This window comes from Aquimarina algicola (genome assembly GCF_006443095.1).
Classification (GTDB): domain Bacteria; phylum Bacteroidota; class Bacteroidia; order Flavobacteriales; family Flavobacteriaceae; genus Aquimarina; species Aquimarina algicola.
The window spans coordinates 1-57,671 of the sequence record NZ_VFWZ01000001.1; the positions used below are offsets into that span (position 1 = coordinate 1).

Annotated in this window: 46 protein-coding genes and 1 rRNA gene (1 of these 47 running past the window's edge); 25 read left to right on the forward strand and 22 right to left on the reverse strand. The window is 32.2% G+C overall.

The window, feature by feature from the left end; genetic code table 11:
* Positions 1-78: ribosomal RNA gene (rrf, locus tag FHK87_RS26620) — 5S ribosomal RNA — on the forward strand; the annotation flags it as partial.
* Between the two features lie 75 nt (positions 79-153).
* The gene (gene trhA / locus FHK87_RS00005; RefSeq protein WP_140588293.1) at positions 154-783 is read left to right on the forward strand and encodes a PAQR family membrane homeostasis protein TrhA; all 630 of its coding nucleotides are present in this window, start codon (positions 154-156) and stop codon (positions 781-783) included.
* A 40-nt stretch (positions 784-823) separates the two neighbouring features.
* Here trhA and FHK87_RS00010 read toward each other — a convergent pair whose 3' ends face one another.
* The 4 genes from FHK87_RS00010 to FHK87_RS00025 form a co-directional block, all read right to left on the reverse strand.
* Positions 824-1,624, reverse strand: a complete 801-nt coding sequence (locus FHK87_RS00010; protein ID WP_140588295.1) for a hypothetical protein — start codon at positions 1,622-1,624, stop codon at positions 824-826.
* Between the two features lie 119 nt (positions 1,625-1,743).
* A complete protein-coding gene (locus FHK87_RS00015) occupies positions 1,744-2,172 on the reverse strand; it encodes a DUF4268 domain-containing protein (protein ID WP_140588297.1) in 429 nt (142 codons plus the stop codon).
* Positions 2,172-2,849, reverse strand: coding sequence for a ZIP family metal transporter (locus tag FHK87_RS00020; protein WP_226293935.1), 678 nt, complete (start codon positions 2,847-2,849; stop codon positions 2,172-2,174). Before FHK87_RS00020 ends, FHK87_RS00015 begins: the two co-directional genes overlap by 1 nt.
* On the reverse strand, positions 2,849-3,580 hold the full coding sequence (locus FHK87_RS00025; protein ID WP_140588301.1) for an SAM-dependent methyltransferase: 732 nt from the start codon (positions 3,578-3,580) through the stop codon (positions 2,849-2,851). The genes FHK87_RS00020 and FHK87_RS00025 overlap by 1 nt, the downstream gene beginning before the upstream one ends.
* A 130-nt stretch (positions 3,581-3,710) precedes the next feature.
* On the opposite strand from FHK87_RS00025, the gene FHK87_RS00030 reads away from it, so the two are divergent.
* From FHK87_RS00030 to FHK87_RS00050, 6 genes are all read left to right on the forward strand, one after another.
* Positions 3,711-4,853: a THUMP domain-containing class I SAM-dependent RNA methyltransferase gene (locus tag FHK87_RS00030; protein ID WP_140588303.1), complete on the forward strand. Its 1,143-nt coding sequence runs from the start codon at positions 3,711-3,713 to the stop codon at positions 4,851-4,853.
* Positions 4,854-5,160: 307 nt separating this feature from the next.
* Positions 5,161-8,439, forward strand: a complete 3,279-nt coding sequence (locus FHK87_RS00035; protein WP_140588305.1) for a WD40/YVTN/BNR-like repeat-containing protein — start codon at positions 5,161-5,163, stop codon at positions 8,437-8,439.
* A 137-nt stretch (positions 8,440-8,576) separates the two neighbouring features.
* A complete protein-coding gene (locus FHK87_RS00040) occupies positions 8,577-9,044 on the forward strand; it encodes a hypothetical protein (RefSeq protein ID WP_140588307.1) in 468 nt (155 codons plus the stop codon).
* Positions 9,045-9,068: 24 nt separating this feature from the next.
* Positions 9,069-9,209: a hypothetical protein gene (locus tag FHK87_RS25975; protein WP_226293938.1), complete on the forward strand. Its 141-nt coding sequence runs from the start codon at positions 9,069-9,071 to the stop codon at positions 9,207-9,209.
* A gap of 40 nt (positions 9,210-9,249) precedes the next feature.
* Positions 9,250-10,107: a dienelactone hydrolase family protein gene (locus tag FHK87_RS00045; protein WP_140588309.1), complete on the forward strand. Its 858-nt coding sequence runs from the start codon at positions 9,250-9,252 to the stop codon at positions 10,105-10,107.
* A gap of 176 nt (positions 10,108-10,283) precedes the next feature.
* On the forward strand, positions 10,284-10,811 hold the full coding sequence (locus FHK87_RS00050; protein ID WP_140588311.1) for a barstar family protein: 528 nt from the start codon (positions 10,284-10,286) through the stop codon (positions 10,809-10,811).
* Between the two features lie 119 nt (positions 10,812-10,930).
* On the opposite strand, the gene FHK87_RS00055 is transcribed toward FHK87_RS00050, so the two are convergent.
* The 3 genes from FHK87_RS00055 to prfB all read right to left on the reverse strand — a co-directional run bounded on the left by FHK87_RS00055 (position 10,931) and on the right by prfB (position 15,060).
* Positions 10,931-13,402 (reverse strand): outer membrane beta-barrel family protein, encoded by a 2,472-nt coding sequence (locus tag FHK87_RS00055; protein WP_140588313.1) that lies wholly within the window; start codon positions 13,400-13,402, stop codon positions 10,931-10,933.
* Between the two features lie 178 nt (positions 13,403-13,580).
* Positions 13,581-13,922, reverse strand: coding sequence for an arsenate reductase (glutaredoxin) (gene arsC, locus FHK87_RS00060; protein ID WP_140588315.1), 342 nt, complete (start codon positions 13,920-13,922; stop codon positions 13,581-13,583).
* Between the two features lie 39 nt (positions 13,923-13,961).
* Positions 13,962-15,060 (reverse strand): peptide chain release factor 2 gene (prfB, locus tag FHK87_RS00065; RefSeq protein WP_140588317.1). Its coding sequence is split into 2 segments (ribosomal slippage): positions 13,962-14,996 and positions 14,998-15,060, totalling 1,098 coding nucleotides; the frame shifts between segments, so codons are not numbered across the junction.
* A gap of 100 nt (positions 15,061-15,160) precedes the next feature.
* On the opposite strand from prfB, the gene FHK87_RS00070 reads away from it, so the two are divergent.
* Both FHK87_RS00070 and FHK87_RS00075 read left to right on the forward strand, forming a co-directional pair.
* On the forward strand, positions 15,161-17,569 hold the full coding sequence (locus tag FHK87_RS00070; protein WP_140588319.1) for a zinc-dependent metalloprotease: 2,409 nt from the start codon (positions 15,161-15,163) through the stop codon (positions 17,567-17,569).
* Positions 17,570-17,762: 193 nt separating this feature from the next.
* Positions 17,763-18,803 (forward strand): threonine aldolase family protein, encoded by a 1,041-nt coding sequence (locus FHK87_RS00075; protein ID WP_140588321.1) that lies wholly within the window; start codon positions 17,763-17,765, stop codon positions 18,801-18,803.
* 31 nt (positions 18,804-18,834) lie between these two features.
* Here FHK87_RS00075 and FHK87_RS00080 read toward each other — a convergent pair whose 3' ends face one another.
* On the reverse strand, positions 18,835-19,155 hold the full coding sequence (locus FHK87_RS00080; RefSeq protein WP_140588322.1) for a YegP family protein: 321 nt from the start codon (positions 19,153-19,155) through the stop codon (positions 18,835-18,837).
* 264 nt (positions 19,156-19,419) lie between these two features.
* Here FHK87_RS00080 and FHK87_RS00085 point away from each other — a divergent pair, with 264 nt between their 5' ends.
* Positions 19,420-20,523, forward strand: coding sequence for an OmpA family protein (locus tag FHK87_RS00085; protein ID WP_140588324.1), 1,104 nt, complete (start codon positions 19,420-19,422; stop codon positions 20,521-20,523).
* Between the two features lie 58 nt (positions 20,524-20,581).
* Here FHK87_RS00085 and FHK87_RS00090 read toward each other — a convergent pair whose 3' ends face one another.
* Both FHK87_RS00090 and FHK87_RS00095 read right to left on the reverse strand, forming a co-directional pair.
* On the reverse strand, positions 20,582-20,944 hold the full coding sequence (locus FHK87_RS00090) for a thioredoxin family protein (protein WP_262711236.1): 363 nt from the start codon (positions 20,942-20,944) through the stop codon (positions 20,582-20,584).
* Between the two features lie 116 nt (positions 20,945-21,060).
* The gene (locus FHK87_RS00095; protein ID WP_140588328.1) at positions 21,061-21,387 is read right to left on the reverse strand and encodes a YbaB/EbfC family nucleoid-associated protein; all 327 of its coding nucleotides are present in this window, start codon (positions 21,385-21,387) and stop codon (positions 21,061-21,063) included.
* Between the two features lie 71 nt (positions 21,388-21,458).
* Here FHK87_RS00095 and FHK87_RS00100 point away from each other — a divergent pair, with 71 nt between their 5' ends.
* The 3 genes from FHK87_RS00100 to FHK87_RS00110 all read left to right on the forward strand — a co-directional run bounded on the left by FHK87_RS00100 (position 21,459) and on the right by FHK87_RS00110 (position 26,202).
* Positions 21,459-23,594, forward strand: coding sequence for a S9 family peptidase (locus tag FHK87_RS00100; protein WP_140588330.1), 2,136 nt, complete (start codon positions 21,459-21,461; stop codon positions 23,592-23,594).
* 85 nt (positions 23,595-23,679) lie between these two features.
* A complete protein-coding gene (locus tag FHK87_RS00105) occupies positions 23,680-24,720 on the forward strand; it encodes a PLP-dependent cysteine synthase family protein (RefSeq protein ID WP_140588332.1) in 1,041 nt (346 codons plus the stop codon).
* A gap of 222 nt (positions 24,721-24,942) precedes the next feature.
* On the forward strand, positions 24,943-26,202 hold the full coding sequence (locus FHK87_RS00110; protein ID WP_140588334.1) for an aminotransferase class I/II-fold pyridoxal phosphate-dependent enzyme: 1,260 nt from the start codon (positions 24,943-24,945) through the stop codon (positions 26,200-26,202).
* 378 nt (positions 26,203-26,580) lie between these two features.
* Here the strand turns inward: FHK87_RS00110 and FHK87_RS00115 are convergent, their stop codons facing one another.
* From FHK87_RS00115 to FHK87_RS00125, 3 genes are all read right to left on the reverse strand, one after another.
* Positions 26,581-26,778 carry a hypothetical protein gene (locus FHK87_RS00115; RefSeq protein WP_140588336.1) on the reverse strand — a complete coding sequence of 66 codons (198 nt, stop codon included), beginning with the start codon at positions 26,776-26,778 and terminating at the stop codon, positions 26,581-26,583.
* A gap of 594 nt (positions 26,779-27,372) precedes the next feature.
* The gene (locus FHK87_RS00120; protein WP_140588338.1) at positions 27,373-28,506 is read right to left on the reverse strand and encodes a GNAT family N-acetyltransferase; all 1,134 of its coding nucleotides are present in this window, start codon (positions 28,504-28,506) and stop codon (positions 27,373-27,375) included.
* 138 nt (positions 28,507-28,644) lie between these two features.
* A complete protein-coding gene (locus FHK87_RS00125; RefSeq protein ID WP_226293941.1) occupies positions 28,645-30,345 on the reverse strand; it encodes a transporter in 1,701 nt (566 codons plus the stop codon).
* Between the two features lie 61 nt (positions 30,346-30,406).
* On the opposite strand from FHK87_RS00125, the gene FHK87_RS00130 reads away from it, so the two are divergent.
* From FHK87_RS00130 to FHK87_RS00140, 3 genes are read left to right on the forward strand one after another with little or no spacing between them, the layout of a single operon-like run.
* Positions 30,407-30,679, forward strand: a complete 273-nt coding sequence (locus tag FHK87_RS00130) for a DUF4834 family protein (protein WP_140588342.1) — start codon at positions 30,407-30,409, stop codon at positions 30,677-30,679.
* A gap of 33 nt (positions 30,680-30,712) precedes the next feature.
* Entirely contained in the window at positions 30,713-33,151 is a 2,439-nt protein-coding gene (locus FHK87_RS00135; protein WP_140588344.1) for a YfhO family protein, read from the forward strand.
* Between the two features lie 8 nt (positions 33,152-33,159).
* Positions 33,160-34,446, forward strand: a complete 1,287-nt coding sequence (locus FHK87_RS00140) for a glycosyltransferase family protein (protein ID WP_140588346.1) — start codon at positions 33,160-33,162, stop codon at positions 34,444-34,446.
* 24 nt (positions 34,447-34,470) lie between these two features.
* Here the strand turns inward: FHK87_RS00140 and FHK87_RS00145 are convergent, their stop codons facing one another.
* Complete coding sequence (locus FHK87_RS00145; RefSeq protein ID WP_140588349.1) at positions 34,471-36,624, reverse strand: tetratricopeptide repeat protein; 2,154 nt, start codon at positions 36,622-36,624, stop codon at positions 34,471-34,473.
* 323 nt (positions 36,625-36,947) lie between these two features.
* Between FHK87_RS00145 and FHK87_RS00150 the strand changes: the two genes are divergently transcribed.
* Both FHK87_RS00150 and FHK87_RS00155 read left to right on the forward strand, forming a co-directional pair.
* Complete coding sequence (locus tag FHK87_RS00150; RefSeq protein ID WP_140588351.1) at positions 36,948-38,375, forward strand: BspA family leucine-rich repeat surface protein; 1,428 nt, start codon at positions 36,948-36,950, stop codon at positions 38,373-38,375.
* 124 nt (positions 38,376-38,499) lie between these two features.
* Entirely contained in the window at positions 38,500-39,975 is a 1,476-nt protein-coding gene (locus FHK87_RS00155; protein ID WP_140588354.1) for an oligosaccharide flippase family protein, read from the forward strand.
* A 152-nt stretch (positions 39,976-40,127) separates the two neighbouring features.
* Here FHK87_RS00155 and FHK87_RS00160 read toward each other — a convergent pair whose 3' ends face one another.
* The 4 genes from FHK87_RS00160 to uvrA all read right to left on the reverse strand — a co-directional run bounded on the left by FHK87_RS00160 (position 40,128) and on the right by uvrA (position 46,140).
* The gene (locus FHK87_RS00160; protein WP_140588356.1) at positions 40,128-41,456 is read right to left on the reverse strand and encodes a hypothetical protein; all 1,329 of its coding nucleotides are present in this window, start codon (positions 41,454-41,456) and stop codon (positions 40,128-40,130) included.
* Positions 41,457-41,840: 384 nt separating this feature from the next.
* Entirely contained in the window at positions 41,841-42,458 is a 618-nt protein-coding gene (locus FHK87_RS00165) for a hypothetical protein (protein ID WP_140588358.1), read from the reverse strand.
* A 110-nt stretch (positions 42,459-42,568) separates the two neighbouring features.
* Positions 42,569-43,213 (reverse strand): peroxiredoxin-like family protein, encoded by a 645-nt coding sequence (locus tag FHK87_RS00170; RefSeq protein ID WP_140588359.1) that lies wholly within the window; start codon positions 43,211-43,213, stop codon positions 42,569-42,571.
* 146 nt (positions 43,214-43,359) lie between these two features.
* Complete coding sequence (uvrA, locus tag FHK87_RS00175; protein WP_140588361.1) at positions 43,360-46,140, reverse strand: excinuclease ABC subunit UvrA; 2,781 nt, start codon at positions 46,138-46,140, stop codon at positions 43,360-43,362.
* Between the two features lie 240 nt (positions 46,141-46,380).
* Here uvrA and FHK87_RS00180 point away from each other — a divergent pair, with 240 nt between their 5' ends.
* The gene (locus tag FHK87_RS00180) at positions 46,381-46,965 is read left to right on the forward strand and encodes an RNA polymerase sigma factor (protein WP_140588364.1); all 585 of its coding nucleotides are present in this window, start codon (positions 46,381-46,383) and stop codon (positions 46,963-46,965) included.
* 307 nt (positions 46,966-47,272) lie between these two features.
* Here the strand turns inward: FHK87_RS00180 and FHK87_RS00185 are convergent, their stop codons facing one another.
* Positions 47,273-48,016, reverse strand: a complete 744-nt coding sequence (locus FHK87_RS00185; protein WP_140588366.1) for a LytR/AlgR family response regulator transcription factor — start codon at positions 48,014-48,016, stop codon at positions 47,273-47,275.
* A 120-nt stretch (positions 48,017-48,136) separates the two neighbouring features.
* Positions 48,137-48,805, reverse strand: coding sequence for an endonuclease III domain-containing protein (locus tag FHK87_RS00190; RefSeq protein WP_140588368.1), 669 nt, complete (start codon positions 48,803-48,805; stop codon positions 48,137-48,139).
* A gap of 159 nt (positions 48,806-48,964) precedes the next feature.
* On the opposite strand from FHK87_RS00190, the gene bcp reads away from it, so the two are divergent.
* Together bcp and FHK87_RS25980 are read left to right on the forward strand one after the other, a co-directional pair.
* Entirely contained in the window at positions 48,965-49,414 is a 450-nt protein-coding gene (gene bcp, locus FHK87_RS00195) for a thioredoxin-dependent thiol peroxidase (protein ID WP_140588370.1), read from the forward strand.
* A 185-nt stretch (positions 49,415-49,599) separates the two neighbouring features.
* On the forward strand, positions 49,600-49,755 hold the full coding sequence (locus FHK87_RS25980) for a hypothetical protein (protein ID WP_226293943.1): 156 nt from the start codon (positions 49,600-49,602) through the stop codon (positions 49,753-49,755).
* A gap of 75 nt (positions 49,756-49,830) precedes the next feature.
* Here FHK87_RS25980 and FHK87_RS00200 read toward each other — a convergent pair whose 3' ends face one another.
* On the reverse strand, positions 49,831-51,288 hold the full coding sequence (locus FHK87_RS00200; protein WP_140588373.1) for a TonB-dependent receptor: 1,458 nt from the start codon (positions 51,286-51,288) through the stop codon (positions 49,831-49,833).
* Between the two features lie 170 nt (positions 51,289-51,458).
* Between FHK87_RS00200 and FHK87_RS00205 the strand changes: the two genes are divergently transcribed.
* Both FHK87_RS00205 and FHK87_RS00210 read left to right on the forward strand, forming a co-directional pair.
* Positions 51,459-52,220 carry an MBL fold metallo-hydrolase gene (locus FHK87_RS00205; RefSeq protein ID WP_140588375.1) on the forward strand — a complete coding sequence of 254 codons (762 nt, stop codon included), beginning with the start codon at positions 51,459-51,461 and terminating at the stop codon, positions 52,218-52,220.
* Between the two features lie 3 nt (positions 52,221-52,223).
* Positions 52,224-52,721: a hypothetical protein gene (locus FHK87_RS00210; RefSeq protein WP_140588378.1), complete on the forward strand. Its 498-nt coding sequence runs from the start codon at positions 52,224-52,226 to the stop codon at positions 52,719-52,721.
* A 129-nt stretch (positions 52,722-52,850) separates the two neighbouring features.
* On the opposite strand, the gene FHK87_RS00215 is transcribed toward FHK87_RS00210, so the two are convergent.
* A complete protein-coding gene (locus FHK87_RS00215; protein ID WP_140588381.1) occupies positions 52,851-55,727 on the reverse strand; it encodes an esterase-like activity of phytase family protein in 2,877 nt (958 codons plus the stop codon).
* Positions 55,728-56,747: 1,020 nt separating this feature from the next.
* Here FHK87_RS00215 and FHK87_RS00220 point away from each other — a divergent pair.
* Positions 56,748-57,671, forward strand: the start of a protein-coding gene (locus tag FHK87_RS00220) for a hypothetical protein (protein WP_140588383.1). 3,945 nt of this gene lie beyond the right edge of the window; 924 of the gene's 4,869 nt are visible here — the first part of the coding sequence; its start codon is at positions 56,748-56,750; its stop codon lies off the right edge, out of view.

Sequence of the window (57,671 nt, forward strand, 5' to 3'; positions counted from 1 at the left end):
TTACCATTCCGAACAGAGTAGTTAAGCCCGTTAGCGCCAATGGTACTACAATCGTGGGAGAGTAGGTCGCCGCCTTCTTCAAAACCCTTCATTACTTAAAATGAAGGGTTTTTTTTAGTTTTATGTGTATAAATCAATAAATATCTATATTTAATGGATGTAGAATCTTCAGCAGTAGAAGAAAAATGGAATTGGATTACGCATGTCATAGGAGTAGTGCTATCCATAATTGGTGGGTGGATTTTGATAATTGAAAATACTCAAAAAACTCAATACAGTTCAGTAGCTATACTGATATATTCTGTATCTCTATTTATATTGTATCTAGCATCTACATTATATCACTATTATGATAATCTCGAAGTAAAAAAGAAATTAAGAATTTTTGATCATGTTAGTATTTATATCTTAATTGCTGGAACATATACTCCAGTGAGTTTGATCTCACTTCTAAGTAGCAAAGGTTGTTTGTTATTTATAATAGTTTGGTCTATAACCTTTGCTGGTACTATTTTAAAATTATTTTTTACAGGAAAATTTGAGACCGTTTCATTAATACTTTATCTTGTTATGGGATGGTTGATTATGATTGATATTGATTCTCTTATAAATGTAGTTGGTAATGATGGTATTTTATACCTGATATTAGGGGGAGCCGCTTATACATCTGGTATTATCTTTTATGTTTTTAAAAAATTGAAGTTTAATCATGTAATCTGGCATGTCTTTGTACTGGCAGGTAGTTTTTTTCATTACATTTTTATACTAAAATATGTGATATGACCAGATCAAATGATTAAACTTATTATAATTTTAATTGATGTTAGCCTCTACAGCCTCTGATGACACCAAATACATAATCATCAGCAGCTTCATCAAATTCATCTCCGCAGTTCCTGTCACTACTTCCTCCACTGGCATTATTAACATTACTACACTGGTCGTGATCCATACAATCCTTAGTCCATGCACTAGGTATCCACCATCTTCCGCAGTCTGAACCACATCTTCCCATACACCCGTAATTATTTCTAGGTTTACTACCAACTTTTACGTTATCTCTATGATTACCTCTAGAATCATCATATTCTGCTGTAACATAAGTATTTTTTCTAATGCATGTAATTCCTTCGTTTCTACTTTTTATACCCGTAGTGGTTTGAGGAGATGCAATTTTTCTTTTAGAATAGATATAGTTTATAGGTGATTTTCCCCAATATTCCATCATACTTAATAAAGTATATTCTGTCATAGAAATATCTCCCTCTTTTTCAGTTAATAAATAATCAGAAATGATTTTTCCGGTGTTCAGTATAGCTTCTTTTTGCTTTTCAGATAAATTATTATCGTAGCCATTTATAATCATTTCTTCTTTTTCGTAATCAATTAAGGCTTCAATAAGCATATTATCAATAGATAAACTAATTTTGAACTTGAGTTCTTCATATGCTTTTGAAGTGTAAGATATATTAGTGTTATCAATTGAGAGTTTACCAGAGAAATTATTTTCATTTTGAGTCTCTAGCCCGATATTACCTTCTTGAGTATCGGTATTTTCTTTGGTACATTTAGCACACACAACTATAGATAGTAGGATTGCTATAAATTTAACGTTGAATTTCATAAGATAGAGTTTGTGTTAGACACTGCTAATTTATAAAAAACAATATTAATTGCTAATTAATTAAATAAATAACACTTTTAATAGGAATTAGTTAATTTTTGATGTGATATTTTAAGAATTTAATTCTTTATAAAATCTTCATATTCTTTGAAAAAGATTTCAAGCTTATTCATGCTTTCATTTAAAAACTCCATAGCATCATCCCAGGTTTTTTTATTATGGATATTCAAACCTAATATTTCTGTATAAACTCTTGAAATGATTTTACCATTTTCTAATTCATAGTTGTCATCAAAAATGATTTCGGGAATATATTCTGAAGTTAGAATCGTTTTTAGACTCAAAAATTTATCATAATAATATGCTTTGATAATCTCATCTTGAGGCTCTATATCAATTGAAACTTGTGTTTTCTTGGTAGTAAATGTAAACTTCAAGGTGACATCCTTTATTTTAGTATTATAAAGTAACCATTTTCTTGGATACGCTTTTCCAAAAGATGTCCAAAACTCTTGTCTTATTTTTTTTGATTCTTCTTTGCTAAACATTAAATCAAATATGCTATAATCGTTGCACTCAAAACAACTAATAATTTTGTAATGTTGAATTTATGACCTTCATTACTTTCAAATAGAATAGTAGTTGATACATGTAAAAATATACCTATTACAAGTGCATTTATATTGCTGTAATATTTTTGGAGAGCTTCAAAATGCTCACTGATAAATGTGCCAAGAGGCGTCATTAATGCAAAACCTAAAAGAATAATAGCAATGGTAGATTTTTTAATTTTTGTATTGAGTAGAAATGTAGTTAAAATAATTGCAATAGGGATTTTATGAATAATTATTCCTATCAATATCCCTTCTGTATTATGAATAGGAAAACCTTCTAATATTGCGTGTATGCATAAACTAATGAAAAGTAATTTAGGAATTTGAGTTGTATCTTTACTAAAGTGAATATGCCCATGTTCTGCCCCCTTAGAAAAATATTCAAGTATTTTTTGTAAAAGTATCCCAATCATAATCCATACACCGGTTTGTTTTGCCGCATCGTGATCTTCAAACACTTCTGGTAATAAATCAAAGACTGTGATAGCCAAAAGAAATGCACCACTAAATGCTAAAAGTAGATTGAGGTTTTTAGCATTAGAAGGTTTAAAAATAAATACGATTAATGTTCCTACAAAAATCGATGCTATAGATAAAGTATAATCAAGCACTATCTAAAAATTAATATCAATCTTTCTGAAGTTTTTTTGTCAAATTTTTGAAGATTGTAGTTTCCAAATACATCAAGCAAATTTACGTCAGCTTTTTCAAAGTACCTCATAAAATCATCTAAAGAAATGGCTTTTACCTTTTCTGTGAAGAAAAAACTTTCTTCATGATCTTTAAATCTTATTTCTTTATAGATATATCCATCTTTTACAAACCTATTTATTGTAAAAACGATACCTTCAACTTCTTTTGTTTCATTTGGGACAAGATGTTCTATTACATAGTCAACATTCATAAAATCAATAACTCCTAATCCACGAGTATTAAGATCGGCTTTAATTGCTTTGATGGTATTAAGATTATCTTCTTCATTATCAAAATACCCAAAACTAGTAAACAAGTTAAAAACCGCAGAAAACTTTTCCTCATACGGTTTGCACATGTCATGTACTCTAAATTTTAGTGTGTCATTTTCAAATTGAGAAGCGTGTTTAATACTATTTTTAGATAAATCGACTCCTGTTACATCATATCCTAGAGAATTAAGATAAATACTATGTCTACCTTTACCACATGCTAAATCTAAAATTTTGTCTTCGGATTCTAGGTTAAGATATTGGGTAAGATTGTCCATAAATTGTTTAGCCTCATCATAATCACGATCTTTATATAGAGTGTGATAATATGAAGTATCAAACCAAGATGTGTACCACATTGCATAATCTTTTAGCATAGGGCGCAAAATTAGTGTATTTTTGCGGTTTAATTAGTAAAAGTGTATTTAAGTTTTATATCGCAATATTGCATAAAACAATAATCACTTTTCAAAGAATATTTTTACGGTAGTGAACACTTCATTTAAAATGATAGCTAAAACTTTTTTTGGCTTTGAGGAGATTTTAGAAAAAGAGCTGAAGGCTTTAGGAGCACAAAAAGTTCAAAAAGGTAATCGTATGGTTAGCTTTTACGGAGACAAAGGATTTATGTATAAAGCAAATCTATGCCTTAGGACTGCGCTTAAAATTTTAAAACCGATATCTTCTAAAAAGGTTAAAAATGAAAAAGATTTCTACAATTTTATACAAAGTATTCGATGGAATAATTATTTAGATACCGAAGATACTTTTGCTATTTATGCTACCGTTAATTCTACTATTTTTAAGCATTCACAATTTATTTCTTTAAAAGCAAAAGATGCTATAGTAGATAAATTTAGAAAAGAAACAGGAAGAAGACCTAATGTTGATACCGAGTATCCTGATCTTACAATCAATATACATATTCAGCAGGATATTTGTACAGTTTCATTAGATAGTTCAGGAGGATCATTACATCATAGAGGATATAGAAGTGCTACCAATATTGCCCCGATTAATGAAGTCTTAGCTGCCGGTTTACTTTTACTTTCTGGTTGGGATGGGCAAAGTAACTTTATAGACCCTATGTGTGGTAGTGGTACAATTTTGGTTGAAGCAGCTATGATTGCCTGTAATATTCCTGCTAATCTGAATAGAAAAGAATTCGCTTTTGAAAAATGGTTAGACTGGGATATGGATTTATTTGAAAAAATAGAAGAAGCCTGCCTTAATAAATCAAGAGATTTTCAATATTCTATTTTAGGAATGGATAAAGCACCCTCTGCAATTAGAAAAGCCAAAAAGAATATCGAGAATGCAAATTTGGGCGATTTTATAAAAATCAAAGAAGGAAATTTTTTCGATACTCAAAAAGAGACAGAAGGACCTTTACATATGGTATTTAATCCTCCTTATGGAGAAAGATTACAACAGATTGATATAGAGGAGTTTTATACCTCTATAGGAGATACTTTGAAACAAAACTATCCCGGAACAAATGCATGGTTTATTACATCAAACCTCGAAGGGCTTAAATTTGTTGGACTTAGACCTTCTAGAAAAATAAAAGTTTTTAATGGTAAGCTAGAATCAAGATTAGTAAAATATGAAATGTATGCTGGTAGTAAAAAAGCCAAATACCAGAAATAATAGGCTCTCGATTACATAATTCGTTTCGATGTTTTACTTTTTAATCAATAATTTAGATTGAAATATTCTCAGACTTGCTTCAACATTCAAAAGTATTTGTCTCTTATACTCCATAGGTATATTTTAAAATGGTTGACTGTAAAAACAGTGAAAACATTCATTATCTAATAGCAAGAATATTACTAAAAATGACAAGTTGAATATTTTCAGTACTTTAAAAACAGTTTTATGTTTTTGTTAAGATATTATTATTGAATTTACAATAATTTTCAAGATGTAATTCAGCTAATAATCACGCAAAAATCATATGAAAACAAAACAAACACGAATCTTTTTACTGATACTATTCAATTTGGTATTAATTTCAGTATCAGCGCAACGATCTAAGTCTAAAACAAAACAAGTTGCATCTTCGATAGTATCAGATTCTACTTTTACTGGATTAAAACTACGCAATATAGGTCCCGCATTCATGTCAGGAAGAATTGCTGATATTGTTATCCATCCGCAAAATGAAAATATCAGATATGTCGGAGTTGGTTCTGGTGGCGTTTGGAAAACAGTGAATGCAGGAACCACATGGACCCCTATCTTTGATGATCAAACTTCATATTCAATTGGTTGTATTGCCATGGATCCCGGTAATCACAATACAATTTGGGTAGGAACAGGAGAAAATGTAGGAGGGCGCCATGTAGGATATGGTGATGGTATATATAAAAGTACAGATGGTGGTGCTAATTGGACCAACATGGGGCTTAAAACATCAGAACATATTTCTAAAATCATTATTCATCCCGAAAACTCTAATGTAATATGGGTGGCAGTACAAGGCCCACTTTGGAAAAAAGGAGGAGAACGAGGATTGTATAAATCTATTGATGGAGGAAAAACATGGAAGAAAACTTTGGGCGATGCAGAGTGGATAGGCGTAACAGATATTGTTATTGACCCAAGAAATCCAGATCAATTATATGCTGCAACATGGCAGAGACATCGTACTGTAGCTGCTTATATAGGAGGTGGTCCGGGATCAGGAATACATAGAAGTGTTGATGGTGGAGAAACATGGGAAGAACTAAAGAATGGGCTACCTACATCATGGATGGGTAAAATAGGTTTGGCAATATCTCCACAAAAACCAGACATTCTTTATGCCGCTATAGAATTAGATAGAAGAACAGGTGCTGTATATCGTTCTTCAGATCGTGGTACAACTTGGGAAAAAAGATCAGATGCAGTTTCAGGAGCCACAGGGCCACATTATTATCAAGAACTGTATGCGTCTCCCCATCATTTTGAAAGATTATATTTGGTAGATGTACGGATGCAAATATCCGAAGATGGAGGAAAAACTTTTACAAGAATGAAAGAGGAGCACAAACACTCAGATAATCATGCTATTGCTTTCAAAAAAAGTGACCCTAACTATCTTCTTGTAGGTACAGATGGAGGGTTGTATGAGACATTTGATTTAACTAAAAACTGGAGATTTATAGATAACCTTCCTATTACACAATATTATAAGCTTGCAGTAGATGATGCAGCACCTTTTTATAATATTTATGGAGGGACTCAGGATAATAGTACTCAGGGAGGTCCTTCGAGAACCGATAATGTACATGGAATACAAAATTCTGACTGGCGTGTCGTTTTAAATTGGGATGGACATCAGCCAGCAACAGAACCGGGTAATCCTGATATTATGTATGCAGAACGTCAAGAAGGTAATTTATCAAGAGTAGATTTGAGTACAGGAGAAGTAATTGATATCCAGCCGCAACCAGGAGCTGACGAGAATTTTGAGCGATTTAATTGGGATGCACCAATTTTGGTAAGTGCTCATGATCCAAAACGAATTTATTTTGCTTCGCAAAGATTATGGCGATCTGATAATAGAGGAGATCAATGGACTGCTATTTCTGGAGATTTAACCAAAAATCAAGAGCGTATTACATTGCCAATCATGGGTAAAAAGCAGTCTTGGGATGCACCTTGGGATTTCTTAGCAATGTCTAATTATAATACGATCACATCTATTGCAGAATCACCAAAACAAGAAAATATCCTATATGTAGGCACCGATGATGGAGCAATACAAGTCACAGAAAATGGTGGAGATAATTGGAAAAAAATTGAAGCAGGATCATTACCAGGAGTACCTTCTACAGCTTTTGTAAACGATATTAAAGCAGATCTTTTTGATGCCAATACAGTATATGTAGCTCTAGATAATCATAAATATGGAGACTTTAATCCATATTTGTTTAAGAGTACAGATAAAGGACAAACATGGACTTCTATCGTAGGAAACCTTCCCCAAAGAACACTAATTTGGAGAATTGTTCAAGATCATGTACAATCTAATCTACTTTTTGCAGCTACAGAATTTGGAATCTATTTTACGATAAATGGAGGAAAAAAATGGGTAAAATTACAAGGAGGAGCTCCTACAATTTCGTTTAGAGATATTGCAATTCAACGTAGAGAAAATGACTTAGTAGGCGCATCTTTTGGAAGAGGGTTCTTTGTTTTTGATGATTATACTCCCTTACGTAATATTTCTGAAGCAAAGTTACAAGAAGAAGCAATTTTATTTCCTACTAGAGATGCTTGGTGGTATATCCCCAGATCTCATTTGAGTTTTGATGATCAAAAAGGAAGTCAGGGCGCTTCACATTATGTAGCCCCTAATCCTGACTTTGGAGCAGTATTTACTTATTATCTTAAAGACGGTTTAAAAACAGCAAAAGAGACTAGACAAAAAAGAGAAAAAGCTAACAAAGCAAAGGATATTGCTTTTTCCGGTTGGGAAAGTGTAGATGCCGAGCATACTGCGACTACTCCCAAAATTATAATTACAATTACTGATAGTAATGGTAAAGCAATCCGTAGGATTAAAGGAGATGTTAAAAAAGGTTTCCATCGCATAGCATGGGATTTGCGATACCCTTCGCCTTATCCGATTACATTACAAAAGCAAAATGATAGTGATTATACACCAAAAGGCTTTATGGCTCCACCGGGAACTTATACCGCTACATTATCAAAAGTAGTAGAAGGTAAAGTAACTGTATTATCCGAGCCGATAACCTTTGTTGTAAAACAAATGCGCAAAGGAGCTTTGCCAGGAGTATCTGTAGAGGAAAGTACAGCATTTTTGAGAACATATGAAAATGCAATTCGAGATGTATCTGCGATTGATCTAAATATCAAAAAAGGGATTAAAACAATAGCAGCAATGAAAAGAGCATTGCAAAATGCAAATAGTGTTCCGGGAGATCTGGATACTCGTTTACATGCGCTTTCCAAAAAGATGCAGGGTATTAATAAAGAATTTAATGGAAGCCCATCTAAACAACAAGTAGGAGAAAAGAATAAACCTACATTACAATATCGTATGTTTGCTATTCAAAAAGGGGTAGAGCGTTCCACTTATGGTCCGACGGATACACACCGCAAAACGATGCAGATTATTACTGCGAGTATTGATACTTTTAAGACTAAAATCAATAACATTCAAAATGAAATAAAAGGGTTAACAAAAGAACTCAATGCAGTAGGAGCACCATTTATAGAAGAATAGTTTTTATGATATAAACTGAAATACCTCGGGGCAAACCTACAAAACATCAATCAAAAAATAACTTTGATTTGAAGCAAGCCCAAGAGCACTTAAATTTTGGTTATTGAGTAAATTCATTCTGACAATATGATATCATTGTGAAAAAAACTATAGAACAATACAGTGTATATTTCTTGATTACAGTATCCTTTTTGCTGATAATATCTTGTGTAACGAAAAGAACAGCAGCAGCCGAAGAAACAACAACAGATACTAAAATAGGAGAGAAGTACACTGTAACTGTTCCTATAATCTACCAAAATTTTATAAATAAAAAGGGAGTAGAGAACCCGGATCATAAAGAAATGTATATTGATTACAGCGGGCAAAAATATTTTATCAAATTTTGTGAAAGTAACGTCAATCAAAAATCATTAGAAAACTATTTGTCTACAATCAATTCGAGTCCAAAAGTAGTTACGCTTGAGATATCAATTCTAAAAGGACTTTGGATATGTGATAAAAACATAAATTATTCTGATAGCCTCACTGATGGGATTAATATGCCGCAGAGTAGAATGGGAAATTATGCAATTGTTCACAAAATTGTTATGGATAAAGAGTAAACTATACTATTTTTAAAAGGGACAATGAATTCTATTATTGATCCAATTCATAATTTTTTTATTGAAAAAAAGAGTCTGGTAACTCAATATTTTGATATCAATACATTTTATGATGATACAAATAATACTACATATTTTGAAAAAATTGATTCTAAAAACACTTAAATATTATTTTTAATTCTATAATCTAAAAACACTCAAACTCATGAAAATTTTCACCAATCCTTATACAATACTATTGTCCGTTTTACTTATAGTTAGTTGTAAAGAAACTAAAAAACCTGAAAATACAGCTCCCGAAGAACAAGTAGAAGTAGTAGAAGAAAAACCTTTTGTCCTCAAAGGAGAAAAAGTTACGTATACTGCAGATACATTATCTATGCAAGGATATCTTGCATACAATGAAAATGCAACCGAAAAACAGCCAGGGATTATTGTTATCCATGAATGGTGGGGGCATAATGATTATGTAAGAAAAAGAGCAGATATGCTTGCAGAACTTGGATATGTTGCTTTAGCAATTGACATGTATGGAGACGGTAAACAAGCAGCACACCCCAAAGACGCTGGTAAATTTGCTATGAGTGTAATGGGAAATATAGATGTGGCAACTACAAGGTTTAATGCAGCATTAGAAATGCTTAAAAGTAGTGAAGCAGTAGATGTGAACAAAATAGCGGCTATAGGATATTGTTTTGGCGGTAGTGTAGCGCTCACCATGGCAAATACAGGAGCCGACCTAGACGCAGTAGCTGCTTTTCATAGTGGAGTAGAACTGCCGGTAATGCCAAAAGAAGGATTAAAAGCTAAAGTTTTGGTATGTAATGGAGCAGATGATCCTTTTGTTTCGGCAGAATCAGTAGTTAATTTTAAAAAGGCAATGGATACTCTTAATGCAGATTATAAGTATATCGCTTATGAAGGTGCAGTACATGGATTTACCAGTAAAGATGCAGATAGTCTTGGTAAAAAGTTTAATCTGCCTCTTGCTTATCAACAAGAAGCTGACGAAAAATCATGGCAAGAGCTTAAAACACTTTTAGAAAACGCCTTTGCAGAGTAAAATGGTGAAGTATAAGTACTCTTTTATAATAAAACCTATAGTGTATTTAGAAAATTAATAGTCTAAGGATTTTTTAAAACAATTTGGTTTGTCATAAAGATCAGTTTGATAATTAAGATTGAGGAATGAAAAATCAAAATAAAGAAAAGTATTGATATAAGATATCATCAGGATTAATGGAAGAAGTTGTTAACATTTATACCGATGGTTGGATAGAAAAAATTGCTAAACTGTCATTATCGGATCATTTGGTCTGCTCTGGAAAAAGATCAGACCTACAATGGTTTGGGACTAAACTTATTCAAAGGTTGGGAAACTATCCAGATTCTGAAATAAGTCCGATTTATGGCAGATTAGCTATAGATTTTGATGACTTATGTTATCAACTTTGCCATGCGACGCCTTGGGGATTTGATATAGGGAGAAACTTTAATGCTATTCGAGATGTTATTCGTGGAGAAAGTACTCCAAAAAATAAATTTTTCATTATTTATGATGCTCAATGCCTGTATTCAAATGAATTCAAATCTTTTGAGAAATTGTTTGAAATATTTCTAGAAGTAGCAAAAGAAAAAGAAAAAACTGGTAATAACTTGAAAGTGATATTGCTATTAGAGGACAAAGAAGAAATTAGTGTAAGAAAACTTCTTAGGCGAAAAGAAAAATATAGAATAGAAACGATCAAAGTCATTCAAAAAGGATAACGCCCTATGACATCTAATGTCCTAGGGCGTTCAATTCAAAACAAAAATCAGTGCTATTTACAAACACTGTCAAATCAACGGTGTGAATTTTGAAGAAAACGAGTTAAGTCTCAATAAGTTTATCCTTCAAATTCTTCATCAATATTTTCTTCTTCTTTTCGCTTTCGTCTTTTTTTGAATTGATTAAAACGATAGGTAAAAGAAAGATTAAATCGTCTTACTCTTGATTGCGTTTCGCGATCTGATATAAAAGTTGGTGTGGCGGCAGTACGTTTTCTTATTCTAGAATTAAAAACATCATTAATGTTAAAAGTAAGAGAAGCCTTTTCTTTAAATAAATCTTTGCCAAAAGCCATGTTCATACTAAAGATTCCTTCATCCTCGGTTTGAGGTCTTTCTCTGGGGCCTCTATAAAATAGAGTCGTTTGCCAATCTATCTTTGCCGGTAACCTGAGTTTATTATTGAAACGAGCAAACCAACTAAAGTTGTCATTATCTAAACTTTCTCCATTATTTTCTCCTCTAAAATTGTTTTGAGAAGCATTAAAATTTCCATTCATTCGCCAACGTCTGCTAGGGGCGTATGATACGGTGAATTCAAAACCGTATCGATAAGAGTCTGCAAGATTAATAGGAGTTCTTCTGATAACAGCTACTTCTGTACCGGGATTGTTCTCATCTGCTCCGATCAATACTGTTTCTCCTGTATCTTCTGATATAAATGTAAATACTTCTGTAGCATGCGTATAATACAGAGAGGTGTTTAAAGTGATTTTTCCAATTTTATTAAGGTAACCCAAATCAAAAGCATTGGCATAACTGGGATCAAGGTTTGGATTTCCTTGAAAAAGATTAGTGGCACTAGACCTAGAAGGAAACGGGTTTACAAATCGAGAACGGGGCCTTCGGATTCTACGATTATATCCTAAAAGAATGCTTTGGTTTTCAGAAATTTCAAATCCTAAATTTATAGTAGGAAACAGATCAGTAAAAGTTCTTTTATTAAAATCATTACTAGTACGTTGATCAATAATAAGCTCTGTGTTTTCTAATCGTAACCCTAATAGATACGACAATTTGCCTATTTTACTGCCAAATTGGGTGTAAGCAGCATTTACATTTTGTGTATAGATAAGATTATTAGACAGATTGGTATCTGTAACTACATTTCCGTTATCATCAAATTCTACCAAAAAATCGGTATCTAACTCTCTAAAACTACCTCGATAACCTAGTTCAAACTGGCTATTTTTTCCTAAAGGAAGTACATAATCACTTTGTAGAAGTAATCGTTTTTGTTTTTCTAAAGTATTAACCAGTTCTATCGTAGAAATATTTTCTTGAGTGATGGCAGAGCGCTCATCTTCTTCGCTATCTTCTATCTGAACATCTAATGTTAATGTATGCCCACTTTTTTTGAAGTCTTTAGTGTAGTTAACCGATAGTTGTTTAGTAATATCATCTTCAACTTCTGGATCAAAACGAATATTCTGACTTAAAATATCACCATTCAGGTCAGATTCTGTAATGATATTTGTGGTATTGTTATTATTATCACTAAAACGGTATAAGAATGAAGAAGTTATCGAAGAAGTCTCTGTTAAATACCATTCTATACCTACATTAGTATTAAATCCTTTGCGTTCTCGATCAAAATCTCTGTCTTCTGTCAAAAAGGTATCCGGATTATCTGTACCATCGTCATCAATATTAAAAAAACGAGTCTCAGATAATGAATTTCCTGGAATCTCCCTGTAATTATATCCTGTATTGGTAAAAAAGTTGATATCTCCTGTTCTATAATTAAGATTACCAGATGTACCAAGACTAAATGGGTATCCACTATTGAGTGTTACAGAACCATTAAGTCCCTGTAGTTTATTACGTTTTAAAATTATATTTAAAATTCCTGCTGTTCCTGCTGCATCATAACGGGCAGAAGGCGAGGTAATAACTTCTACTCTTTCTATAGCATCAGAAGGCAATTGTCTAAGCGCATCAGAACCATTAAGACCAACAAGACCAGAAGGTTTACCGTTTATAAGGATTCTTACATCATCATTTCCTCTTAGTGCTACCGCACCATCTACATCTACTGTAATAGAAGGTACATTATCAAGTACATCACTTACTGTTGCACCACCTGTAGTGAGATCTTTACCAACATTGTATACTCTCTTGTCTAGTTTGATCTCTACATCTGGTTTTTCTGCTACTACTACAACATCATCTAATGTTTCTGTATCCAGAGCTAATTGGATCGTTCCTAAACTCGTGTTTTTTATTAATTTTTTGCTTATTAGTTTTTTGGTTTTGAAAGAAATAAATTCGATGTGAATATCGTAAATTCCTGATTCTACCTCGATTTTAAAAGTACCTTTTTCGTTTGTGATACCTCCTGTGATTACCTCTTGGGTTTCATGGTCATAAAAAGCAATTGTAGCATATTCTAGTGGTTCCTGAGTGTCTTTGTCGATGACAGAACCAGTAATATCAATATTGTTTTTTTCAAATTCTTGTTCCTGATCTTGGTCTTGAGCGGATATTAATAGTGATTGAATACATAATAAATGAAATAAAATCCTCTTCATAATAAAAGTTGTGTACTACTACACAGTTGGTTTCAAAAAATGGTTAATAATCTATTAGATATACTATTCCTGATATCGCAGGAATAATATGGGGTAGCATCTTTCTAGATGACTAGACGATTTTTTAGACTTTTGTATTATAAAAAGGTTTAATGCCTTAAATTAATTTTATAAAAATTTATAAAATCGTTAAGACTTTTTCGGGAGGCCTACCTACGATTGCTTTATTGTTTTTGATTACAATGGGTCTTTCAATCAGCTTTGGATTTTCAGAAAGTATAGTTATAACTTCATCATCAGACAATGTTTTCCCTTTGTAATTTTCTTTCCAGATAGTTTCATTTTTGCGCACCAATTCAATTGGGTTAATTCCCAAAAGTTTAATAACTTCTGTGATTTCTTTTTTGTCTGGTGGTGTGTCCAGATATTTAAAAATCGAGATTTCTTCTTTTTGATCTTCTAATATGGCAAGTGCCTCTCTTGATTTGCGACATCTTGGGTTATGATATATAGTTACCATAAATTGGTAGTATTAATAATAATTTGGTTATAAAATATTTTATTCTTCATTTTTTTGTCCCATGAGCATAAGATATGCTTTTAAAAAAGGATCTATACTTCCATCCATAACAGCATCTACATTACCTGTTTCTTCTGCAGTTCTCACATCTTTCACAAGTTTATAGGGATGCATAACATAATTACGTATCTGAGAACCCCATTCGATTTTCATCTTAGAAGCTTCGATTTCATCACGTTGTGCTTGTCGTTTTTTGAGTTCTATTTCAAATAATTGAGATTTTAGCATCTGTAATGCTTTCTCTCGATTATCATGTTGAGATCTCGAATCTGAGCAAGAGATTTGAATACCCGTAGGAAAGTGTGTAAGTTGTACTTTGGTCTCTACTTTGTTTACATTTTGTCCACCGGCTCCACTAGATCGAGAAGTAATAATCTCATAGTCAGAAGGGTTGATTTCGACCTCAATACTATCATCTGCTAGCGGATATACGTATATAGAAGCAAATGAGGTATGTCTTTTGGCATTACTATCAAAAGGAGAAATTCGTACTAAGCGATGTACGCCATTTTCACCCTTCAGCCAACCAAACGCATATTCTCCTTCTATTTCTAATGTTACTGTTTTGATTCCGGCAACATCTCCTTCCTGATAATTAAGCTCTTTTACTTTGAATTTTCTTTTTTCTGCCCACATCAGATACATTCTCATAAGCATACTAGCCCAATCACAACTCTCTGTACCACCTGCTCCGGCAGTAATTTGTAATACAGCACTCATGCTATCACCTTCATCACTAAGCATGTTTTTAAATTCAAGCTCTTCGAGAAGTGTAAATACTTCATCATGTTTTTGAGTTACTTCTTCTTCTGAAGCATCGCCTTCTTTATAGAATTCATAGAGTACTTCGAGGTCATCTACAAAAGACTCACTTTTTTCATAATCTGAAACCCATTTTTTTTCGGCATTCAATGCTCTCATAATCTTTTCGGCTTCTTGAGCATTATCCCAAAAATCCGGAGCATATGTTTTTTCTTCTTCGTTTGCTATTTCTATTCGTTTGGCATCAATGTCAAAGATACCCCCTTAACGCAGCCAGGCGTTTTTTAAGATCCTGTAGAACCTCTGTGTTGATCATTTTTTGTAGTTTTTGACAAAAATAGGATTAAAGCATTCAGTAAGAAATAATTTTTATATTATTTTTAGAAATTGATATCATCTTCTATATAATTCACTCTATGAAAAAAATCTCAATACTTCTTTGCTTTGCATTATTTAGTCAAGTAATTACAGCTCAATTTTTAGAAAAACAAAAGAATTTGAAATCTAACAATGGTTTCTTTACATTTCATTATAACGAAGCCAAAGATGAAATTTATCTTGAAGTTGATAAGCTTGATACAGAGTTTTTATATGTACATTCTTTAACTACAGGTTTAGGGTCTAATGATATTGGCTTAGATAGAGGACAAATAGGGGATGGAGTCGTAGTGAAATTTCGGAAAGCAGGTAATAAATTGTTGCTTGTACAGCCTAATCAACAATATAGGGCAATAACAGATAATGTTTTAGAAAAAAGAAGCGTTGAACAAGCATTTGCGACTTCTGTATTATATGGTTTTCCGATTAAAGAAGAAAAGTCAGGAACATTTATTATTGATTTTACTCCTTTTCTTCTACAAGACACTCATGGTGTGATACAAAAATTGGCATCTATGAAAGAAGGTGCTTATACTATTGATAAAACAAAAAGTGCTCTTAGCCTTGATAGAACTAAGGCATTTCCTAAAAACGTAGAATTTGAAGCACTTATTACCTACAAGGGCAAACCAAAAGGAGATCATATTCAATCAGTAGCTCCAAATACAGAGTTTCTATCTGTAATACAACATCATTCATTTGTAGAATTACCCGACAACCAATATCAAAAACGTGAATTTGATCCAAGAAGCGGAGCAATTTCTATCTCTTATTTGGATTATGCCACTCCTGTGCAGGAACAGATCAAAAAACGATACATCATTAGACATCGTTTATCAAAAAAGAATCCGGATTTGCCAATTAGTGAAGCTAAGGAACCGATTGTTTATTATTTAGATCCCGGAACTCCCGAACCTGTGAAGTCAGCATTAATAGATGGTGCACAGTGGTGGAATCAAGCTTTTGAAGCTATAGGGTATAAAGATGCTTTTCAGGTTAAAATGCTTCCAAAAGATGCAGATCCTATGGATTTGAGATATAACGTGATACAATGGGTACATCGTTCTACTCGTGGATGGAGCTACGGAGCAAGTGTTGTTGATCCTAGAACGGGAGAGATTCTTAAGGGACATGTAAGTTTAGGAAGTTTGCGAATACGACAGGATTTTTTGATAGCTCAAGCTCTATTAAACCAGCCATTTAAAGAAAATGATAATAACTATCAACCTATGTTGGATATGGCTTTAGCACGAATTCGACAATTGTCTGCTCATGAGGTAGGACATACTCTTGGTTTTGCACATAATTTTGCAGCAAGTACAAAAAATAAAGCTTCTGTGATGGATTATCCTCACCCTACAATATCACTTTCTAATGGAAAGATAGATGTCGCTAAAGCTTATGACACCAAAATAGGAGAGTGGGATAAAGTAACAGTTGCTTATAGCTATTCAGAATTTGATGAAAAGATGGATACAAAGAAAGCTCTGAATACTATTTTGGATAAAGCTTATCAATCCGGACTTCGATTTATCTCTGATCAAGATGCAAGACCAAAAGGAGGCGCACATGAGTTGGCACATTTGTGGGATAATGGACAAGATGTAACAGAAGAATTAAAAAATGTACTTGAAATACGTAATACTGCTATTCGAAACTTTTCTAAGGATAACATTCGTACAAATGAATCATACTCTGTGTTAGAAGATGTTTTTGTGCCTTTATATTTTTTTCATAGATATCAAACGGAAGCGGTAGTAAAGCTTATAGGAGGATTACATTATAACTATGCTGTAAAAGGAGATCAACAAACTATTGTAGAATACTTGTCGCCAAAAAAGCAAAAAACTGCATTAGAGGTTATATTAGAAACAATACAACCAGAAACTTTGGCGATTCCAAAAGACAAGCTTAACCTATTTCCGCCTAGAGCTTTTGGTTATAATCGAACCAGAGAATCATTTCAATCCAAAACAGGAGTTGGTTTTGATGCCATTAGTGCAGCAGCCACTTCTAGTGATATGAGTCTTTCGCTTTTATTACATCCTGAAAGAGCTGCCAGACTAGTGCAACAAAAAAGTTTGGATAATAACCAGTTAGGTTTTTCTGAAGTTATAGATGCGCTTATTACGGCCAGTTTTAAAACAAAAATAAAAGATAGTTATCATAAAGAAATTCAACACACAGTTCGGTTTAATGTAATCAAACATTTGATGCATTTGAGTGTGCTTAAAGAAACGTATCCGCAAGTTAATGCTATAGCATATCAAAAGTTGATGTCATTAAAAGAGATGATCAGTAATAATGAAGTTTCTGATAACGATTATAAAGTGTATTATTTACAGCAGATACAGTTGTTTATAGAAAAACCAGAAAGTTTTACAGTGCAGCCATCTCCAAAAATTCCTGATGGTTCACCGATAGGAAGTTTCAAGTGTGGTATCTAAATGTACCAAAAGAATATTTTTGCAACCATTTATGTTTATCATTAGAGTTTAGAAATTGAAGATCTTGACAAGATATAGGTTGTAGATAAAAATTCTTATTGTTTTTAGTTGATATAAATACATAACATTCGTCTTTATAAAACTTTGTTTTTACAATATTCAATGATAATTTTATGTTTTTAAAAACTACTTGATGAAAATAGATTTAAGAAGCGACACAATAACCAAACCAACTCCAGGAATGCTAGAGGCAATGATGCATGCAGAAGTTGGTGATGATGTATATAAAGAAGACCCAACTGTTAATGCACTAGAAGATAAAATAGCCGAGTTATTTGGAAAAGAGAAAGCATTATTTTTTCCATCTGGTAGTATGGCTAATCAAGCAGCTATAAAGTTGCATACACAACCGGGAGAACAACTAATAGCGGATAAATATGCGCATGTTTTTAATTATGAAGGCGGCGGGGTGTCTTTCAACAGTGGAGTATCATGCAAATTATTAGATGGAAACAGAGGAATGATCACAGCCGATCAGGTAGAAGCTGCAATTAACCCACCGGATTTTTATCATAGCCCTTTGACAAGTTTGGTTTGTATTGAAAATACAACGAACAAAGGAGGGGGTGCCTGTTATGATTTTGAAGAGATTTTAAAGATACAGCAAGTATGTAAACAAAATGGTTTAGGATATCATTTAGATGGTGCGAGACTTTGGAATGCTCTAGTAGCAAAACAGGAAACTGCTCAACAATACGGTGATGTTTTTGATACTATTTCTGTTTGTTTAAGTAAGGGGCTTGGAGCTCCCGTAGGTTCTGTTTTGATTGGCAATGCTGAGATTATGGACAAAGCTATTAGGGTTCGAAAAGTGCTGGGAGGAGGTATGAGACAGATAGGTTTTATGGCTGCAGCAGGACTATACGCTCTAGAAAATCATATAGATAGATTACAAGAAGATCATAAGAAGGCAAAAGAGATAGGAGAAGTTTTGAAACGTTTGTCTTTTGTAAAAGAAGTAGAACCTATTGATACCAATATTATCATTTTTACTATCGAAGGAGATGAAAATGAATTTATTTCAAAAATGGAGTCAAAAAATGTTCATTTCTTTGGTATGGGACAAGGTAAGTTAAGGTTTGTTACTCATTTGGATTATACAGACGAGATGCATGAGTATTTTCTGGGAGTGTTGACATCCTTAAATTTAGATAAAGTTGTTTATACACCATAAACAACTTTATCTAAGACAACACTTAAAAAAATTATATTTCTTTTATATCAGAATCCGGAGCATTTTCTTTTACAGAATTAATCCCGTTTTCCATTCCTGATTCAGAAGCATACATTTGACTACTTCCTATAATTTGACCGTTACCGGCTTTCAGATTAAAATAAAACTTGCCATTTTTTGCAGTTTTTCTTTCATATTTACCATTTTCAGAAGCATTTTTTTTCACAGAAGCTATTCCGTTCTCTGCGGCTGCTTTACTATTATAAACCTCACTACTTAGAATAACCTGGCCATTTTTGGCTTTTAGTGTAAAATGGTAATTAGATCCCTCCTTATTTTTGAGTTCAAACATGCTTTCAGTTTTTTAATTAATTTTTTTGGCTTTTGTTAAAATTATAGAATTAAAAGCAAAAAGAAAAATGAATAAGTAAAGAAAATCTCTTGATGAAAGGTGTTTTGTCGATTAATAATACAATTTGTCGAAAATTGTACACTTTTGAATATTAATAAAATAATGACATCTATTGCACCTTTATAACTTTGATCTAGAAAAATAATTTATTAATTTAAATTTGTGAAAATTATACAAAATAACATTAAACAAATTTTACCAACTATGAAAAAAATTATTCTAGGAGTATTTTTACTTTCTTTTACTCAAATTATTCGAGCTCAGCAAGATTTACCACAAAATCCGGAACCAGGAAAATGTTATGTACGTTGTACTACTCCTGATGTATATGAAAATAAAATTGTAAAAGTTCAGATAACCCCTGAGTTTAAAAAACTTAAAACATTTCCTGCTACCTATGAAACAATTAAAGAACGTATTATAATTAAAGAAGCATCTAAAAAGTTAAAAGTGATTCCTGCAAAATATAAGACAGAGACAGTAACTTTTGTTAAGAAACAAGGGGCATCTTCTTTAAAGATAATCCCTGCCAAACTAGAAACCGCTTCTGAGACAGTAGAAATAAAACCAGCTTATGCTCAGTGGGAATTGGGAGCACCTGCCCCGGATTGTGAATCAAGTAATCCAGATGATTGTAGATATTGGTGTTATAAAGGCTATCCAGCAGAATTTACAACAATCCCAAAACAAATTTTAGGTGTAGATGCTACAACACAGAGTTCTCCAATCTCTGAACAAACAGGGACTTATACCAAAAGGGTTGTTGTTGAACCTGCAAAAGTAATAGAAGAGGAAATTCCTGCTGAATATGGTACAATCACAAAGACAGTTTTGGTTAAAGATGCTTACACAGAGGAAGTTATAGTTCCTGCTACTTATGAAGAAGTAACTAAAGAAGTCTTGACTCAAAAAGGAGGGTTGACTACATGGAAAGAAGTAGAGTGCTCTTTAATTGAGTATTCAGCATTACCAATTAATTGGAATCTGGGAAGCGCAACACTAACAAGTCAGGCTAAAAATATTATAGATACACGTTTAATGCCTGTTTTAGCAAATAATCCAGGAGCAAAAATGGAAATAGCTTCTCATACTGATTCGAGAGGTTCGAGAACTAATAATAAAGCACTTTCTGATAGAAGAGCCCAATCAGTAGTAAGATATTTAATATCAAAAGGTATTAATGCAAGTCGTCTAGTAGCAAATGGATATGGTGAAACAAGACTTAAAAACAGATGTGCAGATGGGGTAACTTGTACAGAGCGTGAACACGCTTCGAATAGAAGAACAGAATTTAGGTTAATTCAGTAATTTAATAAGATATTCACTCAATAAAAAATGCCTAATATAATTTATATTAGGCATTTTTTTACTTCATAAACTTTTGTAATAATTCAAAATGATATCTAGGGTCTCTAAGAGAACTATAACCTGAAATTTTATCTAAGACCTTACCCTTTGAATTTAATATATTAATTAATGGAAATTGTTTATTCTTATTATATAATTCAAGGAGTTTAGAATTTTCAATCTTTCTTTCTGTAGAGATTAAATCTGAATTTCTTGGAAAATCAAGATATAAAAAAACGAAAGAATCTGTGAATTTTTTAAATTCAAAACTGTCAAAAAAATCTTCCTGAAGCATCATACAAGGTTTACACCAATCACTTCCGCTAAAATACATAAGAATTGGTTTATGTTCTTTTTTAGAAATCTTTTTTGCGATTTCCATATCTTTTATCCACAAAGAACTCTCACTATTTTGAGAGTAACTATAAAAGTGATAGAAACATAAAAACAAAAATATAAATTTCATGACTAAATACTTAAAATAACTTTAACCAAAAATCATTCCATAAATAAATCCAAACCGGGAATGTTAGGCATACCTTCTTTGGCAACTGCTGCCAATTCTGATTCTTGTATTTGCGTAGCTTTTGCAATTACCCTATTTATGGTCAATACCAAATAATCTTCTAATTGTTCTTTATCTTCTAGTAAACTATCATCTATAGAAATATCAGTTAGCTTTCTATTCGCTGTCATTGTGACTTTTAATAATCCATCATGACTATTTTCATCAACAAGTACCGAATCTAATCTCTTCTTTGTTTCTTCTACTTTTTGCTGGGTTTCTTTTAATTTTCCCATCATGCCCATCATGTCTCCAAACATAAGTTCTACTTTTTAATTTTTAATGTTACAAAATTAGTATTTTGGCTGTTAATAAACTAATTGAGATTATTATGAAAACTCTACACATTATATTCATTTTATCGCTTATTTTTGCAACTTCATGTAAAAAAGACACTATGACTACATCGGATACCAAGATAAAACCACCTGTAGCAGTAAAGAAACCAACAAATTTAGAGAAGCATCAAGATATCCGAGTTGATGACTATTTTTGGTTAAATGAAAGAGAAAATGAAGAGGTTATTAATTACCTCAAAAAAGAGAATGAGTATAATGAGAAAATGACGTCTCATACAAAAGAGTTTCAGGATAGTCTTTTTCAGGAAATGAAAAGTCGTATTAAAGAAGATGATTCTTCTGTACCTTATAAGCTGAATGGATATTGGTATCTTACGCGATTTGAAAAGGGGAAAGATTACCCTATCTATACTAGAAAAAAAGAATCTTTAGATGCAGAAGAGGAAATATTGTTTGATTGCAATAAAGAAGCAGAAGGACATTCTTATTTCCGTTTGAGTGGTCTTAATATAAGTCCTGATAACAAATTGGCTGCCTTTGGAGTGGATACCGTAAGTAGACGAAAGTATACAATACAAATTAAAAATCTTGAAACTGGCGAAATTTATCCAGAGCGTATAGAAACAACAACGGGTGGTAGTACATGGGCCGCAGATAGTAAAACATTATTCTATACTAAAAAGGATGATCAAACACTGAGATCAAATCGTATTTATAGGCATGTTTTAGGTACGCCTGTTTCAGAAGATGTAGAGATTTATAATGAAACAGATGATACTTTTTACACATTTGTTTACAAAACGAAATCCAAAAAATATATTGTTATAGGATCAAGTAGTACACTAACTTCTGAATATAGAATTTTGAAAGCTGATGATCCGACAGGGGAATTCAAAATTTTTCAACCTCGAGAACGTAATCTTGAGTACAGTATAGCTCATTATGGTGATCATTTTTATGTATTGACGAATGTAGATGAGGCGACTAACTTCAAGTTGATGAAAACACCAGAAAAGAATACATCTAAAGAAAACTGGAAAGATGTTATAGCACATCGTGATGATGTACTTTTAGAAGATATTGAAATATTTAAAGAATATTTGGTTGTAAGTGAACGAAATAATGGACTTAACAAAATAAACATCAAAAGATGGGATAATACAGCAGATTATTATCTTCCTTTTGATAATGAAACGTATACCGCTTATGTAAGCACAAATCCTGATTTTGATACCAAAACCCTAAGATATGCTTATAACTCTTTGACAACTCCAAATTCTGTTATCGATTTTGATATGGAAATCAAAGAAAAGGTTGTTAAAAAAGAACAAGAAGTTTTAGGAGGTAAATTTGATAAGTCAAATTATGTTTCAGAACGAGTTTGGGCTACTGCAGAAGATGGAGTAAAAGTTCCAATCTCTTTGGTATATAGAAAAGACCTTAAAAAAGATACAGGTAATCCATTATTGCAATATGGGTATGGTTCTTATGGCTCTACTATTGATCCATATTTCTCTACAGTAAGATTAAGTCTTCTTGATAGAGGTTTTATTTTTGCTATCGCTCATGTGAGAGGAAGTGAATATTTAGGAAGATCATGGTATGAAGATGGTAAATTACTTAAAAAGAAAAATACCTTTACAGACTTTATTGCTTGCTCAAAGTTTTTAATAGACAAAGGATACACATCCAAAGATCATTTGTACGCTATGGGTGGTTCTGCAGGAGGTCTTTTGATGGGAGCAGTGGTAAATATGGCTCCAGAATTATATAATGGTGTAATTGCAGCCGTTCCTTTTGTAGATGTTGTAACTACAATGCTAGATGATAGTATCCCCCTTACTACAGGAGAGTATGATGAATGGGGAAATCCGAATGAAGAAAATTATTATCAATACATGAAATCATATTCACCGTATGATAATGTAACAGCACAAGCATATCCTAATATGTTAGTGACAACAGGACTACATGACTCTCAAGTGCAATATTGGGAACCTGCAAAATGGGTAGCAAAGCTAAGAGAGTTAAAAACGGATAATAATCTATTATTGTTACATACCAATATGGAAGCTGGACATGGTGGTGCTTCAGGACGATTTGAAGCTCTAAAAGAGGTTGCAGAAGAGTATGCTTTTTTATTAGATTTAGAAAGTATAAATAACTAATTAAAAAAAATAGTGTAAATTCGTACTGTTTTTTTAACGATTTATGGATCCCCACTTTTATGTTCATAAATCAAAACAAAACTATATGAAAGAAGATATCAGGGCCTATAATAATGTTTTAGAACTTATTGGACAAACCCCTTTGGTGAAGTTAAACAGAATTATGAAAGATTTTCCGGGAAATTTCTATGCAAAAATAGAGTCCTTCAATCCCGGACATTCTACAAAAGACAGAATAGCACTCTATATTATTGAAGAAGCCGAAAGAAAAGGCATTTTAAAACCCGGTGATACTATTATCGAGACCACTAGTGGGAACACTGGTTTCAGTCTTGCAATGGTGAGCGTTATCAAGGGATATGAATGTATTTTGGCAGTAAGTTCAAAATCTTCAAAAGATAAAATAGATATGTTAAAAAACATGGGAGCAAAAGTATATGTTTGTCCTGCCCATGTGAGTGCAGATGATCCAAGATCATATTATCAGGTAGCAAAAAGATTACATGAAGAAATAAAAGGTTCGGTATACATTAATCAATATTTTAATGAGTTGAATATAGATGCTCATTACAATTCTACAGGACCAGAGATATGGGATCAAACTAATGGAAAATTAACGCATTTTATAGCATGTTGTGGTACTGGAGGAACTATTTCTGGTACAGCAAGATTTCTGAAAGAAAAAAATAAAAATATCAAAGTTCTGGGAATAGATGCTTATGGATCTGTTTTGAAAAAATATCACGAAACCAGAGAATTTGATAAAGATGAGATCTACCCTTATAGAATAGAAGGGTTAGGTAAGAATTTGATTCCTACTGCTACAGATTTTGATGTTATAGATAAATTTGAAAAAGTAAGCGACGAAGATAGTGCACATACAGCCAGAGATTTGGTTAAAAAAGAAGGTATGTTTTTAGGATATACAAGTGGTGCTGCAATCCAAGGAGCAAAACAATTAGCAATTCAGGGAGAATTTGATGAGAATAGTAATGTGATCATTATTCTACCTGATCATGGTTCTAGATACATGAGTAAAGTATTTAGTGATGATTGGATGACAGAACAAGGATTTTTTGACACAAAGAATGAACTCGATGCAACAGAAGTTCAATTCATAAAATAAATAAGGAAATGATTTTGTAAGTAAGAGATTGTTTGTTAAACTCTTTATTATTTACAAAATCATTAATTTTCTCTAGGTTTTTAAGAGTTTTATTAACCTATTTTCATGTGTTTTATGATTTCTTATAAAAAATTCACTTTGTAAAAGTGAATTTTAAATATAATTATGCCATAAAACCAATTTTCCGTATTTTCGCACACTTATAAGCAACAATTTTGATAGATGAGAGATTTATTTGATAAGATTTATAAAGACAAGGGACCTTTGGGAAAATGGGCTGATCAGGCAGAAGGGTACTTTGTTTTTCCAAAACTTGAAGGTCCAATATCAAATAGAATGAAGTTTCAAGGAAGAGAAGTTATAACTTGGAGTATTAATGACTATTTAGGACTAGCAAATAAAGAAGAAGTTCGTAAAGTAGATGCAGATGCAGCTCTTGCATATGGATCTGCATATCCCATGGGAGCAAGAATGATGAGTGGTCACACCGATTTGCACGAACAACTTCAGGACGAACTAGCACAATTTGTCGATAAAGAAGCAGCTTATTTACTCAATTTTGGATATCAGGGTATGGTTTCTACAATTGACGCTTTGGTAAGTAAAGATGACATTATTGTTTATGATGTAGATGCTCATGCATGTATCATTGACGGTGTTCGTTTGCATCAAGGAAAAAGATACACGTACAGGCACAATGATATAGAGAGTATAGACAAAAACCTTATGAGAGCCACAAAAATGGCCGAGAAAACAGGAGGAGGAATTTTATTGATTTCTGAAGGTGTTTTTGGAATGAGGGGTGAGCAAGGAAGACTTAAAGAGATCGTTGCACTAAAAGAAAAATATAACTTTAGGCTATTTGTCGATGATGCTCATGGTTTTGGTACTCTTGGTAAAACAGGTGCAGGGACAGGAGAGGAGCAAGGTATACAAGACCAAATAGATGTTTATTTTGCGACTTTTGCAAAATCAATGGCTAGTACAGGTGCCTTTATCGCTGCAGATCAAGAAATCATAGATTTTTTGAAATATAATCTACGTTCACAAATGTTTGCAAAATCATTGCAAATGCAACTTGTTGTAGGAGCTTTGAAACGCTTGGATATGCTTAGGACTATGCCTGAGCTTAAAGCAAAACTTTGGGATAATGTAAATGCATTACAAAACGGATTAAGAGAGAGAGGTTTTGATTTGGGTACTACTCAAAGTTGTGTAACACCAGTATATTTGAAGGGTAGCATACCAGAAGCTATGGCTTTAGTAAAAGACTTGAGAGAGAATTACGGAATATTCTGTTCTATTGTAGTATATCCTGTTATTCCTAAAGGATTAATTTTATTAAGATTGATTCCTACTGCTTCTCATACGATGGAAGATATTAAAGAAACTTTACATGCGTTTTCTGCTATTAGAGAAAGATTAGAAAGCGGAGTATATAAACGTATGTCTGCTGCTGTAGCTGCAGCAATGGGAGAGTAGTTTTTCCTGAGATCAAACGTTTTAAAAATATAAATACTAAAAAAATCCGCCTTTAAGCGGATTTTTTTAGTGCTTGTATTATGATGGTAAAATAGCAATACAACATGTGGATGGTGGTAATTGACAAAAACTTTGACCTTGAGATCCACTAGTAGGTGCCCATACTCCTTCACATATTGAACAACGTCCTGGAGTATTTGCAATTACACAATTTGGAGGTAGGCCATTACCACCTATTATTAAAGTTTGTTTACTTTTTTTAATTTTCTTTACGCTACTTAGATTTAAAATGTTTTTTAACATGATAAAATGGTTTAAGAGATTATTAATTTGCAATTGAGTTTTATTCTATTCTTTAGGGATAAAGAATATGTTTTTCTATCTGCAATCTGTGCTAGGCCCTGTAACACATCTACCATTAACACAAGTACATCTGCCATCTGTATTGGTAGAACAATCTATTGTGAATGGACCGATTTCGCAGATTGGTCCTCTGCTGTTTCCACCATTAATATTTGCTTTTTGATTACGATCCAACTTTTGAACGTTGTTTAAGTTTAAAATGTTTTTTAACATGATTAATATGGTTTAAGAGATTATTAATTTGTGAAAATAATATAGTAAAAGGGGAGAGTATATAGTTGAAAATAGGTTGTTTAACTAAAAGTAATAAACTTAAGCATGGTAAAAAATCAAATTTAAAGACTGAATTTTTACCATGCAAACTCTATTTACACGCTTCTCTATCAAATACGCATCTGCCATTTTCGCAACGGCATTTTCCATCTATTCTCTCAGAACAATTAAGGATTAGACAAGCATTAAAATTTTGAAGTCCGCCATGGATTGAAGACTGTTCTTGTTTTTTCAGTTTTTGAACGCCTTGAACTTTTAAAATGTTTTTTAACATGATTAAGTGGTTTTAAGATAATATTAGTCTGAAAATAATGAAAAAAGAGGGGGCATGTAGTTAAATATAAGTTATTTAACTAAAAAATGAATTGTTTGAAAATCTATTGTAATTGAGTAATAATAGACTATTAGTTTAATTGAAATCGATGTTTAGTCAGGTATAAATTACAATACAGATTTTTTCTAGCCATAGATGAAAATAATATCATAAGATTTTTATAACTAACTAATAGTATTGATCTTTATGAGGATACTTTTTTAAGAAAAAAGCTTTTCGATATCTTTTCTGAATGTTCTTCTTTTTTTATGTAATTCGTGTTCATAACCATTCCATAAAGCCTGTATTGCTTTGTTTTCTTCTAATTCAGGGTTGGTTTCAACAACTTCAATACCATTACGTAAAAAAGCTTCATTCATTTCTTTAAAAATAAGAGCTGTAACTCCTTTATTTTGATATTCAGGATCAACACCAATTAAATAAAATGCTGCGGTATCATTTCTTCGTTGCGCTTTGAGAATATGTAAAAAACGAAGCGGATATACTTTTCCATTCATTTTTTTTAATGCTCTAGAAAAAGAAGGCATTACTATAGAAAATGCTACAAGTTTTCCGGTATTGTCTGCTATGCAAGTAATATACTCTGGATTAAGATAGGGAAGATACTTTTTTTTGTACATATCTATTTGATATTGCTGGATAGGTACAAATGTTTGTAAACTACTATATGTTTTATTAAGTAAGTCAAACATATCGTCTGCATACTTAAGGATTTCTTTACTTTTATTAAACTTTATGAGTTGTAATTGATATCTTTCTTTTATTACTCGGGCAAACTTTATTACTTTTTCTTTGGTCTCCTTAGGAACTTTGATTTTATATTCAACCCAAGTAGCGGCAGGTTCAAAACCTAATTCTTCCATATGTTTGGAATAATAAGGATAATTGTACCAGGTAATCATAGTGTTTAATTCTTCAAAACCTTTGATTAGAATACCGGCTTTGTCCATATTAGAAAAACCAACAGGACCTTCTATATATGTTAAAGAGTGTTGCTTGCCGAATTCTGCAACTCTTTGTAATAACGCTTTTGTAACTTCTACATCATCAATAACATCAAACCATCCAAATCGTACTTTTGGTTTTTTTTGTTCATCAACTTCAATCCAATTAATGATGGCGGCTATTCTTCCTACTATTGTATTATTTCTATAAGCCAAAAAATATTTTGCAACCGCATTTCTAAAAACCGGATTCTTTTTTGGATTCATGACGTCTAATTCTTCTTTGATTATAGACGGCACGTAATAGGGGGAATCTTTATATAGTTCAAAAGGAAATTTAACAAATGTGGTTAAATCTCCTTTTGAAGTAATTTCTTTAATCGTAATCATATATCATCTCTAATTCATCACAAATATATATTCTTTTGTTAAATATTATAATTGATTAGATATCAATTTTGGCAATATTATAACAGCTTGGATTTTAAAACAACTAAAAAATATAAAATCTATTTTGATTTACAATTATTAGTCTATTTTTTCCAACTCTTTTTCTAAATTTTCTTCTTCTTCTGTTTGTTTCTCTTCTTCTTTTTTACGCTTTTTCTCTTCTTTCTGACGTCTTTTTTCTTCTTTCTTTCTTCTTTTTTCTTCAGCTTTTTTCTGTTTTTCTTGCTCTTTTTGATATTTTTCGTATTCAGCGTCGATATCTTCTTCTTCTATTTCTTTTGCTTTTTCTTCTTCATCTTTCTTTTTCTCTTCTTTTTTCTGTTTTTTATCATCTTCTTCGACATCAAATTCTTTTTCGAGATTTTTTAATTCTTTTTCGATGTCTTCTAATTCCTGATCGGTTCCTTCATCTTGCTCCATTTTATCCAATTCGGCATCGATTTCTTCGATCATTTTCTGTTTTTCTTTTTCGGCTTTTTCAGCTGCTTTTTCAGCTTTTCTAGCCTCTTTGGCTTCGCGTTTTAATCGTCTGGCTTCTTCTTTTTTGAACTTTTTACCCTCTTTTTTGGCTATCTTTTCATTTTCGATACGCTCACGTTCTAATCTTTCTTCAGTACGTCTCTCATCGAGGTCTCTTTCTAATTCTTCTCTAAAACTATCATCTTCAAAATCATTGATAAAAGGAGTTTTGCCGAGTTTTAAGCTATCATTTTCTATTTCTTCACCTTCTTCAAGCCCTTCTATTTCTTCACCTTCTTCTGTGCCTTCTTCATTTTCTTGCTCACCTTCAATTTCTTCTTCTTTTACACCACCTTCAAGTCCGGGTTGTTCTATAATTTCATCTTTTGTATGCCAATCAAATCGGTAAGAAGCACCAAAACTAACTGTAAAGAGAGAAGGGGTGTCTTTAAAATTGAAAGCTACATTGGCATCAAATTGGAGATCTTTGTTAAAGAGGTAAGCGCCTCCTGTTCGCAAAATATTGTCACTATAAAAATCACTTTTCTGTCCTTGATACTCTACAAAAGCGGCCCATTTGTCATTAAGTGTATGTGTAGAAGTAATAATCCAACCAAAGATAGGGTCATCTGTTGTGATTTTATCAAAAATTAAGTTGGTGACTAATACCCATTGACCATTAATACTTGTAGTCCAATTATTTTGGGTCATTACAACAATTTTTGGACTAAAAGAGTCGTCATTTGGTGCTGTAAAAGGATTATCTGCCGAAATAAAATTTGCTCCTAGATATCCTGAAACTGCGGGGATAAGACTTTTCCATCTAAATTTATAGCGTTCTTTCCAGCTTTTTAGTTTTGAGTAATCTGTAGAGTCTTCTTCTTTTGGTTTTTTGTAGGGATCGTATATAAGGTATTTTGCACCTATGGTATTTGATTGAAAATCACTTCTATTTATTTTTTCTTCGTTTGCACCTATAGTTTGTCTTACTCCATCTGCTCTAAATTTTCCATCGAGCATAATTTCTAATTGTTCTATTAGTAAACCATATCTAATAGCATAGTCAAAATTAAAAACATTGGTTTTGGTGTTTAAAATATCATGTTTTTCTTTACCAAATCCTAGACCTCCTTCTAATTGTAAAACATTATTTCCTACAGAGAACGCTCCTTGAGAAACACCGGGCCTATTGGTATTAATCTTTTCGGTATATTGTGCAGTAAGGCTTGCCAAACCAGATATAAAAACAACAATATATAACAGAATAGACTTAGGGTTCATATTGAATAGATTTGCTTCAAATATAGCAGATTTTATCATTTTTTTAGGACTGCTTGCATGTAATTGTATACAGAGTTCATTATTTTTGAAAAAAAATGATATGCAAGAAGCGTCTTTGCAAGGGGTATTAAAGATAGTTCTCATTATATTATTAGTATATTATGGACTAAAGGTATTAACGCGTTTGTTTGGTCCTCTATTGCTTAAATATGTAACAAAGAAGGCAAGTCAAAAATTTGAACAACAATTTAGCCAGTATCAACAGCCCCACCAAAGATCTAATGAAGGAGAAATTACCATAGAAAGACCAACTTCTAAAAAATCTTCTAATAAAGATGTTGGAGAATATATCGATTTTGAGGAAATTGATTAATTTGCCGCTTCATTTAGAAAATTTGCACAAATCATGCCTTTAATAAAACGAATCTTACCTCACTTACTTGTTGTTTTAGGTTTTATCATTATTTCTATAGCTTTTTTTAATCCTTTGCTTAGTGGAAAAATCCTATATCAAAGTGATTTGAAACTATATGAAGGAATGACAAAACAACAAAGAGATCATAAGGCTACTACAGGAGAAGAAACGTATTGGAATAATTCTGCATTTGGAGGAATGCCTACATACCAACTTGGAGCAAGATTTCCTCATGATTATATGGACAAATTAGATCGCATGTTTAGATTTTTACCCAGACCTGCAGATTATCTATTCTTATACTTAATAAGTTTTTACATTTTGATGTTGGTAATGCGTGTACCTTGGAAAATAGGAGTACTAGGAGCATTAGCATTCGGATTTTCTACATATCTAATTATCATTATAGGTGTTGGTCATAATTCTAAGGCGCATGCAATAGCTTATTTTCCTTTGGTAATTGCAGGAATTCTTCTGGTCTTTCAAAAGAGATACATTTGGGGATTTCTTTTGACTGCTCTAGCAATGGGACTTGAGATACAGGCAAATCATTACCAAATGACTTATTATCTGGGACTATTAACACTTGTAATGGGACTAGCTTTTCTTATTGATGCTATTAAGAAAAAGGAACTTATACATTTACTAAAATCAGTTTCGATATTAATAGTGGCCGTTATATTAGGTTTGGCAACAAATGCGACTACTTTATTATCAACTTCAGAATATGTAGATACCAGTATAAGAGGAAAAAACTTATTAGCAGATGATACGACCAGCACATCTGAAAAGAATGGATTAGACTATGAATATATAACAGAATATAGTTACGGTAAACTAGAGTCGCTCAATCTTTTTGTACCAAAGCTTATGGGATTGGGTAGAGCATCTGATTTGGGTAATGATTCTGCTTTTTATCAAAAATTAATTGAATTAGGCCAACCAGCTGATCAAGCGCAATATTATGCAAATGTGACCGGGTTATACTGGGGGGCACAACCATTTGTAGAAGCTCCTCCTTATTTAGGTATCACAGCCGTTTTTCTTGCTTTATTAGGATTATTGTTGGTAAAAGGTCGTTTACGTTGGTGGTTAATAGGAGGGATGGTTTTATCACTTACATTGAGTTGGGGTAAAAATTTTGAGTTCCTAACTAGATTTTTTATCGATTATATACCCTTTTATAACAAGTTTAGAGCGGTTTCTAGTATACAGGTGATATTAGAATTGCTCATACCAATAGCCGCTGTATTTGGGATATATAAAATTTTAGATAAAAATATTTCTTTTGATGAAAAGAAAAAGAAGTTTTTGATTTCTCTCGGTGTTTTTGGGGGTCTATGTTTATTATTTTTAGGATTTGGAGGAAGTCTATTTAGCTTTAAATCTCCATCAGAAGTACAATTAGCTATCGAACAACCTCTTATTTTTGATGCTATCAAAGAAGATCGAATCACATTATTGAAGAGTGATAGTTTACGATCACTAATATTTATACTTCTTTTAGCGGGGGTATTATGGTTTACTTTAAAAGAAAAAATATCTCAAAATATAGCATTAGTTATTATCGGGATACTTATTATAATTGATTTAGGTGGCGTTAATAGGCGTAGTGTATCTAGTGAAAACTTTATAACAAAAAGAGAATATAGAAATTACTTTTTGCCTACTTCTGCAGATAAGCAAATCTTAAAAGACAATTCTTATTTTAGAGTTTTGGATCAAGCGAGAGGATTCAATAATTCTCATACCAATTATTTCTTTAATTCGATTAATGGATATACAGCCGTTCGTCCAAGAAAAATGGAAGATTTATATCACGGACATATTGCAAAAGGCAATCTAGAAGTGATTAACATGTTTAATGTAAAATACGTTATCCAGCAAAACAAAGAGAGAAAACTAGAAGTACAACAGAATCCTTCGGCTAATGGTGCGGCTTGGTTTGTTGAAGAATTAAAGTTTGTAAATGATTATAAAGAAGAATTTGAGGCTCTAAATACTATCAATACAAAGAAGACAGCTGTACTAAGAAAAGATTTTAAAGAAGATTTAGAAGGCTTTCAGCCTGTAAAAGATAGTGTAGCTTCTGTTGCAGTTTCAAAAACAGACCCAAATCATTTGGTATATAATGCATATACTCCAAATCCTGGGTTCCTTGTATTTTCAGAAACGTATTACAAAAATGGTTGGGTAGCTTTTATTGATGGAGAATCTCAACCCATTTATCCTGTAAATTACTCTTTGAGAGGGTTAAAGGTTCCGAAGGGGAAACATACTATTGAGTTCAAATTTGAACCAGAAGTTGTAAAAACAGGAAGTACGATAACATTAGCGAGTTCTATTCTTCTTATTCTATTACTAATAGGTGGGCTCTTTTATCAATATAAAAAATCAGGGAGTTTATTATCTTTAGGTAAAGAAGACTAAATTTTGTTTTGAAAGTTCTGATCATAACATACTATTGGCCTCCCGCAGGCGGCCCTGGAGTACAACGATGGCTTACTTTTGTAAAATACCTGAGAGCGTTTGATATAGAACCTATTGTATATATTCCCGAAAACCCGACATATCCGTTAGAAGATGCTTCTTTGTCATCAAAAATCCCAGAAGGAATAACGATTCTCAAGCAACCAATATTTGAACCCTATCGTTTTGCAGAATTCTTTTCAAAAAAAGATACTAAAACAATCAGTAAGGGGATTATTACCGGAGAGGAAAAACAATCTGTCGTTCAAAAGTTACTATTATACATACGAGGTAATTTTTTTATCCCAGATGCCCGTAAGTTTTGGGTGAAACCATCAGTCAACTTTTTAAGAAACTACATCTCAAAACATAATATTAAAACTATAATCACCACTGGTCCTCCACATAGTGTTCATCTGATAGGATATACCCTAAAACAACAAATAGACGTAAACTGGGTTACAGATTTTAGAGATCCATGGACTACTATTGGATATCATGATAAATTAAAATTGACAAAGAGATCCATTGCAAAACATAAAACTCTTGAAAAACAAGTGTTGTCTACTAGTGATCAAATTATTGTAACCAGTTTTACGACAAAAAAAGAGTTTGAAGCTATTTCAAACACTCCTGTTGCTGTTATTACAAATGGGTATGATATAGAATATGTTTCAGATATTACATTAGACAAAAAATTTACAATATCACATATTGGGTCACTATTATCAGGTCGTAATCCTCAAAACCTCTGGAAAGCGATTCATGAATTAACAATAGAAAATCAGGCTTTTGCTGAGGCAGTTGTATTGCAATTAGTAGGTGCTGTTAGTGATGAAGTATTGGCATCAATTAAAGAAGCAGGATTATCTGATTTTGTTGACCTAAAAGGATATGTTTCACATCAAGAAGCAATAGAAATCCAAAGAAATACTCAGGTATTGTTGTTGATAGAGATAGATAGTAAGGAAACCAAATGTATCATACCGGGGAAGTTGTTTGAATATATGGTTTCTAAACGACCAATTTTGGCTTTGGGACCAAAGGATGCAGATATTTCTGTATTGATTAAAGAGACACAATCGGGAAGTTTTTTTGAATATCATGAATATCAGGAAATCAAAAAGCAGTTACTTCAATATTTTGAAGCCTATCAAAAAGGAGCATTGATTTCTAATGTTACAGGAATCGAGAAATATAGTAGGAGAGAACTTACAAGAGAGTTGTCAAAACATCTAAAACTAATTTCTAAATAATATTGAATACTTCACCATTTGTAATTAAATATATTGAAATGGTAAATTGAACGTTATTTCTGTTCCTTGTGAAAGGTTTTTAATATCAAAATCAATTCTTTTCTTTTGCATTCTGCGATATAATTCTATTCGTTCTTCAGTAATTTTTATAGCATGTGATCTGTGATCCTTTTTTTCGATCTTCATGGTTTCTTTTATTCCTATTCCATTATCAAAAATTTTTACAATCAAGTCATCATTTTCTTTAGCGAACAGGATTTGGATTTTGGCATTTCCTTTTACAGATGTAATGCCATGTTTTACAGCATTTTCTATAAAGGGTTGTGCAAACATAGGGGGGATGGCAATTTCTTCGGCGTCTAAACCTTCTTCTAGTTCTATAGAGTATGTAAAAGGATATTCTCTATTCAAATTTTGTATGCTTAAATAGTTTTCTAGCATATTGATTTCTTGCTCAAGAGATATAAATTCATTTCTTGAATTATCTAATACTTGTCGAATTAACTTAGAGAATTTTACAAGATATAAACCCGCCTGTTTGCTATCTCCTTTATTCATATAATCCTGTATAGAGGTCATGGCATTAAAGATGAAATGAGGGTTCATTTGTACTCGTAACAGATTTTGTTCAATATTTTGTGATTTTTGTAATAGTTGAAGTTGTTTTTGCTTGTTTATTAAAAATAGAACTGCCGCGATTAACAAAATAAATATAGCTATTGCGGCGTAAATGGTCTTACTTAAATTAGCTTGTTTCAATTCTAAAGATTGAATAGAGGCTTGTTGTGCTAAACTTTTGATTTCTTGTTCTTTCTTCTCGGTATTGTATTGAATTTGTAATTGAGAAATCTGTTTTGCTTTTTCTTCTCCTAAGAGAGAATCGTAGATTGTATGGTATAATTCATAAGATTTGAGAGCTGCTTTATGATTGCCTGATGCGCTTTGAGCCTTGGCCAAGTTTTCAGATGCGATTCCTGTTTCTTTAAGAAGACCTATCTCTTTAGCTTTTAAGGCGCTTTCGCTTAAAATTTTTTCAGCTTGTTGATATTTTCCTAATTCAAGCAAAGATTCACCCAATAAATTCATTCCTGAAATAGAAATATCGGTTGTTTCTATTTCATTACTTGCACTAATACCTTTTTTTAAAAACGGAATGGCTTCACTATATTTTTTTGCTTCTATAAAGTTTTTACCAATGTTTATTTGTGCAGTTGCGATCTCTCTTTTATTTCCTAATTCTTTTTGTAATTCTAGAGCTTTTAATTGATAACTATAAGCTTTTTCATGATCATTTAATGCACTATAAGCAAGTCCTATATTTAAATAATTTGTAGCAATTCCTTTTTTATCATTAATTTGTTTTCTCATATTTAGTGACTTCAAGTGATACTTCAATGCAGATTGATAATCATTTTGTTCATGATATAAGCCGCCAATATTGTTATAGTTATTTGCAATATATTTTTGGTTGCCTAGTTCCTCACTAATTTTTAAGGACTGAAAATAATATTCTAGTGCTTTGGGATAATTTCCAGACATTTTATATATAATACCAATATTGGCATAACTTCCAGCAATGTAATTCTTATTATCACTTTCTAAATCGATTTGTAAAGTTTTATTATAATATTCCAGGGCATCAATATATTTTCCTTGTAATTTATAAACTATCCCAAGATTGTTGTAACTACTTGCTAAATCGGTATCAATTTGCTGTTCTTCTTGAATTTTTAAAGCTTTTTTATAAAAGTTAACGGCTTTATCATACTTCCCTACATTTTTATGTATTATCCCTAAACCATTAAAGGCATTTATTATTCCTGAATAATAATTTGAAACCTCTGAATATTTAAGAGATAATTCAAATGGTTTAATTGCTTCACGATAAGGAGCACTATGCTCTATTTTACTCCATCCTATTTCATAGTATGCATCAGCAATACCTTCAGAAAAATCAATTTCTTCAGCTAACATTATTGCTTTTTTAGCATATATGGATGTTTTAGTAGAGTCTGAAAAAGAATATTCTTTAGCTAATAGTACATTAAGGTTTATTTTTTCTTTTTCAGAAACTTTAGATTCAATTCTTTTTAACAATGAATCTATTTTTTTTTCATCTTGAGTGAAACCATAATAGTTGATCAAGCAAGCGATAGCTAAGAATGTAATTTTTTTCATGTATAGTAAATGATGAATCAAATTGTTATCGGTAATACTAGTTTATTTTTTTGATGATTTATTCTTATAAGGTCATTAAAGTGGTATACAAATGTAATAAGTTATTTACACCTGATAGATTAAGAAATATAAATTGAGACATAATAAGAAGTGATTTATATCCTAATAATTACGAATATAAAATTAGGCCTAGCAAATCTTTCAAATTTGCTTACAGATAAAAAACAACATCATTTTCATATAAAAGTCTTACTACGTTTGTTTGAAATTTTAAAAATACTATCAATTAAAAACAATTAGTTAGCCTCAAAAATTAATACAAAATGATGAAAACAAAACAAGTAAAAGTAAGGATTTCGATACTATCATTATTTATGCTCCTATCTATAGGATGTAGTAATGATGATGACACCCAACCTGTTGCAGAACCAACTGATCCACCGGTAGCCAATAATGAAGCTCCTGTAGTAGTAGCTCAAACGTTTACTATAAAAGAAGATATTGCTGATGATATCGTGATAGGAACTGTTACGGCTACTGATGCTGAAGAGGATAATTTAGTCTTTTCACTAACCCAAAATAATGAGGATCTTTTTGAGCTTACCGATAAGGGAGAGCTAAGTCTTGCAGCCGGAAAAAATCTTGATTTTGAACAAGTAACTTCTCATGAAATTACCATAGAAGTATCTGATGGTTCAAATAAGACCAATGCTGTGATCACAATTACAGTAGAAAACGTTGTTGAACCTTTTATTACTACCTGGAAAACTACGACAGCTGATGAAGTTGTTACAGTTCAATTGGATAATGTTTTAACAACTTATAATTTTACGATTGATTGGGGTGATGGTACAGTTGAAAATAACCAAACAACTACAGTTAATCATAAGTACGTAACACCAGGGACTTATACTGTATCAATAATCGGAGCATTTCCAACTATTAGAATATCAAATGTAGTTTCTTCTGCTCCTAAATTACAAAGTATAGAACAATGGGGAGAAATAAAATGGGAATCTTTTGTCGATGCATTTTCTGGATGTGAAAATTTAGTATATAATGCCAAAGATAAACCTAACCTTTCTAAGGTAACTGATATGAGGAATATGTTTGCAGGTTGCGTCAAATTTAATGCTGCTAATCTTAATGATTGGGATGTAAGTAGTATCGAAGATATGGGAGGGGTATTTGGTGGAACAGCATTCAATGGAGATATCAGTCAGTGGGATGTGAGTAAAGTTGAAACTATGAGAAATATGTTTGATGGAGCTACCGAGTTTAATGGAGATATTAGTCAGTGGGATGTAAGTTCGGTTACAGATATGAGGGAAATGTTTCTAGGTGCCACTGCGTTTAATGGAGATATAAGTCGGTGGAATGTAAGTTCTGTTATAAATATGAATGCTATGTTTTTAGAAGCCCGTTCTTTTAATGGAGATATCAGTCAGTGGGATGTAAGTAATGTGAATAGTATGAATCGTATGTTTTTTGAAGCCAATGCCTTTGAGGGAGATTTAAGTCAATGGAATGTTAGCAAAGTTATTAATATGTTTAAAATGCTTGACGATACTAAAATTTCTACAATGAATTATGATAAATTACTAACAGCATGGGCGGCATTACCAGGCTTACAGTCTAATGTAACTTTAGGAGCAGTAGGTCTTATCTATTGTGATGCATCTTCAGCTAGAAGCAGTTTAATAAACGATAAAAATTGGACCATCTCTGGGGATGATTCTTGTCCCAGATAATTTTTGTTGTAAAATTGCATACTAGAAAAAAGGGACACGTTTTGGCGTGTCTTTTTTTTATCAAAACGGTTATACTCATGCTACTGGTATTATTTTGTACTTTTACCGCTTTGAAATGAAAAGTATGGGTGTCGTTGTTACACAATCTATAAAAAATACGATTATCACATGTTTTGGCTTTGGTATCGGAGCCGTGAATACCCTTTTCTTGTTCACTAATTTTATGGATGCAGAACATTATGGATTGGTTTCTTATCTACTTTCTGCTGCTAATCTGGTGTGGCCACTAATGATTTTTGGGGTACAGAACACTTTAGTTAAATTTTTCTCCTCATATCAGGATAGTGAACAACAAAATAGATTTTTGACTCTAATGGTGATCCTGCCATTTTGTGTAGCTCTTTTTTTAGGAGGTATTGGATTACTATTTTATAACAGTATTCTTGGTCTTTTTGAAGATAAAAACACCATTGTACAACCATATGTGTGGACCATTTTTGTATTAGCTTTTGCAATCAGTTATTTTGAGGTGTTTTTTGCCTGGTCTAAAGTAAAGCTAAAGAGTGTTTTTGGGAATATTATGAAAGAACTCTTTCTTCGTATATGTATTAGTGTATTGCTATGCCTTCTATATTTTGAAATGATCACCCAAGAACATTTTATTTATGCATTGGTTTTAGTATACCTTCTCAGAACGATAATCATGAAATTATATGCGATAAAGCTACATCGTTTTGTTCCTCGTCTTGTGCTTCCGGATAATTATAAATCTGTTTTCAAATATTCTTCATTGATATTAATTGCAGGCTCTGTTGCTTCATTACTCATTGATCTTGATAAGGCAATGATCGAACGATATTTGCCTATAGAGAATGTAGCCAATTATGGTATGTGCGCTTATATTGCAAGTGTAATAAGTATACCTTCTAGGGCAATGCATCAAATTACATATCCGCTAACGGCAAAGTTAATTAACGAAAAGGCTAATATACAGTTAGGGGAGTTGTATAAAAAAAGTTCTTTGAACCTTTTTATAACGAGTGGCTTATTATTTGTGCTTATCGTTTGCAATGTCAATCAATTATTTGAAATCATTCCCGAAGAATATACCTTGTTCATTTGGGTAGTTGTTTTTATAGGTTGTACCAAACTGTTTGATAATCTTGTAGGAAATAATAATTCTATACTATATAATTCGGATTACTACAGAATAGTTTTATCTATAGGTATTGGGATGTCTATTTTGACCGTAGTACTAAATATGATTTTTATTCCAACGATAGGAACTACAGGCGCAGCTATTGCTACATTTCTTTCTATCTCTTGTTATCACCTGATCAAACTTTGGATTGTGTATGCAAAATTCAATATGTTTCCTTTTTCAAAAAAGACATTACCTTCTTTGATAATTATTATTGGATTTACTTTTTTATTCTACTATTTAGAATTTACATTTTTTCATCCGATTATTAGTATTATCATCAAAAGCATTTTTATATGCATAGCTTTTACTTTGGTTATATATGTCTTACAAATATCTTCGGATATTAATCATCTGATCAAAAAGTTTTTTTTGGATCGGTTTAATATTAAAATTTAAATTGAGACAGATTCAAAATGATTATGTTTTTCCTAAGGTTTTAGTTTTTGAAGTAAAACTTAATACATAAGAAAATCCCCCGAGGTGTAATACATCTACTCGAGGGGATTTTCCAACTAACCAACCAAAAAATTAAATATCTATTGTGACTTTTAGCCTCTACTTCTTGCAGAACGAGAGCGAGAATAGTTTGCTCCCGAACTTTTGCTTGAAGAATTGCCTCTTTGTCTATAAGAAGAGTTTCTAGATGTATTAGAACCTCTACTTCTATATTGACTATTGTTAGAGCGATTTGTTACATTTTTTCCATGATTTCTAGATGTACTTCTTTGCGCTTTGTTCGCTCTACTCGACGAATTTTGTGTTCTGTTTCTAGTGCTATAGGTATTACGACTATCTTTTTTGTAACTTCTACTAGCAATAGCACTTCTGCTTCTTTGATCCTTTTTGTTTGTAGGAGAAGAATTATAGTTAGATCTAGATCTCTGTGTATATTGACGATCTCTTTTTACCGTATTAGGGGTTACAGATGTACTTCTTGATCTACTTGTATTCCTATTAATACTTGAACGATTTGATCTTGTGTTTGATACTTTTTGAGTACCATAATTAGATCTGCTTCTTGATGTATTATTTCTATTTGCATATTTAGTACTACGACTACGTGAAGCATTATTATAATTATTAGACCTACTTCTACTTCTCGAAAGGTTTTGATAATTGCTATCGTTTCTTTTATACATAGAAGATCTTCGACTTCTATTTCTATAATCAAGGTTTCTCGCTTTTGATACTCTATATCCTCTATTATAGCTTGCTATTCTACTGTTTGGTCTGTAATAATTTCTGCTTCTATATGGTCTTTGGTAATAACCATTATAATAATTTCTTCTATATACCGAATATGAATATCGATATGGAGAATAAAACCTTCTGTATGGTCTGTTATATACAATACATCTTGTTGCTACAGGTACTGTAAAGTAAGCATGATATGGCCTATATACATAATGTCTGTTATAAACATTAATATATCCTGTACAGTTTAAAAAATTACCATATCTGTTGTAGTTTACATACAAACCACCAACTCTTGCAATTCTTCCAAAACGATTATAATTGATATATACGTCTCCTGCCTGTATAATTCTACCATAGTGATCATAAAAAATAGGAGTATCTTCTACTTGTACAACAGCCCCATAATCATCATACTGTACAAAAGCATCATAATTATATCCAGAATTAAAACTAATGTTTACTCCAGGAGTATTTACATTAACACTCACACCATTTCTTCGACCATTAAGATAAAAATCAAATTGTCCATCTGCGTAAACAGAAAATTCGACACCACCTTCATTAAAAATAAAGGATCTACCATCATAATGTCTGGCGTAAGAATTTGTATTTGTCTCTGATGCATTTGCAGTAAAAGTTGCAAATAATAAGCCTGTAAAAAGTAAAACAAAATTTTTCATAACCTGTGGTTTTAATATGAGATAGAAATTTGTTTTTCATTCTCGTAATATACTTATCAAGCAACGTGCCAAAAAAATAAAATTTTGAAATACAGGGAGTTAAATATATTTGTTGTTTTGAGATATTATTAATGACATGAAAAAAACAACAAGTTTTGATGTTTGTAGAAAAAGTTTTACTCTTCTACCTTTTAAGTATTTGCCCTACCAAATTGAATTTTCTTTTTCTTAAAAGCAACTCTCGGTAAAAGTATTTTATCTGTACACCCTTTCACCAAATATGGATGTAAACAATGTGCAGGAATAACTAAACCATACTTTACATAAAAAAATCCGCTACCTAATATTTGAGGTAACGGATCTTTTAATAACTAATCTCAATCTTTAATCATCATCATCGTCATCATATCTTTTCTTTCTTTTTCTATTTTGATATTTATAATGATTCTGATGTTTTGAATGTTGTCGATAATAAGGGGGATGATCAATATTACAGTTACTTATATCACAGTATCCACATCCATTATGATATATATGACCTTCTGTATATCTGACTTGATTGTATCTATTATAGTATATAGTTAAACCTCCTATTTGGCGAACGAGTCCTCTTCTGTTATATCGAATAATAACATTACCAATCCTACTTGCTCTATGGTATCGGTCATAATTAATATATATGTTTCCTACTCTTTTAAGTCTACCGTAGTAATCATATGTTATAAAAGAATTTCTGCGGTTATTGTGTCTATATTCTCCCGGAGTAGGGTATGGAATATTTCTCCAATGACGATTTTGATGTTTTTTTGGTACTCGATAATCTATGCTACCATCAGGATAAATAAAGAACTTTATCCCTTTCTGCAAAAAGACGATAGGTTGTACTTGCTTAGGATGTCTTTTTGTAATTATTTCTTTTTTAATTTGTTTATCGTTGGCAATTGCCTGTTTAGCAGTTCCCAGAGTTAACAAAGCTGTAATAAAAAGTACTATTTTTCTCATAACTCATATACTTTTGAAATTATACTTACTAGCTTTTGGTTGTTTATTATACATCAAAGAGAACCAAATGGCATGCCAAAAATATATAAGTTATGAGTTTCTAATGATAATTATTTGTCTTTTAGGAAGTTAATTATTTCTTCAGGGTCAGCTCTTTCTTTATAATCTTCTTTTATGAAATCATAAAGTATAGTACCATCTTGATCAATTACATAAGTAGCAGCTATAGGGAGTTGTTGTCTGCTATTTCCATTACTTTTTTCTAAATCTATATTAAAGTTATTATATACTTCTACAAGATTTTCAGGTAATGTAAATACGAGATTAAAGGCTTCAGCTACTTTGTTGTCAAGATCAGAAAGTACCTCGAAACTCAGATTGTTTTTTTCTGAAGTTGTTAGAGAATTATCTGGAGTCTCAGGGCTTATTGCAACTAATGTTGCACCATGTTTCTCAAACTCAGGAAGCGCAGTTTGTAATGCTTTTAATTCCAAATTGCAATAAGGACACCAACCACCTCTGTAAAATGATAATACTACTTTTTGATTTAATAGTATTTCCTGTATAGAAACGTCTTTACCTGCTGCATTGGGTAATGTAATTTGGGGTATTGTATCGCCTGCTTTTAGCGCTTTAGAAACTAATTTATCATCTTTAAGTTCTTCTATTCCATTACTCATAATTTTCAAAATAGCTTCTGGATAATTTTCAGCTGCAAACTTTGCTTTGGCTTGTAATTCTTGTGTAAGTGACATTTGTATTGTTTTTAAATTAAAAACCATTAGCCGTAGCGAATTCTATCACATTACAAGAAGAAGTATTAGAATTATGTTAATATTTTCTTCAGGATTTATTCAATGATCAATATCTAAAATGTTTTGAGATTTTGTCTCGTAGTAGTCTATAATTTTTCTTTTAAAAATTGTCCTGTATATGATGATTCATTTTTTATAATTTTTTCGGGTGTACCTTGTGCAATGATACTGCCTCCATTTTTACCTCCTTCTAACCCCAAATCAATAACGTGATCAGCACATTTTACAAGATCCAGATTATGTTCTATGACCAAAATAGAATGTCCACGTTCAATTAATTCTGTAAAAGATTTCAGAAGCTTTTTGATATCATGAAAATGCAATCCGGTAGTAGGTTCATCAAATATAAATAAGGCTTTGTCTTTGGTATTACCTTTTACTAAAAATGATGCTAACTTAATACGTTGTGCTTCTCCGCCAGAAAGGGTAGAAGAGCTTTGACCTAATTGAACATATCCTAAACCAACGTCTTGTAATGGTTGTAATTTTCTCTGAATTTTAGTTTGCTTATGTTCTGCAAAAAAATCAATAGCTTCATCAATAGTCATAGACAAGATATCATGAATGTTTTTGTCTTGAAAAGTGACTTCGAGAATATCTTTTTTGAAACGCTTACCTCCACAGGTTTCACATACTAGATGTACATCTGCCATAAACTGCATTTCAATTGTTACTTCTCCCTCTCCTTTACAAGTCTCACATCGACCACCATCTACATTGAATGAAAAATGTTTTGCCTTATAATTACGTATTTTTGATAACTTTTGATTAGCTAATAGATTACGAATATCATCATAAGCTTTGATATAAGTCACGGGATTGGATCTGGATGATCTTCCGATAGGGTTTTGGTCTACAAACTCTACATGTTTAATATTACTGTAATTTCCTTTTATCTCAGTAAATTGCCCGGCTTTTTCTCCATAACCTCCCAGTTCTTTGAGAATAGAAGGGTAGACAATCTTTTTTACTAATGTACTTTTTCCACTACCTGAAACCCCGGTAATAGCTGTAAACATACCTAATGGAATTTTGACATCTATATTTTTCAGGTTGTTTTCTCTTGCACCGATGATCTCAAGATAATATTTTGATGATCTTCTGGTTTTAGGAACTTCTATCTCAAGAGAACCATTTAGATATTTGGCAGTAAGGGAATCTGCTTTAAGGATGTTATCAAAATTACCTGTTGCTACTACGTGTCCCCCAAAGGTACCTGCTTCTGGACCAATATCAATGATCTCATCTGCAGCTTTCATAATATCTTCATCATGTTCTACAACAATAACTGTATTGCCCAAATCACGTAAGGATTGTAATACTTTTATTAACTTTTCGGTATCTTTTGGGTGTAATCCTATACTAGGCTCATCAAGAATATACATTGATCCTACAAGACTACTACCCAAAGAAGTAGCCAGATTGATTCGTTGAGATTCTCCACCAGATAATGAATTAGATTTACGATTAAGCGTGAGATAAGTTAAGCCTACATTTTGTAAAAACTCTAAACGGCTATTGATTTCTTTGAGTAGTCTTTTTGCAATTTTTGCGTCATATTCACTTAATGTAAGGTTCTTAAAAAAATCTACTAACTCGCCAAGGGGTTTTTCTACCAAATCTGTTATTGTAGTGCCATTGATTTTTACAAAACCAGCTTCAGAACGTAATCTTTTTCCTTTACAAGTAGGGCATTTTGTTTTTCCGCGATAGCGCGAAAGCATTACTCTATTTTGAATTTTATAGGCTTTGGCTTCAAGTTCTTCAAAAAAGCTATTTATACCTTCAAAATATTCATTACCATTCCACAATAATTCCTTGTGCTCTTCAGAGAGTTCAAAATAAGGTTTGTGTATAGGAAAATCAAATTTGTAAGCGCTATTTACCAATTGATCTTTGTACCATCCCATACTATCGCCACGCCAAGGAAAAACAGCACCTTCATACACACTCAATGCAGTATTAGGTATTACTAAATCTTCGTCTATACCAATAATATCTCCATACCCTTCACATTCGGGGCAGGCTCCATAAGGGTTATTAAAACTAAATAGATGTACATTGGGTTCTAAAAATGTCATGCCATCTAATTCAAACTTATTGCTGAATTGTCTGAGACTTTTATCTTTCAGTGTTTCGATGTAGCAGGTACCTTTGCCTTCAAAAAAAGTAGAATCAATAGCATCTGCCAACCTATTATAAAAATCTTCTTCTTCTCGCTTTATGATTCGATCAACAACTAAAAATACTTCGTCATTCTCCTTCACATCTGTTTCTTCGATCCTTACAACCTCTTTATTTACTTTGATACGAGAGTATCCTTGTTGTTGTAATACTTTTAATTTTCCTTCTAATGTGCGTCCGTTTTCTAATAGAATCGGAGCTAACAACAATAATTTTTCGCCGTCTTCAAAAGATTTTATGTATTCTATAACATCTGTAACATTGTCTTTTTTTACCTGATCACCAGAAATAGGGGAGTAGGTTTTACCAATACGAGCATATAGCAATTTTAAATAATCATAAATCTCTGTAGTTGTCCCTACTGTAGATCTTGGATTTGTAGAGTTTACTTTTTGTTCTATGGCTATAGCAGGAGCAATTCCTTTTATATAATCTACTTTTGGTTTATTAAGACGACCAAGAAATTGTCTTGCATACGAAGAAAGACTTTCTACATAGCGCCTTTGTCCTTCTGCATAGAGTGTATCAAAAGCCAGACTGGATTTTCCAGAGCCGGATAATCCGGTAATCACAACTAATTTGTTTCTTGGTATAACAGCATCTAAATCTTTTAAGTTATGAAGTTTAGCGCCTTTTATAATAATGTTACTTTTAGGATCGAGTGTTGTAATGTCTTGAATCATAGTAAATATGCGGTAAGAGCGCAAATATAATGAATACAGAACAAGTTTAATAACACAAATAGATCGAATGTGTAGTTAAAAAATTAACAAGAAATTGTTTGTTATTCACAGATAGTTATTATATTAGCACCGTAAAATCGACTAAAAACCAATACAAAAGCCTATAGTATACCTTTACTTTTTAAGTTTAACATAGCTGCGAGCCCCAAGCTTGTTGGTATTAAAAATTAAAGCATAGGTATGGAAAATCAAGTCATTCCAGATTCTGTTCTGGTTGTTAACTACATCAAAGGAGACGAAAACGCTCTTTCTATTCTCATCGAGCGTCATAAGCAACGTATATATAGTTTCATTTATTCTAAAGTTTTTGATAGAGATGTCGCAGAAGATATTTTTCAAGATACTTTTATTAAAGTTATACGTACATTAAAGAATGGAAAATATAATGAAGAAGGAAAATTTCTTCCTTGGGTAATGCGTATTGCTCATAATTTGGTAATAGATCACTTTAGAAAAGGCAACCGTATGCCAAAATTCGAAGATAATGGAGAGTTTAGTATCTTCTCTGTAATTAGTGATGGTAATCTTAATGCCGAAAGAAGATTAATTAAAGATCAAGTAGAAGAAGATTTGAGAAATCTTATCCAGGAATTACCCGAAGATCAAAAAGAAGTTTTGATTATGCGTATGTATAAGGATATGAGTTTTAAAGAAATATCTGATAAAACGGGGGTTAGTATCAATACTGCACTTGGAAGAATGAGATATGCCTTGATCAACTTAAGAAAGGTAATTGAAAAAAATAATATTATTTTAACAAATTAATAACTCGCTCATGCAATAAAGTGAAATTATGTCCGTTATAATTTTAAATCGAAAACATTTAAGATTATTTATAATATGGAAAAATTTTACTTTAAATCATCAAAAAAAGAAGAAACAAATTTAGTACCTACTAGAAAAACAATAGATTTTCTTCTAAATTATTCTAAGTCTCTAAAGGTAGTAGAATATGATAATATGAAATTCGAGACGATTTTGAATTAGCATCAGCATTATCAAAAGCATTAAAAAAAGATCTACTGAAAAGTAGGTCTTTTTTGTTTACATTTAATCAATAAACTTTTTTGTCCTAAGTATTAATAATTTTAAGTAATCGTTCTTTTTTCCTGGTAGCCAGAGGTACTTTGTTCTTGTCCTTTAAGATCAGATAATCACCTTCTCTTTTGTCAAATCGTAATAAATAATCAAGATTAATAAGATGAGATTGATGACATCTAAAAAACTGATCAGGAGGTAATATGTTTTCATAGTCTTTCAATCCTTTAGAAACCAAAATAGGATCTTGATCATTAATAAAGAATTTGGTATAACTTCCATTTGCTTCAAGATGTATAATGTCTGTTATAGATACTATTTGAAGTCCATACTTGTCTTTTAATACCAACTTTTCTTGATTTTTTTGTACTTCACTTAGGTTATGAAGCAATGTTTTTACTTTTTTCTGTGTTTTATGACTTTCAAATTCAGATTTTGCCTTATGCACTGCTTGTTGCAAATCTTCTGGATCAATAGGTTTAAGTATATAATCCAAAGCACTACATTTAATAGCTCTTAAGGCGTATTTTTCATGAGAAGAGACAAATATGATCTGTATATTGATATCAGGTGTTTTTTTTAATACGTCGAATCCAGTACCATCCGGCATCTCAATATCCAGAAATATTAGATCAGGATAGCTATCATGAATCAGTTGTATTCCTTCTTTTACATTGGTAGCAGCACCTATGTAATCCACATCAGGGCAAAACTCTTCAATGATTTCAAAAAGGTTGTTTCTGGCTGCCTGATTATCTTCAATATGAATTGCTCTCATGGGCTAAATATACAGAAAAGGTAAATTAAAAGGTACAGAAGTACCTTTTGATTAATTTTGTATCTCAAAATCAATTTTTCTTTGATAACTCCTTCTTTTCATCAAATAAAATGAATGAATCTACTTTTTTGTTGATTTCTTACTTTTTTGATACTCTGCTATAACTGTTTTTCTTCCAATTGTTTTTGTGATAATATCTTTATCCAAATCCCAACCTCGAGCGGGAGAATATTCTCGCCCATACCAAATGATTTGAAGATGTAAATCATTCCATAATTCTTTGGGAAATAAACGTTTGGCGTCTTTTTCAGTTTGATTTACATTTTTGCCATTACTAAAGCCCCAGCGATACATTAACCGATGTATATGTGTATCTACAGGAAATGCAGGTACTCCAAAAGCTTGGGACATCACTACGCTTGCTGTTTTATGTCCAACTGCAGGTAATTCTTCCAGGGCTTCAAAACTTTGAGGAACCTCACCATTATATTTTTCGATTAAAATTTCTGATAATCCATGAATTCCTTTAGACTTCATCGGACTTAATCCTACAGGTTTTATAATTTCTCTAATCTCATCTACAGATAACCTTACCATTGCAAATGGATTATCAGCTCTATCGAATAGTAGAGGAGTAATCTGATTGACTCTTACATCTGTACTTTGTGCACTCATTAATACAGCTATAAGTAAAGTGTAAGGGTCTTTATGATCTAATGGGATAGGTATTTTTGGATATAGTTCCTGAAGAGTTTTGATAGTAAATGCTATCTTTTCTTTTTTGGTCATATTATGAAGCGTTATTTTATGCTAAAGTACTTAATAATAAAATTTGTTTTGAGTGACTCTAGATTTAAAATTATGATAAAACTATCAATAAGTGTTATTTTTTGTTTTATTTTTATTCAAAATCTTTAAACAAAAATAAATACCATAAATCAAATTATAATGACAACATTAAAAGCTGGAGATGCAGCTCCAAATTTTTCGGCACTAGATCAAGACGGAAATACAATTACACTAGGGGATTATAAAGGAAAAAAACTTGTTGTTTTCTTTTACCCAAAGGCAAGTACACCGGGTTGTACAGCAGAAGCCTGCAATCTAAAAGATAATTATCAATCTTTTCAATCACAAGGGTATGAAATTCTTGGAGTAAGTGCTGATAGTGCAAAACGGCAACAGAACTTTAAAAACAAATATGAGTTACCGTATCCTCTTTTGGCAGACGAGGATAAAAAGGTAATTGAAGCCTTTGGAGTATGGGGACCTAAAAAATTTATGGGAAAAGAGTATGATGGAATCCATCGTACAACTTTTGTCATTGACGAACAAGGAATACTATCTGAGGTAATTGCTAAGGTAAAAACAAAAGATCACGCTGCTCAGATCTTATAATGTAATTTTTTAACATTTTTTTGATATATATTTAAGGTAACATATACTTTGATTGAGACATTAATTATCGTAGATCTACCAGTTTGCAATGATTTGGTAATTATTATCAAATCTAGCCAAATAAAGACATAGTATCCGAATGTCTATAAATAGTCGGTGAATATTAATGTTTTAACTCACAAATTATGTTACAAGACCTTTTAAAATTAAATGGGATTAAAAAATTAGGTAAAAATTCACAGTCATTCATCTCTGGAGGAGGAGCTTTTGGTAATTGTGATGAAGATCCTCAGTGTCCATGTACAGGAGAACCAGGGGATTATATTTTACAAGCCTGTTAATCACTTTAAGAGATTAGTTTATAAAAATAAAAGCTGCATGAAAATGCAGCTTTTTGTTGTTTGATTAAATAATTGTTACTTAATTATCTCTTTCTGTTCTTTAGATTTATATCCAAAAAAGTTGTTTGCTTTGATCATTTCAGGGATAAGTTCTGGTAACTGATCTTCCCAGCCGGATTCTTCTCTTTGAATTTTTTGTAAGACTTCTCTCGAGAAAATATCCATAATAGAATCATCGTAGTCTGTAATATCCTGCAATTTGCCATTGTATTTAAAGAACTTATAGAGTTCTTTCATACGAGGGTGAACTTTTAAGTTATCACTATTAGTAACTTCGCCTGTTTCATGATGATGCAAGGGGTACAAGTATACTTTTAAATCTTTAAAGAATAACTTACCAAATGCTTCAAGGATACCACCACTTAGATGACGATAGTATTTTTCGTCAAAAATATCAACTAGGTTGTTTACTCCCATTGCAAGAGCCATTCGCTCTTTGGTATAATTAGAGAAGTATTCAACGACTCTGTAGTATTCTTTAAAGTTTGAGATCATTACCGTTTGCCCTAATGAGCAAAGTAATCTTGCTCGAGCCATAAAGTCTTCTTCATCAATTTCTCCTTCTGCTCTGAGGTTTGATAAGGTAATTTCAAAAATAACTACGGTCTTGTCTTTACTTACTTTATTTTCACTCAAAAACATATTGAGTGATTTTTTGTAGATATCCATATTAACTTTGGTCACAGGTCTAAAACTACCACGTAGTGCCAAAATGTTTTTCTTGTATAAAATAGCAGCAGGTAAAATATTATTTCCATCTGGGCCGAACATTACGGCTTCTGTCATTCCATTTTTTACAAGCTGTAAACTCATCAAACGATTATCAACTTTGGTAAACCTAGGTCCAGAAAAGTTAATGGTATCAATTTCTATCTGATCTTTGTCAAGGTGATCATACAGATAGCGTAATAATTTTTTAGGATTATCATATTTATAATATGCTCCATAAATCAGATTAACACCTAATATTCCCAATGTAATTTGTTGTAATCGGGCATCATTTTCATGAAAACGAATGTGTAATATGATTTCATTATATTCTTCATCAGGCCTGGTCTGATATCGAATACCAACCCAACCGTGTCCTTTGTATTTTTTTGCAAAATCAATTGTAGCAACTGTATTTGCGTAGCTAAAAAATAATTTATTTGGATGTTTATCTCTAGAAATTCTTTGTTCTACAAGATTAACTTCATGCTTAAGCATTTTTTTTAATCTCGCTTCGGTAACATATCTTTTATCATCCTCTATACCGTATATCGCATCACTAAAATCTTTGTCATAAGCACTCATGGCTTTTGCAATTGTACCAGATGCACCGCCCGCTCTAAAAAAGTTTCTAACGGTTTCTTGTCCGGCACCGATTTCTGCAAAGGTACCGTAGATATTTTGATTAAGATTGATGCGTAATGCTTTACTCTTTATAGAAGGAACCGATTCAAATTCCTTATCTCCCATTATTGTTATAGGCATAGTAAAAAGGGCTTTTTTTGTTTAATGTAAAGGTAACAATACCTGAAATATTAAAAAAGCCTGAGTAAAAAATTTATAGAGATTTTATCATGGAGTTTAATATTTAGACTCATGATGTGATTTTTGACCAAAAAAATATAAGTACATTTGCTCTAGTTTATCAATAGCATATGATAGTAACATTTTTAGGGACTGGTACATCACAAGGTATTCCGATCATAGGGAGTACACATCCCGTTTGTTTGAGTGATGATCCAAAAGATAAACGATTACGAGTTTCGGTTTTGATTTCATGGGATAACTATCAATTTGTGATTGACTGTGGCCCTGATTTTAGACAACAAATGTTATCAAATCATGTGGATAGAATCGATGGAGTCCTTTTTACTCATGAGCATGCTGACCATACTATGGGGTTAGATGATATAAGACCATTCTTTTTTAGACAAGGTGATATTCCTATTTATGCGCATAAAAGAGTATTAGAAGCCTTAAAAAAACGGTTTGATTATATTTTTGCTTCAGAAAATAAATATCCCGGCGCTCCTAGTGTGATAGAAAATGAGATTATTAATGAGCCTTTTGCTCTTGGTAATATTGATGTGATTCCTATCAATACATTTCATAATCGTTTACAGGTTTTTGGATTTAGATTCAAAGATTTTGCATATCTAACAGATGTTAAAACCGTAGAAGAAAAAGAAAAGCTGAAATTAAAAGGAGTAAAAGTATTAGTAGTAAACGCTTTGCGAATAGAACCACACCATTCTCATTTTAATCTTGAAGAAGCGATTGCATTTATAGAAGAGATAGCACCAGAAAAAGCATATCTCACCCATATTAGTCATATGTTAGGGTTTCATGAAGAAGTAGAGAAACAATTGCCTGATCATATTTCTATAGCATACGATAATCTTAAAATAACTATATAATCCATGAAGAAGAATATTTTTTTATACCTCTTTATGTTCACGGCTTTATTTGTACTATTTCAGTTTATGAATGCAAAAAAAGCAAAAGAGTCTTATGATAATAAAATTGAAGGTTTAAAGGCTCAAATTGAAACAAAAGAAAAAGAAGTTGATTCCCTGATTAATATTAATATGGATCTTACTTATTTTTCTTTGGAAAGTAATGAAGATGCTGTAACTTACTTTGAGGAGATGGGATATGATCCTAAAAAACTTGCTCTAACCATAAGCGATCAAATTATTGGTCAGAATAAAGCCGGAAAAGACAATCCGATTATTCCTTTTGATGGAATGGAAGGAAATATGGCTATCAATAAAGTTAGGCTATTGAATCATAAATGGATCATTGCTGATTTTACCGATGGAGTGTATTGGGGAGAACTTTTTATTACTTACGATGTAAGAGAAGATGGGGTTGTTGATTTTGAAGTAGAAAAATCATTCTTGTATCCAAGAAACTAACCTCAGTACAAAACGAATTAAAACATACCCATTATAAAAACTAATAGCTATCATAACTGATAGCTATTAGCTTGGTTTGCTCTAATAATTTGAAGTTTTTGGTAAAAATTCAAGTTGGTTGTTGATTCTTTATTTTTTCAAAAGTTTTTTCTTGATAAATTTTCCGTCAATTTCTAGAACAGCTATATACATACCTTGAAGCACTTCTGAACCATTAGTATTGGTTCCATCCCAGGTATATTCAAAACCTTTATAAGCACTCTGTTTGTCAACAAGCTTTTTGATAAGGTTTCCTTTTATATCGTAAATATTGATAGAAATGTTGTTTACTTTTTGTGCAGGATTAGAAAATGTAACTTGTTTTTTGAATGTATTCGGATATACTTTAATCGTATTTTCTACGGTTTTTGTTGGTTTTCTATCTGTGTTTTTTCTCCAAAATCTTCCTAAAGGTTGATCTAACCACAACATAATAAACTCATTATCATCTGGTAACCCTGTACCAACATGGCGACCAATGCTAAAAGGGTAATTATTATCATTCAAAATCCCAATCAAAAAAGGATTAAAAACCACCACACTTTCTATAGTAACAAATGGAAAAGCAAACTCTTTTCCTATCCCGATGTCTCCTTCTAATCCGGGTTTTGAAATTTCTCGTATGTCATCAATATCAAGCAAGTCTACATTTAACCTTTTTTCTATTAATGGTTGTTCTTCATCAAGTTCAACTTCATAAACAGCTTTAAAACCATTTACATCTCCTTGTGAACCATCACGCTCTATAATTACACCTCTTTTTTTATTAAACATTACAAAGTCTCCAATAGCGGTAGCTCTTTCATTTAAAGGATATTCAAATTTTTTACCAGTATAAGACTTGCTATTGATGTCAAATTCATGAATAAGTAAATTGTTGTTTTCTGATTCTTCTAAAGGTTTTTCTAATAGTGGAAGTAATGTAGAGGTATCTGTCGTAAGTGCCATCCCTTCAAAACCTCCGCTTCCTTTTACGCGAAATGGCGTATCAAGTTTAGTACTACGATATGGCCAGAATAGCCCTGCTAACCAAGGTGTATTCTTACCATTTTGATCTTGAAGATTAGTTCCATCTCCTGATGTACCAACTTTTGGAAAGTCTCCGAACAAACAAACAGTTCGTATTTGTGGATATAGCTTGTGAGCGATTAGTAAGGTTCTAAAATCAAAACTTTGTATGTCTGCACGATCCGAAAGGTTATTAGATACGATAACTTCTGCCACCGCTTTGGTAAATGTTTCCGGATCTGTAGTTCTTTCTGCAAAAATATCTCCTCTATCATCCTGATCTGTTCTAGGATTTATCTTGGTTTCTATATTAAAGCGAACTTTGGAAGCGTTTTTCCAACGTTTTTTAGCATTAGGATCTGACTTGCCATTACCATTCTTGTAGTATTCAATATAAAATGATACAAAATCAAATACCTGCTGTAGTGATGGCATGATGTATGGATTCAAGAATTCGTTTTGTGAAGCAAATGCAACAGAAACCGGAGATAAAGATAGGTCATTGGTTTGTGCAGGTCGTCCATTCAAAATTTTATCCGCTATAAATGTATTTTGGATGTCTTGCAAAGTAAGGTCTTTTACAAGAACTTCATCTTCAAATTCATATGCAGTACCATCTGCCTTTCTGGTTTTTGATGCCTCAATATGTGGATCATGGTCTAATACCGGTATTCCATCACTGGTAATTCCGCAATCAAATTCTAAAGTAGGCATTAGGTAATCCAAAGCAGCTTCCATAGAGGGGATTGTATTTTCCGGTCTTAGATTTCTTGCTCCTCTATGCCCTTGAGCATCGAATAATGTTACATCGATTAATCCTTCTTCATCCAAAAAGTCTGCTTTACCATCATTGTTTTTATCAAAACTTTGTACAGCTTCTAATAACAAATCAGGACGATCTGAAATAATACCTTGTACACCAAGCTCTAACAGAAGCTTCATATTCTCCAGATCATTTACAGTATATACAACAACGTCATGCCCGGCTCGATTAAGAGATGATACATTGAAAATTTCGCTAGATGCTTCCTGTAATCCTGTAGCTGGATTTTGTCTGCTTCCTACAACAGTGTTTTCGTTATTATCATCAAGCATTACAAACCAGGGAGACATCACCGGAGGTTTGCTTCCAAAAGATGCAGCATGTGCTCTCATAGCATTCATGATACGTAGAGCGCTAAATTCTTCACTAAATGGGTTTTGCGGAGCACGAAGCTCTTTTTCTGGGTTATCAAAATCAGGAAGCGCAAATGGTGGATCAAGAAGCACACCATTTTTATCAAAGTGAAGTAAAAATGGTCCAAATTCATCACCAATCCAATACTCTCCGTTTGGAGTTCTTTGTATGGATTCTATATCAAAGTCGGCACCGGTAAGAATTCTTGAATCTGTAAAATGATTTGTAATAGCAAAAGGAATTAAACGGTTTGGATCTCTTAATTCAATAAAGTTTAGTACTTCTATTGATCCGTCTCCAATACCAACAGCTCTTTTAAAGTTAGGTTTAATGTTATAAAGTCTTAGATGATAATCGGCAGAATTTTCGATGCTACCAAAACCATTATCTGATAATGCGGTAAAAGTACTGTCAAAATTATTAAGAACAGCAGAAAACCCTTGTACAGGCTGTTTGTTTAAAAAAGGAACTCGTTGTTGATTGATCAATCCCTGGCTGATATATTGTCCTGAGGTAGGTCCTTCAGAAAATGTTGCTGCCGGCAGTACAGCTCTTGCTATCAAAATATCTCCGAAGTTAAAAAAGGACTTACCAGTTCCTTTTGGATTCATTTTATGATTAAAATAATTGTCAGTTGAGAGTTCGAATTGTAAAAGCTCTTGATCTTTACTTTTTGTATCCTTTTCTTGAGCAATTATATGCTGAGAAACTGCGAATAAATAAAAAATAAAGAATGCATTGATAAGCTTTGTCTTGAGGGTAATTTGGTAATACTGATTCATGACTTGTGTTAAGTTTTAAGATGATTTTAGTTAAAAACTTTATAAAATTACACACTGGGTATTATAGAATTGTTTATGATTTTTAAACAAATGATTAGGAGAATGTTATATGTATTATTATAGTGTAAGCAATTACATAATTACATAGCGCTCGGATATAGGAGACCCTCGCGCAGAGGTGGTTTGGGTTCGCCCGGACATAGGTGACCCTCGCGTAGAGGTAGTTTTGGTTCGCCCGGATATAAGTGACCCTCGCGCAGAGGTGGTTTTGGTTCGCCCGGATATAGGTGACCCTCGCGTAGAGGTAGTTTTGGTTCGCCCGGACGTAGGTCACCCTCGCCAACGACTAGTAGAGTGTCGCGCGCCGCGGGCGCCATACTACATAAGGGCTGCCTGCAAAATGGGTAAACGTTCAGATAGTATTCATAAGGGTTGTCAATATGATAGCCCTTTGTGCATTTAGAATATTAAAAATCAAAAGGTTTTAAAAACAAAGGTATTGTTAGTCTGGGTTTGTTGAAGACATTGTGAGTAGTTGAGTAGGTGAAGGGGTAAGGTGTGAGTTCATTATGTTGTGAAGAATAAAATGAGTTATCAGTATATCAATAAGTTTGAATTCGAAAAAAATATAAATAACTTAAAATTAACAAAACCTAAATGTACAAGAGGGTAGTTTTATTAATATCTTTAATGAAACCTGTGTAACAGGCTTAAGGTGTATAGTGCACATCCTTAAGGATGCACTCCATACACATAACTTCAATTTCTCTAAAAACCTATAATATGAATAATGAATACATTCAGATACCTATCTTTAAGAAATTTCAAACATGTAATTCTCAGACAGATAATTTTAGTTTTTAGATAAACTAAGGTTATATATAACTTCCCCTATTTCCAGAGGACTTTGATGTTTCCGGCTAATATTTTAGTTTGGGGGAATCACTGGATTTTATAAAAATTAATTCGCTGAATATCATAACATTAAAACAATATTAATCAGAACAAAAATATAAAACAATGAGCTATACTCTTATTATTCAAAATAATACATCAGGTGCAATAGTTGCAAATGGGATTCTTATAAATCAGGGAACTAATAATTCTTCACAGGACGCCACAGTGAATATCCAAGTTCCTTTTCAAGGTGTTTTGCAAGTCAAATATTTAAACGATGATAAGGTGATAATATCATCCGCCTTTTATAAAAATGAGATTGGGTATGATGGACAAGGAATCACCTTATCTATTAATCAGAATTTTGAGTTTAGTGTTGATGGAACAGCTATTCAGAATGTTCCTATTCAGACAAACCGCATAGCGAACTATCCTTTCCAACCACTAGAATCAACAGACTTACCAGATCCATGGGAAATTAATTTTCCTAAAAATGAGGTATTAATTAAAAGTCTAAATGCTCAAGAATTAAATTTTTCTGCCCATCAGCAAAGTGGTGGTTTCGCCACTTTTGCATCTTTACCTACTATTCAAACTATTCAAGGTGTTCAGATCAACTTTAAACTTCAAGTAGATGCTTTTGCACGGTCAAATGACTATAGTCAAACAATTTATCTACCAGGACAATTTTTACAATTGAGTTTTGATCTTGATGGTCAAGGATTTTATAGTAGTGCCAATGAGCAAATAGGCACAAGCTCTATTAGAATAGGCGATGGGATACAACATGAGATCTGTATTATTGTGTTTTCTAATGCTAGTGCGTTAATTGAAGATGGTATAGTTCGGTATCATGATATTGATCAAGAGCAAATACTTACGCCCAAATTTGGTTTTGGTGCCTTCGAAGGGACTCAGGTCCCAGAAGTAAATTTTACTTTCTCAGATATTGAAATAGGAACTCCTCATACTTTGGATGATTCCAATTATGCGTTTTCGGGAATGGGGAACCTTTGGTCTGCTAATTATGTGTTGAGTTCAAATTAT

Coding starts and splice junctions, on each gene's coding strand:
- FHK87_RS00045 (WP_140588309.1), top strand. CDS start 9,250: ATGAAAATTTTCACCAATCCTTATACAATACTATTGTCCGTTTTACTT.
- uvrA (WP_140588361.1), bottom strand. CDS start 46,140: ATGATTCAAGACATTACAACACTCGATCCTAAAAGTAACATTATTATA.
- FHK87_RS00135 (WP_140588344.1), top strand. CDS start 30,713: ATGCCTTTAATAAAACGAATCTTACCTCACTTACTTGTTGTTTTAGGT.
- FHK87_RS00130 (WP_140588342.1), top strand. CDS start 30,407: ATGCAAGAAGCGTCTTTGCAAGGGGTATTAAAGATAGTTCTCATTATA.
- FHK87_RS00150 (WP_140588351.1), top strand. CDS start 36,948: ATGATGAAAACAAAACAAGTAAAAGTAAGGATTTCGATACTATCATTA.
- FHK87_RS00095 (WP_140588328.1), bottom strand. CDS start 21,387: ATGTTTGGAGACATGATGGGCATGATGGGAAAATTAAAAGAAACCCAG.
- FHK87_RS25975 (WP_226293938.1), top strand. CDS start 9,069: ATGAATTCTATTATTGATCCAATTCATAATTTTTTTATTGAAAAAAAG.
- arsC (WP_140588315.1), bottom strand. CDS start 13,922: ATGGTAACTATATATCATAACCCAAGATGTCGCAAATCAAGAGAGGCA.
- FHK87_RS00185 (WP_140588366.1), bottom strand. CDS start 48,016: ATGAGAGCAATTCATATTGAAGATAATCAGGCAGCCAGAAACAACCTT.
- FHK87_RS00090 (WP_262711236.1), bottom strand. CDS start 20,944: ATGGAAATCGCAAAAAAGATTTCTAAAAAAGAACATAAACCAATTCTT.
- FHK87_RS00110 (WP_140588334.1), top strand. CDS start 24,943: ATGAGAGATTTATTTGATAAGATTTATAAAGACAAGGGACCTTTGGGA.
- FHK87_RS00160 (WP_140588356.1), bottom strand. CDS start 41,456: ATGAAAAATTTTGTTTTACTTTTTACAGGCTTATTATTTGCAACTTTT.
- FHK87_RS00085 (WP_140588324.1), top strand. CDS start 19,420: ATGAAAAAAATTATTCTAGGAGTATTTTTACTTTCTTTTACTCAAATT.
- FHK87_RS00010 (WP_140588295.1), bottom strand. CDS start 1,624: ATGAAATTCAACGTTAAATTTATAGCAATCCTACTATCTATAGTTGTG.
- FHK87_RS00055 (WP_140588313.1), bottom strand. CDS start 13,402: ATGAAGAGGATTTTATTTCATTTATTATGTATTCAATCACTATTAATA.
- FHK87_RS00050 (WP_140588311.1), top strand. CDS start 10,284: ATGGAAGAAGTTGTTAACATTTATACCGATGGTTGGATAGAAAAAATT.
- FHK87_RS00205 (WP_140588375.1), top strand. CDS start 51,459: ATGATAGTAACATTTTTAGGGACTGGTACATCACAAGGTATTCCGATC.
- FHK87_RS00215 (WP_140588381.1), bottom strand. CDS start 55,727: ATGAATCAGTATTACCAAATTACCCTCAAGACAAAGCTTATCAATGCA.
- FHK87_RS00165 (WP_140588358.1), bottom strand. CDS start 42,458: ATGAGAAAAATAGTACTTTTTATTACAGCTTTGTTAACTCTGGGAACT.
- FHK87_RS00200 (WP_140588373.1), bottom strand. CDS start 51,288: ATGCCTATAACAATAATGGGAGATAAGGAATTTGAATCGGTTCCTTCT.
- FHK87_RS00155 (WP_140588354.1), top strand. CDS start 38,500: ATGGGTGTCGTTGTTACACAATCTATAAAAAATACGATTATCACATGT.
- FHK87_RS00035 (WP_140588305.1), top strand. CDS start 5,161: ATGAAAACAAAACAAACACGAATCTTTTTACTGATACTATTCAATTTG.
- FHK87_RS00180 (WP_140588364.1), top strand. CDS start 46,381: ATGGAAAATCAAGTCATTCCAGATTCTGTTCTGGTTGTTAACTACATC.
- FHK87_RS00100 (WP_140588330.1), top strand. CDS start 21,459: ATGAAAACTCTACACATTATATTCATTTTATCGCTTATTTTTGCAACT.
- FHK87_RS00105 (WP_140588332.1), top strand. CDS start 23,680: ATGAAAGAAGATATCAGGGCCTATAATAATGTTTTAGAACTTATTGGA.
- FHK87_RS00190 (WP_140588368.1), bottom strand. CDS start 48,805: ATGACCAAAAAAGAAAAGATAGCATTTACTATCAAAACTCTTCAGGAA.
- FHK87_RS00025 (WP_140588301.1), bottom strand. CDS start 3,580: ATGCTAAAAGATTATGCAATGTGGTACACATCTTGGTTTGATACTTCA.
- FHK87_RS00075 (WP_140588321.1), top strand. CDS start 17,763: ATGAAAATAGATTTAAGAAGCGACACAATAACCAAACCAACTCCAGGA.
- FHK87_RS00030 (WP_140588303.1), top strand. CDS start 3,711: ATGATAGCTAAAACTTTTTTTGGCTTTGAGGAGATTTTAGAAAAAGAG.
- FHK87_RS00120 (WP_140588338.1), bottom strand. CDS start 28,506: ATGATTACGATTAAAGAAATTACTTCAAAAGGAGATTTAACCACATTT.
- FHK87_RS00125 (WP_226293941.1), bottom strand. CDS start 30,345: ATGATAAAATCTGCTATATTTGAAGCAAATCTATTCAATATGAACCCT.
- bcp (WP_140588370.1), top strand. CDS start 48,965: ATGACAACATTAAAAGCTGGAGATGCAGCTCCAAATTTTTCGGCACTA.
- FHK87_RS00080 (WP_140588322.1), bottom strand. CDS start 19,155: ATGTTTGAACTCAAAAATAAGGAGGGATCTAATTACCATTTTACACTA.
- FHK87_RS25980 (WP_226293943.1), top strand. CDS start 49,600: ATGTTACAAGACCTTTTAAAATTAAATGGGATTAAAAAATTAGGTAAA.
- FHK87_RS00170 (WP_140588359.1), bottom strand. CDS start 43,213: ATGTCACTTACACAAGAATTACAAGCCAAAGCAAAGTTTGCAGCTGAA.
- FHK87_RS00070 (WP_140588319.1), top strand. CDS start 15,161: ATGAAAAAAATCTCAATACTTCTTTGCTTTGCATTATTTAGTCAAGTA.
- FHK87_RS00015 (WP_140588297.1), bottom strand. CDS start 2,172: ATGTTTAGCAAAGAAGAATCAAAAAAAATAAGACAAGAGTTTTGGACA.
- FHK87_RS00115 (WP_140588336.1), bottom strand. CDS start 26,778: ATGTTAAAAAACATTTTAAACTTAAACAACGTTCAAAAGTTGGATCGT.
- trhA (WP_140588293.1), top strand. CDS start 154: ATGGATGTAGAATCTTCAGCAGTAGAAGAAAAATGGAATTGGATTACG.
- FHK87_RS00210 (WP_140588378.1), top strand. CDS start 52,224: ATGAAGAAGAATATTTTTTTATACCTCTTTATGTTCACGGCTTTATTT.
- FHK87_RS00145 (WP_140588349.1), bottom strand. CDS start 36,624: ATGAAAAAAATTACATTCTTAGCTATCGCTTGCTTGATCAACTATTAT.